We start from the raw sequence: 57,671 nt of genomic DNA on the forward strand, positions 1-57,671 counted from the left end.
GGCGGTTGGGCAGGCCCGTGAGGGCGTCGTAGAAGGCCAGGCGTTCGATTTCTTGCTCGGCACGTTTGCGATCGGTGATGTCGCGGCACACGCCCAGGATGCCCGTCACGCGGCCGTGCAAGTCACGGATGGGTGTCTTGATGGTCTCGAACTGGCCCTGGTAGCCGTCTTCCGCGAAGGTGAGCGTCTCCTCGTACACCAACGGTTGCCAGGCCTGCATGGCACGCTGGTCGTACTTGCGAAAGCGCTCGGCGTCGGCGGGCGCCACCAGGTCAAAGTCGCTGCAGCCCACGACCTGGCTCTCCGGCCGGCCCGCAAAACGCTCAAACACCGGGTTGACCGACAGGTACACCCCGTGGGTGTCCTTCATGAACACCATGTCCGGCATGGCGTTGACCACGCTGGCCAGGTGCGCCTTCTGCTGGGCCAGCTCCTGTTCGATACGCTTGAGCGCCGTCAAGTCGTAGGCAAACAGCACCACGGCGGCCACCCCTTGCGCCGTCACGCTCTCGGGGGCGATGGTGGTGTGGCGGAACTGGGTGCCGTCGGGGCCATCAATGCGGTTCTCAAACACCGCTGTCTCGCCCGCAAAGGCTTTTTCAAGGTGCGGGTGGATGCGTGCAAACACTTCGGGCGGAATCACATCCTGCAGCAGCTGGCCTTCCAGCTCCTGGGGCGTGGTGTAGAGCCAGCGGGCCTGCTGCTCATTGACGTACAGCACGCGCAAGTCCCGGTCGATCCGCGACACACCGCCCGGCACGTGGCGCAGCGTGTTGGCCATGAGCGCCTGCTGGGCGTGCGCGGCCTCTTCAGCCTGATGGTGGGCGGTGATGTCGGTCTGCACGCCATCCCACAGCACCCGGCCATCCTGCAGCCGGCGAGGCGACGAACTCAGGTGCATCCAGCGCACCTGGCCGTCGGTGCGGCGCACCCGAAACACCGCCTCCAGGCTGGTCATGGACAGGTAGGACTGGCGCTCGGCCTGGCGCAGGCGGTCGATGTCTTCAGGAAGGATCTGCCGGTACAGCACGCGCGGGTCCTGCAGCACGTCTTCGACCCGCACACCGTTCAGCCGCTCGATGGCGTCTCCCATGTGCACAAAATGCACCCGGCCATCCAGCTCGCGCACGATCTGGAACAACACGCTGTGCGGCAGGTTGCGCCCGAGCAGTGACAGACGCCCTTCGCTCTCGCGCAAAAGGCTTTCGGCCTCCTGGATGCGCGCAAACGGGCGACGAATACCTGCGTCAAACACCGCCTGGTACAGCAGCGCATACGCCACCACCCGAAAGCCATGGGACAAGACCCCACCCAACGTCGAATGCCCGCCCAGCGCGCCCACGGTGACCTCGCCGCACACGAAGGCACCGGCCGCCCAGGCAAACAGGCGCTCGCGCGGCGCCTCTTCGCTGTGGCTGCGGCGGTACAGCAACACCGCACTGGCGGCCAGTGCCAGGGCCAGCCCCACAGCCACCGCCTGACGCAAGGCCCCGTCTGCAGCATGGGCAAACCAGTGGGGCAGCGGTCCCAGCGCCGATCCCGCAAGCACCAGCGTGACGCCCCCCGCTGCGGCCAGCCACGCACGAGCCGGGCCGGGGGCCGACAGGCGCGTGGCGGTAAGCCCCAGGGTCAGCGCCTCGGCCACACGCGCCCAACTGCTCAGCCACAGCGACATGTCGGCGCTGCCCGGGGGCATGTGCACGGGGCCGGAATGCACCAGCACGCCGTGCAGAAAATTGCAGGCCGCCGCCACGCCAAAGCCCACTACCAGCACATTGGCGCGCGCCTGCTCCTGCGCCTCCAGGGCATGCAGCGATACGGACACCACCAGCAACCCCAGCAGCACCGCCACCAGCTCCAGCAGCGGCTCTAGCCCGTGCTGCGCGCCTGCCCCATCGCCCAGCATCTGCGCCAGTGGCACCACCACCAGCGCCAGCAATGCCACCACCAACACCACGGTGATGGCGGGCGCATCCGACCAGGGCATGCGCGCGGTCGGAGAGCTGTTGGGAGGGGGCATGGGCAAAGGGGTGAAAGGCAGTGCCGACGAAATGGCCGCACAACGTCACAAGTGTATCTACGCGTAAGGAAATAACCAGAGCGCTCGCCCCATGAAAAACGGGGCCGAAGCCCCGTTCCAGACAGCGCAGGAAAGCACCCCGTCCCGGCGTTGCGCGCACGCATCAGCACGGGGCGCGGTGGCCCCCTTTCACCCCTCCAGCAGCTGGCGCAGCACAAAGGGCAGGATGCCCCCGGCCTGGTAATAGTCCACCTCGATGGGAGTGTCGATGCGCAGGGTCACCGTCACCTCCTGCCGCGTGCCATCGGCCCGGTGGATGACCAGGCGCGCATCGCTTTGCGGCGTGAGTGCAGCGTCGGGCACCACGTCGATCACCTCGTTACCCGTCAGGCCCAGCGTTTCCCACGAATCGCCCGCCTTGAACTGCAGCGGCAGCACCCCCATGCCCACCAGGTTGGAGCGGTGAATGCGCTCGAAGCTGCGCGCCACCACGGCCTTGATGCCGAGCAGCTGGGTGCCCTTGGCGGCCCAGTCGCGGCTGGAGCCGGTGCCGTACTCTTCCCCCGCAAAAATCACGGTGGGCGTGCCCTGGGCCATGTACTGCATGGCAGCGTCGAAGATGAACATCTTCTCGCCCTGCAGCGCGCCCTCGTTCTGGAACACCGTGACGCCACCCTCCTCGCGCGAGCCATCAGCGGTGGGTGGGATCATCAGGTTCTTGATGCGCACGTTGGCGAAGGTGCCGCGCACCATCACATCATGGTTGCCGCGGCGGGCACCGTAGCTGTTGAAGTCTGCCTTTTGCACGCCGTGCTGCAGCAGCCATTGGCCGGCGGGCGAACTCTCCTTGATGGAACCAGCGGGCGAGATGTGGTCGGTGGTGATGGAGTCGCCAAACAGCGCCATGATGCGCGCTCCGTGCACCGCCGACGCGGCCGCCGCGCCCTGGTCGAGCGCAAACTGGGCAAAAAACGGCGGCTCGGCAATGTAGGTGCTGGCGGGCCAGGTGTAGGCCGTGCCGCTCACGCCCTTGATCTTCTCCCACAGCTTGCCGGGGTCGGAGGCCACCTTGGAATAGTTCTCGCGGAAGGCCTTGCCGTTCATGGCGTACTTGAGCAGGGCATGGACCTCGTCGCTGCTGGGCCAGATATCGCCCAGGTAGATGTCCTTGCCCCCTTTGCCTTTGCCCACCGGCTCGGTCATCAAGTCCTTGAGCACGGTCCCGGCAATGGCGTAGGCCACCACCAGCGGCGGGCTGGCCAGGAAGTTGGCCTTGAGGTTGGGGTGGATGCGCGCCTCGAAGTTGCGGTTGCCCGAAAGCACGGCTGCGCACACCAGGTCGTTGCTGGTGATGACCTCGTTCAGCTCGGGCGTGAGGTCGCCCGCGTTGCCGATGCAGGTGGTGCAGCCATAGCCCGCCAGCGCAAAGCCCAGCTTTTCCAGGTAGGGCAGCAAGCCGGTCTGCGTGAGGTATTCGGTGACGATGCGCGAGCCGGGGGCCAGCGAGGTCTTGATGTGCGGCTGCACCTTGAGCCCTGCCTCCACCGCCTTCTTGGCCAAGAGGCCTGCGGCCAGCAGCACGCTGGGGTTGCTGGTGTTGGTGCAGCTGGTGATAGCGGCAATCAGCACATCGCCGTTGCCCACCGTGGGGTCGGCCCCCTTGCTGGGCAGCGTGGTGGCCTGGGCGTGGTCGCGGGCCGTGGCCAGCGCGGGTTTGTTGGCCTCCATCTCCACCACCGAACGCGGCGCACCGGCGGGTGTGGGCTTGCCGTCGGGGGTCACATCAGTCACCACCTCTGCAGCGCGGTGGATGTGGAACCGCGTGTGCAACAGCTCCGCCGGGCGGTTGAAGCCGTTTTGCGCATTGGGCTTGCTGAACAGGTCGGCAAACTGGCTGCTGACCTTGCCCAGTTCGATGCGGTCCTGGGGACGCTTGGGGCCCGCCAAACTGGGCGTCACGCTGCCCAGGTCCAGCGTCACGACCTGCGAGTAGTCCACCTCGCCGGCCAGGGGCACGCCAAACAGGCCCTGGGCCTTGAAGTAGGCCTCGAAAGCCTCGATCTCGCCCTTGGTGCGGCCCGTGCCCTTGAAGTAGTCGATGGTCTTTTCATCGACCGGGAAGAAGCCCATGGTGGCGCCGTATTCGGGCGCCATGTTGCCGATGGTGGCGCGGTCGGGCAACGCCAGGGTGCGCGTGCCTTCACCGAAAAATTCGACGAACTTGCCCACCACCTTGTGCTGGCGCAGCAGCTCGGTCACCGTCAGCACCAAGTCGGTGGCGGTCACGCCCTCGCGCAGCTGGCCCGTCATCTCAAAGCCCACCACATCGGGGGTGAGGAAGTACACGGGCTGGCCCAGCATGGCGGCCTCGGCCTCGATACCGCCCACGCCCCAGCCCACCACGCCAATGCCGTTGATCATGGTGGTGTGGCTGTCGGTGCCCACCAGGGTGTCGGGGTAGTAAACATGGTCCTTGCGCTTGTGCACGCCACGCGCCAGGTATTCGAGGTTGACTTGGTGCACGATGCCAAAGCCTGGGGGCACCACGCCAAAGGTGTCAAAGGCCTGCATGCCCCATTTCATGAACTCGTAGCGCTCGCGGTTGCGCTGGAATTCGAGCTTCATGTTCAGGTCGAGCGAATTCTTCTTGCCGTAGTGGTCCACCATGATGGAGTGGTCCACCACCAGGTCCACGGGCACCAGGGGTTCGATCTTCTTGGGGTTCTTGCCCAGCTTGGCGGCCACGCTGCGCATGGCGGCCAGGTCGGCCAGCAGCGGCACGCCGGTAAAGTCCTGCAGGACTACGCGCGAGACGACGAAGGGGATCTCGTCCTTGCGCTCGGCATTGGGCGCCCAGCGGGCCAGTTGCTCCACATGCTCTGGCGTCACCTTGCGGCCATCGCAGCTGCGCAGCACCGATTCGAGCACGATGCGGATCGACACCGGCAAGCGCTGGATCTGCGGGAACTGCTTGGCCAGCGCGGGCAGGGAGTAGAACTTGCCCTCCTTGCCCGATGCGGTCTTGAAGCCCTTGAGCGTGTTGGCAAAGGCGTGGCGGGCGGGCGGGGACGATGGGGTGGCTGGCGGCTTGGGCGATGAGGCCATGGCGAACTCCTTGATGAAAAGACGACAGCGCCTATTCTGGCAGTCCCCCATGACGGTGCAATCGCTGGGGGTATGTGCCCCCGTGCCCAAAGGCCCATCGGAAGGGCTCAGGCGACGCGTTACCCACCTTTTCAAGGAAAAATTCGCCCAAGCGCTACTTGAACATACCCTGATAGCTACTAAATTTATAGCAATTGCCCACTAGGCTGCAGCCCATGCAGGCAGGCGGCGCACCCCCATCCACTGCAGCTCGGCAATGACTGCCACCGAAACCACATGCACCAACAGGTAGGCCTGGCCCAGGAACGTGGGAGCGACGGCATTGCCCAGCAGCAGCGCCAGGCTGGCCAGCGCCCACCCGAAATTGGCAACGATCAGCACCCACAGGCTGCCACGCGGCATGTTGTGCGCACGGGCAATGCGGGTGGCCAGCGCGGCGTATCCCAGCAGCAAGACGCCCGACAACACCAGCAGGCCGGACGGCAGCCCCAGCCATTCGGCCAATGACGCCGTCAGCAGCAGATGCAAAGCGCCGAGCAGCAGCCCGGTGGACGCATCGAACCAGACCAGGGCACGCAAGAAGGCGGGGGAAGACAGCAGGTTGAACATGACAAGCTCCTTGGAGGGTTGAAGAAGGCTGCATCGTTGCCGCCCAGGCGCATGGCGTCGATAACGTGCCAGGTAATGGCCGCTGCGCAGCTTGGGCCTAGGATGCTGGGCATGACGTCCACACCTTCCACGCCCTCCCGCCGCACCCCGCGCCATCCGCTGCCGCACCGCGCTGTAACACCTGGGCCCGCCAGTTTTGGGGACCACCTGCGCACCTGGCGCCAGCAGCGGCACCTGAGCCAGCTGGAGCTGGCCGACGAGGCGGACATCTCCACGCGGCACGTGAGCTTCATGGAGACCGGCCGCACCAACCCCAGTCGCGACATGGTGCTGCGCCTGTGCGAGCGCCTGGCCATCCCGCTGCGCGAGCGCAACACACTGCTGGTGGCGGCTGGCTACGCCCCCATGTACCGCGAGCGCGCGCTGGACGACCCGGCACTGGCCGCCGCGCGTCAGGCGGTGGAATTGGTCCTCAAGGGCCACGAACCCTGCCCCGCCATCGCACTGGACCGCTGCTGGAACGTGGTGGCCGCTAACCGCGCTGCACAAGCCCTGCTGGCTGCACATGTCAGCCCCGAACTGCTCGCGCCCCCAGTCAACGTATTTCGCCTGAGCCTGCACCCGGACGGACTGGCCTCACGCATCGCCAATCTGGCGCAATGGCGCCACCACCTCTTCGAGCGCCTGCGCCAGCAGATTCATGCCACGGCCGACCCCGCCTTGCTGGCCCTACAGGCAGAACTGCTCGAATATCCCGCACCCGAGGAATCGCCCCCGCTCGTCATGGCCGGAGAAATGTTGGGAGTCGTGATGCCGTTTTGTTTTGAAAGCGTGCATGGCATGTTGTCCCTCATCAGCACCACGACCATATTCGGCACCCCGGTGGATGTGACCTTGCAGGAACTGGCCGTGGAATCGTTTTTCCCGGCCGATGCATTTACCGCGCAGATACTGCGGGAGATGGCGCAGCAATATGCTGCGGATTGACCACCCAGGGCTCGAGTGCCGACAACAAGACGACACTTGTTTGGCACGATGGTCGGCTTGAGGCCTGCGCAGCCTGCATCGCGATAACCCCCCAATAGGAGCAGCATGCGGATTTTTAGCGGCTGTGGGATGTACCGATACTCCAGATGCCGGAAGGAAAGCGATAGCCGTGCCCCAAAACCTCCAACCATGCCACGCCAAAAAAAATAGCCCGCAGTAGCGGGCTATTTTTGGGCGCAAGGAACGCTGATTCTCAGATGGCGAACTTTTCGCGGTTTTCGTTCTGAATCCATTTGGGCGCCTTGCCACGGCCCGTCCATGTCTGGCCGGTGGCTGGGTCGCGGTACTTGGGAGCCACCTTGGTGCCCGCCGTGGAGCTGCGGCCTGTTTTGCCAGCGGCCTTGCCGGCTGGAAACACGTCCTGGGCAGTCAAACCATATTCGGCCACCAGAGAGCGAACTTGGGATACAGCATCCGCCAATTCCCGGCGACGGGCTTCGCTGATTTGCTGCTCAAGGGCTTCACGCTGCTTCAAAAGTTCTTTGTAGCTGGTCATGGTGTCTGAATAAGGAATTAGGGTTGGAGACTGGGCGATTATATGAATAACAGAAGGCATGCCACATGCCCTGGTAAAAATTTGCATTAAGAAACCACAGAAATGGGCCTGGCATATTCGTCCGCAGGCTATCTCCTGCAGCAAAGCCCCATAAAACTTTCAAAAATCGCTTCCGATGTGCAGCAATACAGCTCAATGCGTTGGCCTGCCCTCCCAGCGCTTGAAATATCCGGCCGATACACATCCTCTTTTCGTCTACGGCAGATAAATGCACAGCTTCTGCCATCAAAATGCGGCTGCGATGTAATGGCGTGCACTATCTACCTCGGGCAAGGGCCTGAATATGCTGGCACACCCTGGGCTAGCAGACACGCATGCGCCCATCCAGGCAACCCACGCTCCCCGACACCCACTGCGCAGTGAGGGGCAGTGCTCCACGTGAAAAGCCTCGCGCGAAGCCCATTGCGCCTCAGCAGAAAATCAAGGCTTCACTCCACACCCTTTACGACCCCAGACCATCATGGCTATTTACTGTATCGGCGACATCCAGGGCTGCGACGGCGCTCTGGGGCGCCTGCTGGACACCATCGGCTTTTCTGCCAGCCGGGACACGGTGTACCTGCTCGGGGACCTGGTCAACCGCGGCCCCGACTCCGCCGCCGTGTTGCGCCGCTGCATGCAGCAGGGGGATGCCATCCGCTGCCTGCTGGGCAACCACGACCTGCACTTGCTCGCTGCCGCACATAGCGCACGCAAGCCGTCGCGCCGCGATACATTGGCCTCGGTGCTCGACGCGCCGGACCGCAGCGCTTTGCTCGAATGGCTGCGTCATCAACCCTTGGCGCGGTCCCACGAGCATTCCGGCCAGAGCCTGCTGATGGTGCATGCAGGTGTGGTCCCTGCCTGGAGCACCGCAGACACGCTGGCACGCGCGCAGGAGGTGCAGGATGTGCTGCGCAGCCCGGATTTGCCCGCCTTTCTGCACGCCATGTACGGCAACACGCCCGATCACTGGGATGACGACCTCACGGGCACAGACCGGCTTCGTGTAATCGTCAACGCATTGACACGCATGCGCTTTTGCTCATCGGGCGGGGTAATGGATTTTGAAAGCACTGAGAGCGCCAGCGCGGCCCCGGAGGGCCTGATGCCCTGGTTTGACGTGCCGGGCCGGCGCACTGCTGGCACTTTGATGGCCTTTGGTCACTGGTCCACGCTGGGCTGGCTCAACCGCAACGACCTGCTGGGCCTGGACACCGGCTGTGTGTGGGGAGGCTGCCTGAGCGCCGTGCGTTTTGGCAAGACGCTGGCTGACCGCGAACTGCTGCAGGTGCACTGCGAGCAGGCACAGCAGCCGGGCTAGAGAGATGAGGCGCTAGGGAGATGAGAGGCCCGGGCAGACAACAAGCCCGGGACAGGCAAGACGGCAGTCAGCGCAAAGAGAGCGCTTGCGCTTATTGCGTGGAGGTTTCCGGCTGCACAGCCTTGAACAAGGCGGCCACTTTGCGCTTGGGTTTGATGTTGGCCGAAATGCTGCTGCGCGCGGGCGACTTGGCTGCGGCCTCCCAGGCGGGGGCGGCATCCGCATTGCTGGGTTCGTAAGGCTTTTCAAAGAAGGGGTCACGCGATGCCACCGCTGGGCGGAAGCCTCGGTGGTGTTCACGCGGCTCGCGGCGCTCGTTGCGTTCGCGCACGGCGGCGGGAATCACGTCGCGCGGGTCTCCGGCCTCGCCCGATTCGCGCCATGCGCGGCGGCCGTCATTGATGCGACCACGGGGGCGGTCTTCTTCGTACTCGATGGCTTCGAGATCGATCTTTTTCTTAATCAGCTTCTCGATGTCGGCCACCAGGCGGGCATCGCTGCCCGACACCAGCGTAACCGCCAAACCCGACGCGCCCGCACGGCCCGTGCGGCCGATGCGGTGCACATAGTCTTCGGCGTTGAACGGCACGTCGAAGTTGAACACCGCAGGCACGTCCTTGATGTCGAGGCCGCGCGCGGCCACATCGGTACAGACCAGCAGATCGACTTCGCCCTTCTTGAAGGCTTCCAGCGCCTTCAGGCGCTCGTCCTGGCTCTTGTCGCCATGCAGCGCGGCAGTCTTGAGGCCCTCGCGCTCCAGGCTACGCGCCAAACGGGCGCAGCCGAGCTTGCTGTTCACGAAGATGAAGGCCTGCTTGATGCCACGGGTCTTGAGCACCTGGTGGATGGCGCGGCGCTTGTCATCGTCGTTAGCGCTGTAGAAGCGCTGTTCCACGGTGGAGGCCGTTTCGTTCGGGCGAGCCACCTCGATGGTGATGGGGTTTTGCAGGTAGCTGCTGGCCAGGCGCTTGATCTCGGGCGAAAAAGTGGCACTGAACAGCAGCGTGGTGCGCTGCTTGGGCAGATAGCTCAGGATGCGCTGCAGATCGGGCAGGAAGCCGATGTCCAGCATGCGGTCGGCCTCGTCGAGCACCACGTACTCGACCTGGTTGAGCACCGCGTTCTTGGCCTCGATGTGGTCCAGCAGGCGGCCGGGGGTGGCCACCAGCACCTCGACGCCCTTTTTCAGTTCGATGGTCTGGGGCTTCATGTCCATGCCGCCAAACACCACGGTGCTGCGCAGCTTGGTGTGTTTGGCGTACAGGGCGATCTGCTGGGCCACCTGGTCCGCCAGCTCGCGGGTGGGCAGCAGCACCAGGGCGCGCACGGGGTGGCGCGCGGGCGATGTGGAGCTGTTCTCGTGCTTGAGCAGGCGCTGCAGCAGGGGCAGCGAGAAGGCAGCCGTTTTGCCGGTGCCGGTCTGAGCGGCGCCCATCACGTCCTGACCGGTGAGCACCACCGGGATGGCCTGCGCCTGGATGGGCGTCATGGACTCGTAGCCCATTTCGGCTACGGCGCGCGCCAGCGGCTCAGCCAGCGATAGATTGGAAAAGGAACTTGTCATTTAGCTCTCTATTGTCGCACCGGTGGCCCAAAAAGCGATTTTTCGGGCCCGGAGCGGCAAAAATGCGGTAGGCACAGTCAGCGCATCGGCATGCATTTGCTATATAATTAATAGCTAATAACGCATATTCAACCAGCACCATCGCCCGTTTTACACAAATATCACCCCTGCGGGGCAACGTGCTGCAACCCCTTGCTCCGCGTGCGGGCGTTGCGTGGTCGGCAGGGCATTGTCTGGACGGCGGGCCGGACAAACCCCCAAAGAACAGGTCTACCACCGAGGGCGGCAGAAGCCACCCAATGAGACCCGCCGCCTTTTCAGGTCCAGTGCACTGGACCTGTGTGCCAGCGCCTTATTCAGCGGCGCGCCTCAGCGTATCCACCACGGGGCGAAGCAGCACCTCACGCAGGCCCCACCAGCCCGCAGCCAGCGCCAGCACCGCCCCGGCCAGCGCCCCCGCCAGCGGCACCCAGGGAGCAGCCGTCCAGGTGAAGTCAAAAACGTAGCGTGCCAGTGCCCAGCCCACGCCCACGGCCACGGCACTGGCCAGAAAGCCCGCCAGAAGACCCACGCCCACCAGTTCGGCACGCTGCACCTGGCGCAGCAGGCTGGCCCGGGCACCCACTGCCCGCATGATGGCGTACTCCCGTGCGCGCTCTTCGCGGGTGGCGGTCACAGCGGCAAACAGCACCACCAGCCCGGCCGCGAGCGTGAAGGCAAACAGAAACTCCACCGCCCGGATCACCTGCTCCAGCACCCGCTGTACCTGGGCAATGGTGGCGCCCATGTCCACATTGGTGATGTTGGGAAACTGGCGTACCAGCGCATTGTCAAAACCGTGGGTTTCGGGGGCGCGGTAGGCGGCCAGGTAGGTGACCGGAACGTCCTTGACCTCTGCCACCGGGTACATCACAAAGAAGTTGGCGCGCATGGAGCCCCAGTCCACCTTGCGCAGGCTGGTGATGCGGGCCTCATCCTGCACACCACCCATGTCGAACTGCAAACGGTCGCCCAACTGCAGGCCCAAAGTTTGGGCAATACCTTCTTCCACGCTGATGGCGCCCTCCTCGCCCGGCGTCCAGCGACCGGCCACCACCTGATTGTGGGGTGGCGCCTCCACGGCGTTGGAGAGGTTGAATTCACGGTCCACCAGGCGTTTGGCGCGGTCGTCGGTGTAGTTGTCGGGGCCGACCGGCTTACCGTTCACGGCCACCAGGCGACCCCGGATCATGGGGTACCAGTCGTAGCGCGCCACGCCGCTATCCTTGAGCGTTTGCTGAAACGCCTCGGACTGGTCCGGCATCACGTTGATGACAAAGCGGTTGGGCGCGTCGGGCGGCGTCGCCTTGCGCCAGCTGCTGATGAGGTCAGTGCGCAGCAGCACCAGCAGCACCAGGGCCAGCAAGCCCACGGCGAGGCTGCTGACCTGCACCACGGCATAGGCTGGGCGTGCAGAGATCTGCCGCGTGGCCAGCACCAGCCAGCGCGGGGCCGTGGCCTCGTTCACACTCTTGCGCAACAGCTTGACCGCCACCCACGACAACCCCGCAAACAGCGCCACCGCGCCCGCAAAGCCACCCACGGCAATCAGCCCCAGCTTGATGTCGCTGCTGACTGCCAGCAACAGCGCGGCAAAGCCCGCAATGCCGACACCCAGCACGGCCAGCGAGGCCGGCTTGAGCCCGCCCACATCGCGCCGGATCACCCGCAGCGGCGGCACCTGCGCCAGTTGCAGCACCGGCGGCAGGCCAAACGCCAACAATAGCGTGAGCCCCATGCCCAGGCCAAACACCACCGGCCACAGGCTGGGCGGCGGCAGGGCCGACTCCACCAGGCCCGCCAGCAGCAGCACGAAGGCGTAGTGCACCACGTAGCCCAGCGCAACACCCAGCGAGCTGGCAAACAGGCCAATGAGCGCGAACTCGGTGGTGTAGGCCCCCGCAATGGTGCGCTGGCTCTGCCCCAGCACGCGCAACATGGCCGAGGCGTCGAGGTGCTCGGCCGCAAACCCGCGCGCGGCCAGCGCCACGGCCACGGCCGAGAGCAACGCAGCCAGCAGCGCCACCAGGCTCAGGAATTTCTGGGCACGGTCGAGGGTCTGGCGCATTTCGGGGCGGCCGCTTTCCAGCGACTCCACGCGCACGCCATGCACTTCGGGCTTTTTGGCCTCGGCCACCGCCCACTCGTTGAACGCCTGGATGGCGGGCGCCGGGCCGATGACGGCAAAGCGATACGTCAGGCGGCTGGCAGGCTGCACCAAGCCCGTGGCGGGCAGGTCACGTTCGTTGACCATCACCCGCGGCGCAAAGCTCATGAAGCCCGCACCCCGGTCCGGCTCGATGACGATGATGCGCGCAATGCGCAGCTGTGCATCGCCCAGCAACAACTTGTCGCCCATGGCAAGGTTGAGCGATTCGAGCAGCGGCGCATCCACCCACACCTCGCCGGGCGCCGGGATGTCGCGCGTAGGCTGCTCCAGCGCGCCAGGAGCATCTGCCACCGTGAGGCTGCCGCGCAGCGGGTAGCCCGGCTGCACACTTTTGAGTGCCACCAGCTTGCTGGCGCCACCCTGTGCATCGCTCGCGCGGCCCATGGTCGGAAAGCCCAGCGTGGTCACCGACTGGAGCCCGAGCGCTTTGGCGCGCTCCACAAAAGCGGCTGGCGTCGGGTTGTCGCTGGCCACCACCGCATCACCCCCCAGCAGTTGCAGGGCATCGCGCTGCAGGCCCCCTTGCAGACGATCCGCAAAAAACCCCACCGACGTGAGCGCGGCCACGGCCAGGGAGACGGCCACGATTAGCAGGCGCAACTCGCCCGCACGCAGGTCCCGGGCCAGGGTGCGCCAGCCAAGGCGCAAAAAAGACAGGTTCATGGGCGGACCTTAGCGCAAAGCCAACGGGCTGGCGGTCTGTGGGGTGTTAGTGCTGGATCAAGGCCAACCGTCAGGGCCGCGCGGTGGGGGTGGCAGCGGGCGGGGTCGCCGCAGCCGTCGCCAGCGCCGGTTCTGCCGTGTCCGCTGCCACGACGGGGATTTCGTTGGTGGCGTTGGTCGCCAGCGCCTGCAGCCGTTGCTCCAGGGCCTGTAACACCGGGGTGATCTGCGGGCCAACGCGAATCTGCGGGTTCGAGAAGCCATCGGCTTTTCCAGCCTCGACCTCGCGCTGCTGGATCAGCGGAACCGCTTTGGCAAATGCCTCGGTAAAAGAATGGGTCTGGCGCAGTTGTTCATGGAACACCGCGCGGCCAAAAAAAGTCAGCTCCGACAACCTGCCGCAGCCATACGAGGTGTGGGTGGCATCGGCCGCCGTCATGATCAGGGTGCTGTCCGTGGCCAGCGGTTCAATCCAGCCCCCGGAAAAGCATGCGGACACCGCGATCACACGGTTGCGGATACCCGCCTCATCGAGCGCTGTGCGCAGCATCTCGGGCGTCACCGGCGGCACCAGAAGCGGCCAATGCGACGCCGCCAGCTCATGGTTGCGCGCGCCGTGCGAGGTCATGTAGATCACCAGCACATCGCGCTCCCGGTCCATGCGTGCGGCCAGGGCAGCAATGGCGCGCTGCAGGTTCTCGGGCGTTGCCCACGGGTGGGTCTGCGCAGTGTCCGCATGGTTGAGGAGGTGCAGCACCCGCCCCTGGGCGTCAAACCGCTCCTGCAGCAGCGCGCTGACCATGCTGCTTTCGCGGCGGAACACGTTTTCATCCGCATAGGGGGCAAACACCAGCCCGTAGACATCTGTCACGCCAGGGCGCTCTGGCGCCAAGGCCTCCACCTGCTGTTGCCACAGCAGCTGCTGGTCTTCAAACAGGCCCTGTGACAGTGCCAGGTGTGCAGGTTCCGGAGGCGGTGCACCGTCGGCAGACTGCGCAGAGGCATCTGCCAGCGCCTGGGCGTCCTCCTCCCAGGGCTGGTCCTGAAACTGCCACATGCCCACGCCCACCACTGCGGCCATCGCCAGTCCAAACACCGCGGTTCGCACACGGGAGCGGATGAAGCGTGCACTCACAACCACTAGGGCGGCCAGCACCCACACAGTGAGCACGCCATAAGCAACCCAGAAAACGATGCTGGCCACCGCACCGCTCCACCAATCCGGCTGGTGAACTGCCATCCCCATCAACACGTACAGCACCAGCAAGGGCCCCAGAGGGGCCCACGCTGACAGCACATACCAGGCCGCCAATCCGCCGGAAGGGCTGGGCGCCCGAGGCTCGCCCGCCAGGGCCGGCGCTCGCTGTGCGGGCGCCATGGCCCACCATGCCAGCCACAGCAGCACCAGGCCGCTCCACATGGGTGCAAGCCAACCCCGCAGGCTGAACTGCGCAGGGCCCACCACCTGCCACCGTGCGGCCCCCACCAGCAGCGCCGCGCTGATCAGCGACAGCACCAGCAATTGCCAGGGCGTAGGCGCTGCGGCCCCCGTGCGCGGCGCAAGGAACAAGGCCGCGCGCAATCCCTCGCGCATCCAGCCCCACAGCGAAAGGCGTTCCGGCGCAAGAGCCGCCCTGCCTACCAGCGATGGCGGCGGGTCTTGCGGCGATCGGCCCAAAGGAACTTCAATCTCTGTGTGGGCCAACTCGGGGCCCCACTGGCTGGGTAACGTGTCGGCCCAGGTACTGCTGCTGGCGTTCAGGTCTTTCATGCGCGCATCATGCCATCGCAGGTTGACGTCTCGATGCGCATGATCGCAGCCGAAACACGGAGGCTGCGCGCCACTCCGCGAGCCCCTGAGCCGAGCAAGCAAGAGCCTGGTCTATGGCGCCATTGCCTCGGCGCTCGTACCGCTGGCAAGGGCCTTCCCAATGGCAAAATAAAACCAAAAATAATATTGATTTGATATTAAATAACTTATGGAGCATAATTCGACTCGTTGCAGTCACCGCTCACGACGCGAGCTGTCATCGCAACCCCTGCCTCCACGCGATTTCAACGCCCCAGGCAGGCCGCTTTCGGCGACGCTTGTCGCCCAGTGGGTCTGAAGAGCTGCAGCCCACCGAGTCCCTCGATGCTCACGCAAGCCTGTGCAGGTCTGCGTTCCCGAATGCACTAGATTTCAAATAACGCCATTTCCATGGGCCAGTACGTCGTTTCGCCCGCGACACACCCTACCGACTGCGGTGGCTTTCGCGCCTCCTTCTCGGTCCAGCGCGCCGCAGGCAACGGCAGCTACTGCCGCGTATTCCGTTTTGACAAAGCCTTTGCCTCGCGCGAGGCGGCGCGGCTCTTTGCAGTTACCCAGGGCTGGCTCCAGACCTGCATGGCGCACCCGCCTGTGTGCTGATGGATTGATCTGCCAACGCCAGATTGTTTTCACCAGTCACCCCCTTCCACCCCTTCAGTTGTCAGGCCAGCCGGCGCGCGCAGCTGTCTCCCCACGGTACGCTTTTCGTGCGCACCACATCTCAGAAAGGCTCTTCTATGAGCAGCAAAATCTACGTGGGCAACCTGCCCTACTCCGTGACCGACGCCACCCTCGAAAGCAACTTCGCCGAGTTCGGCGGCGTGTCTTCCGCCAAGGTCATGATGGACCGCGAAACCGGCCGCTCCAAAGGCTTTGGATTCGTGGAAATGGCCAATGCCGAAGTGGCCCAGGCGGCCATCAGCGCGCTGCACGGCATGTCTGTGGATGGACGCTCGATCGTGGTCAACCTCGCCCGTCTCCGTGAAACCACCGGCGGCGCCGGTGGCTACAGCGCCTCAGGTTACAACACCAACAAGCGCTCGGACGTTGGCTATGGCAACGGCGGCTTTGGCGGCGGTCGCTACTGAGCCCCGACTACCCACCACGAAAAGCCGGCGCTCAGACGCCGGCTTTTTTTCGTCCTGCCCCCATCCGGCGGTGCACGCCCAGCGCCTCTGGGCCTCAGCGTGGGCCAGCACTCTGCGCGGGTGGCACAACGGGTGCCTGCGCCAGCTCCGGCTGCAGAACCAGGCGGTGCGCACCGCTGTAGCAGACAAAGCGGCGATTGGTCGCGCGCCCGATGGCGCACAGGCCCAACTGCTGGGCCACGGCGTGGCCCATCTGGGTCATGCCGCTGCGGGACACCACGATGGGCACACCCATCTGCGCGGACTTGATGACCATCTCGCTGGTGAGGCGGCCCGTGGTGTAGAACACCTTGTCCGCCCCCGACATGGGAACAGACGCAGAGCCTTCAGCGGGGCTGCCTGACGCAGGCGTTTCAGGGTTCATCCACATCCAGCCGGCGATGGTGTCGATGGCATTGTGGCGCCCGACATCCTCCACGAAGGTGAGTAGCTCCTCCCCCTGGAACAACGCGCAGCCGTGGACCGAGCCGGACGACTTGTAGGTGGTCTCCTTGAGGCGAATCGCATTGACGATGCCGTAAAGCTGGCCCTGGGTCAGGCGGGCGTCGGGCAACTGGATGCGGTCCACTTCGTCCATGAGCCCGCCAAACACGCTGCCCTGCCCGCAGCCCGTGGTGACAACCTTGCTGGCCGTGCGCTCCTCAATGCGCGCGATGCCGTGGCGCGTGCGCACGGCAGCGGCATGCACCTCCCAATCGACCGTGATGGATTCGATGTCGTACACCGACTCGACGAGCCGCTGGTTGCGCAAGTAGCCCAGCACCAGCAACTCCGGTTGCGCACCCAATGTCATCAGCGTGACGAGCTCGCGCTTGTCCACATAAATCGTCAACGGACGCTCTGCCGGGATCTGCACCTGCTCGCGCTCGCCCAGCTCATTCACGATCTCCACCGCGTGGGTGAGCGGGGCATGGGCCCGCGTCAAGCGCGGCAGCGCGGGCATGGACGAGCCGGAAGGGGCAGATGAAGAACTCATGGGGCAAATATACGCAGTGCAAGACGCCAGCGGTGGGCGAAAGGGAATAGGTTGCGAAGTGGTTGCGCCACAGTGCCCCGGCATGTGGGCCCCGTCAGGCACCCTTCGCACCACCGCCCACAAAAAAGCCGCGCCCCACAAGGGAACGCGGCTCGTAGCCTGAAGCGACAGCGTGCGTCAGGACTTGGAGGCAGGCGCAGCCGCTGCTGCGGGCACCTGCGTGCTCGGAGGGCTGCTGGCCGTGCCTGGTGGCGAATGGGCGCCTGCAGCCTCGGCCGGTTTGGCGGCTGGCGGTGTGTAGGCGAAGGGGCCGGGATCGGCGCAAGCAGCTCCACCCGCAGCCGCGGGCTTAGCCGAGGGCGTGGTCTTGCGGTAGTGCGCGGCCACCTTGTCTTGCGACAGGCACAGCTTGTAGTTGTCCACCTTGCCGGCCCATGCGGCCTTGGCGGCGGCTTCGGTGGCCTTGGCTGCGGCCTCGGGGGACGGGACCGGTAGCTTGGCGGATGCCACCGTGCATACGGCTGCCGCGCACAGCGCCAGCAAAGAGGTGCGGATGCTTGATCTCGTCATGGAGTGGATCCTCATACCTGGGCGGGCTGCTGGCCCGCAGATGCTGTTACGTCGGTCGCTGACTGGCTGGCGCTGCGCTGACGCGGGATTTTGCCGGCCTGCACATCGTCGTACCACAGCTCATGGTGTTCCTTGGCCCAGCCCTCGCTCACATAGCCGGTGCGCATGGCCTTGTAGGCGCCCTTCATGCCCACCGTGCCCATGTAGATGTGGCCACAGATCAGCGCCATCATCCAGATGGCCAAAGTGGCGTGGATCATATGGGCGATCTGCATGTCGCCACGTACGTCGCCAAAGCCAGGGATGAGTTTGTCGAGTACCAGGCCCGTAGCCACCACAAAGATGCCGGGGATGGTGATGCCCCACCAGAACAGGCCCTTCTCGCCCGCATTGAAGCGGTGTGAGGGCACCTCGTGATTGCCCTTGCCCAGCATGCCGCCGCCCTTGGCCAGCCAGACAAAGTCGGCGCGGTTGGCGATGTTGTCCTTGATGAAGGTGAGAATAATCACCAGCAGCGACACGGCAAACAACGGGCCCACAAAGTTGTGCACGTTCTTGAGCGCATAGGTCAACCAGCCAAACAGCGTGGTCCCCAGGATGGGCAACAGGAAGAACTTGCCAAACGCCATCACGATGCCGGAGATGGCCAACGCGATGAATGCAAACGCATTGGCCCAGTGGGCCGCGCGCTCGAACGGGGTGAAACGCTCGATACGGCGGGGACCGGTGCCGTCGGGATGCTCATGCCCCAGCGGGCCTTTCACAAAGTAGAAGATGCCCAAAGCCAGCAACACAATGGCAAACAGCGCCGCACCGTAGGGGATGATCCAGTGGTTGCGCACTTGGCGCCACGCCTCGCCCGCATTGGTGTAGCGCGAGCCGGGGTACTGCACAAAGCGCTGGATCAGGTTGCCCGCCTCGGGCGCCTGGGTCACCGGCAGGCTGCTGTAGCCCGTCACGCCCTGCCCGACCTGGCGCCACATGGGCGCGTTGTTACCGGGCTGCACCTTCATGCGTTCGCCGTTGCTCTGTTCCGCGTATTTGGGATCAGCGCTGGCGTCGGGTTTGACCTGAAAGATGTTCTGGCTTTGCACGCCGCCCACGGCAGCGGGCGCGGTGGCGGCTGCGGGGGCCGAGGGGGCCGCTGCCGCTGCGTCTGGCGCAGCTGGCTGCGCCTGTGCGCCAGCCAGCCCACAGGCCAGACTGGCCGCCAGGGCCATGGACCACACGATGTATTTCATGGTGGACCTCACTTCGCCTGGGTGCGGGTGTATTCGTTCTGGCCGTACTGCTGGCGCGCTTTCAACTGCGCTTCCCAGCTGGATTTGTCACCGGCTTTCCAGCCAGGCTGCGTGAAGTTGCTGCCAGTGCCCGCGTAAGGCGGAGCATCGCTGCGGATGCCCATGCCGGTCTGCGGTTTCTCGCCGCAGGCTGTGAGTGCCAGGGCGGCCACCGCAGCGGCCAGGGTCAGGTGTACGGTGCGCTGCATCATGACTTGCCTCCTGCAGGCTGGCCTGCCTGTTGAGAGCCGTAGGCCGTGCCCCAGCCCCACACCTCGGCACCCTTGCCGCGCTGCACCACGCGGTTGCGGAAGATGTCCGCCACCACATCGCCATCACCGGCCAACAGGGCCTTGGTCGAGCACATTTCGGCGCAGGCGGGCAGTTTGCCCTCGGCCAGCCGGTTACGGCCGTATTTTTCAAACTCGGCCTGGCTGCCGTGGGTCTCAGGGCCACCGGCGCAGAAGGTGCATTTGTCCATCTTGCCGCGCACACCAAAAGTGCCGGATGCAGGGAACTGCGGTGCGCCAAAGGGGCAGGCATAGCTGCAGTAGCCGCAGCCGATGCACACATCCTTGTCGTGCAGCACCACACCCTCTTCGGTGCGGTAGAAGCAATTGACGGGGCAAACCGCCATGCAGGGTGCATCGCTGCAATGCATGCAGGCCACCGAGATGGACTTTTCGCCCGGCACACCGTCGTTCAGTGTGACCACGCGGCGGCGGTTCACGCCCCAGGGTACTTCATGTTCGTTCTTGCAGGCGGTCACGCAGCCGTTGCACTCGATGCAGCGCTCTGCGTCGCAGATGAATTTCATTCGTGCCATGTGTGTCTCCTTGCGTGGCGCGATCAGGCGCGTTCCACGTTGCAGATCGTGGTCTTGGTTTCTTGCATCATGGTCACACTGTCGTAGCCATAGGTGGTGGCCGTGTTCACGGCTTCACCGCGCACCACGGGTGCAGCGCCCTTGGGGTAATACGCCAGCATGTCCGCCCCCTGCCAGCGGCCCGAGAAGTGGAACGGCATCCACACCGTGTCGGGTGCCACACGCTCGGTGACCAGCGCCTGCACGTTGATGCGGGCGCCCGTGGGCGAACTGAGCCACACGCGCTCGCCGTTGCGGATACCGCGGTCCGCAGCGGTCTTGGGGTTGATCTCGACAAACGACTCCTGCTGCAACTCTGCCAGCCAGGGGTTGGAGCGGGTTTCCTCGCCGCCGCCTTCGTACTCGACCAGACGGCCCGAGCTCATGATGAGCGGGAACTTCTCGCTCACCTTGTCGGCAATGTTCTTTTCCTGCACGGTCTTGTAGAGCGTGGGCAGGCGCCAGAAGGCCTTCTTGTCGTCGTGGGTCGGGTACTTGGCCATGAGGTCCGGCCGCGTTCCATACAGGGGCTCGCGGTGCTGCGGAATGGCATCAGGGAAGTTCCACACCACGGCGCGCGCCTTGGCGTTGCCAAAAGGATGGCAACCATGCTTCAGGGCCACACGGATGATCGCGCCCGTGGGGTCGGTCTTCCAGTTCTTGCCTTCGGCCTTGGCCTTCTCGGCATCGCTCAGGTCGTCCCACCAGCCCAGCTTTTTCAGCAGCACGTGGTCGAACTCAGGGTAGCCCGTGGTGATCTCACAGCCCAGCGAGTGCGAGCCGTCTTCGGCCAGCAGGTTGACGCCGTCTTTTTCCACCCCGAAGTTCGCACGGAAGTTGCCGCCGCCATCCATCACATGCTTGGAGGTGTCGTACAGGTTGGGCGAGCCAGGGTGCTTGAGCTCGGGAGTGCCGTAGCAGGGCCATGGCAGGCCAAAGTAGTCACCGCCAAAGTCGTAGCCGGTTTCCTTGTCCTTGCCGCCCTTGGCTTTGAGGGTCTTCACATCGAACAAGTGCATGTTCTTCATGTGGGCCTTCAGGCGTTCAGGGCTCTGGCCGGTGTAGCCAATGGTCCAGACCGACTTGTTGATTTCGCGCAGGATGTCCTCGGGCACGGGCTCGTCCATGCCCTTGACCTTCTGCATCTTGTAGTTCTTGCACAGCTCATCGGCAAAGCCGAGCTTTTGCGCGAACTGGTACATGATCATGTGGTCGGAGCGGCTCTCCCACAGCGGTTCGATCACCTTCTCGCGCCACTGGATGGAACGGTTGGAGGCCGTACACGATCCGCTGGTCTCGAACTGCGTGGCCGCTGGCAGCAGGTACACCGCGCGGTTGGGGTTCAGGTCCTCGGCCTTGCCGGGCATGGCGGCCATGGCGGCGGTGGCCGATGGATAGGGGTCCACCACCACCAGCAGGTCCAGCTTGTCCATGGCGCGCTTCATTTCGAGGCCACGGGTTTGCGAGTTGGGCGCATGGCCCCAGAAGAACACGCCGCGCAGGTTGGAGTCCTGATCGATCAGCTCGTTGTTCTCCAGCACGCCATCGATCCAGCGCGACACGGTGATGCCGTTCTTGGTCATCATCGCGGGCGATGCGTACTGCTTCTTGATCCACTCGAAGTCCACACCCCACACGTTGGCGAAGTGCTTCCAAGAGCCCTCGGCCAGGCCGTAGTAGCCAGGTAGCGAGTCGGGGTTGGGACCGACGTCGGTCGCGCCCTGCACGTTGTCGTGGCCACGGAAGATGTTGGTGCCGCCGCCGCTCTTGCCGACGTTACCCAGGGCCAGTTGCAGGATGCACGACGCACGCACCATGGCGTTGCCGATGGTGTGCTGGGTCTGCCCCATGCACCAGACGATGGTGCCGGGGTTGTTGTCGTGCAGCATCTTGGCGACCTTGAACATCTGGTCTTCCTTGACGCCGCAGGCCTCTTCCACCTTGTCCGGGGTCCACTTAGCCAGCACTTCGTCGCGCACCTTGTCCATGCCATAGACACGGTCGTTGATGTACTTCTTGTCTTCCCAGCCGTTCTTGAAGATGTGGTACAGCAGACCGAACAGGAACGGAATATCGGTGCCCGAGCGGATGCGCACGTACTCGTCGGCCTTGGCCGCCGTGCGGGTGAAGCGCGGGTCCACCACGATCATCTTGCAGCCGGTTTCCTTGGCGTGCAGCATATGCAGCATGCTCACCGGGTGGGCCTCGGCCGCGTTGGAGCCGATGTACAGAGCGACCTTGCTGTTCTGCATGTCGTTGTACGAATTGGTCATGGCGCCATAGCCCCAGGTGTTCGCCACACCAGCCACCGTGGTCGAGTGGCAAATGCGCGCCTGGTGGTCGCAGTTGTTGGTGCCCCAGAAGCTCACGAACTTGCGCAGCAGGTAGGCCTGTTCGTTGTTGTGCTTGGACGAGCCCACGAAGTACACGCTGTCAGGGCCGCTGGCCTTGCGCAGCTCCTGCATCTTGGCGGTGATCTCGTTCAGTGCCGTGTCCCAGCTGATGCGCTCGTACTTGCCGTTGACGAGCTTCATGGGGTAGCGCAGGCGATATTCGCCATGGCCGTGCTCACGCAAGGCCGCACCCTTGGCGCAGTGGGCGCCCAGGTTGATGGGCGAGTCGAACACCGCCTCCTGGCGCACCCAGACACCGTTCTCCACCACCGCATCCACGGCGCAACCCACGGAACAGTGGGTGCACACAGTGCGACGTACTTCGATCTTGCTGTCGCCGATGCCAGCCTTGGCACCTTCGGCGGCGTTGGATTTCTTGACCAGCGTGAGCTGGGACGCGGCGATGCCCACGCCCACCCCCAGACCGGAGCGACGCAGGAACGAGCGGCGGTCCATGGTGGGCAGGGCCTGCGACAGGCCACGGCGCAGGCTGTGCACAAAAGGCGACGCAGAGCTGTTGCCCCGCACGGAATGGGAAGACTTCTTGGTTAGCAACATGGCGTGCCCCGATGTCAGAGTTGGGTGGTCTTGTAGTACTGCTTCACGCGGGCAGACAGGTGATAACCACCGCCCTTTTCGGGTGCGACGCGCGCGGGTTCGGACACCACGGCATCGGACGGAGCCACTTGGGGAAGGGCCACCACGGCTGCTGCGGCAGCGCCTACGGTGGCAGCACCGGAGAAGAAGCTCCGGCGGGAGGAATTTGGCTGGCTGTTCTGCATGCTTGTCTCCAGAAAGGCTGGCAGCTATGAAACGGAATTCATACAGTCTATGTCAGTGTGTAAAAACCCGCCATCGGGCTTTACAACTCCCAGTAACACACTCATCTTTTGTAGCGGTCGAACTAGGGTTTACGAGCACTCCCAGGGATCAATCCAACATGTCGAAGCCCTGGGTCTCCACCGAAACAAAAGCCCGCGTGAAGTGCGCCACAGCCGCATAAAACCGTGCTTGTGGCTGTGCAGCCAAGGCATCGCAGAGTTGCAAAACCCAGGGCTGCAGATGCGTTGAAAAAAATTCACGCTGGGATGTCAGGTTGCAGACAGCTACATCGTCTCCCGCGATCAAGTAGCGCATCACCTCCAGCAGGTAGGCCACATGGTCCTCAGTCTCGGGCATGGTCTCATCCCGCGCCAGGCCCAGTTGCTGCAGATCGGTACGCAGGCGCGCCAGCGGCTTTTCATTGAGAAACCCGCTGAGGTAGTGCGAGCCGTACAGAAACACTTCAGGCTTGCCCACGCCGCCAAACAGCCGATCAAACTCCTGCGCAATCGCAGCATCGCTGAGCGCACGCGACGCTGCGACCAGTTGCTGCCAGGGCTCCTGCAAAAAGCCCCCGTTGGCGGGCGCCTCGGTCACGGCCACGCGCAAGGCGGACAACAGCTCCGGGCTGGGCGCCGCGTAATACAGCTGCGATAACAAACCATACAGCTCGGCGCGGGCGGTTTCCTCATCGAGCGCAGAGCTGCCGCCCAAGGGGGTCAAGGTGGATGGGGCGCTCACAGGTCGGTCACTTTCGTCTCGTTTTGTGCGGAATACAGGTCGATCACACGGCAGTCGCTGCACATCTTCAGGCGCTCCAGCGCCTCGCCCTGGAACATGGGGTGGCCCGAGAGCTTGCCGAGCATGGCCTCGATGGCTTTCACCGTGCCAAAGGGTTTGCTGCAACGCACACAGGCCCAGGGCTTGGCTTCATTGAGCACCCGCAGTTGCGCGCGCTCGGGCGTGAGCAGCAGACGCGGTTGCAGGGTAATGGCGTCTTCCGGGCAGGTGGTGGCGCACAGGCCACACTGCACGCAGTTCTTTTCGATGAAGCGCAATTGCGGCAGCTGCGGGTTGTCCTGCAGCGCACTGGCCGGGCAGGCGCTCACGCAGCTCAGGCACAGGGTGCAGCGGTCCTTGTTGACCTCGATGGTGCCCAGAGGGGAGCCCACCGCGGGCAGCGCAATAGCCGCAGGCCGCTCGGCCACGGGCATGGGGGCTTGCTCCGTCAGGTGGTCGAGCGCCATCTCGAGCGTGCTGCGTTTCTCTTGCGCCACCGCAAAGCGGGCCGCCACGGCCGGGGTCTTCTGGCGCGTCTGGCCCAAAGCCTGCAGTGCCGCGTCCAGCGCGGTGGGGTGGTTGGCGCGCAGCAACTGCACATGGGTGCCGGTGTAGCCCAGGCCGCGCAGGATGGCCTGCGCCACATCCATTTGCGCCTGCAGACCATCGAGGTACTGCGGGGCTTCTTCGTCGGTGCTCAAAACCACCACTTGCGAGGCGCCGTAGGCGATGGCACTCAGCCACAGGTCCACGCCGGTGCTAGCCGTGTGCCACAGTGCCACCGGGATCACGTTGGCAGGCACTCCGTGCGCCAGCTTCAGCTGGGCGGCACGGCCGAGTTCTTCGACCAGCGACTGGCCGCGCTCCTGGCTGTGCAGCAGCACCACCGCATCCTTGCCACCGGCAGCCGCGTAGGTGGACAGCAGCGTCTTGAGCTTGGTGCCCTGATCCGTTGCGCTGGGGTAGGCATAGGTCAGCGCGCCCGTGGGGCACACGGTGGTGCAGGCACCGCAGCCCACACACAGGTTGGGGTTCACCTTGATTTGCTGACGGCTCTTGTCGCTGGCGATGGCCTCGGCCGAGCAGATGTCCACGCACGCATTGCAGCCCACGGTTTCGTTGCGGCTGTGGGCGCATAGCTTTTGTTTGTAGGCAAAAAACTTGGGCTTCTCGAACTCACCCACCAGCTCGCGCAGCTTGAGCAGCGTGCCCAGGTCCCGCCCGTCCCAGCGCAGGTAACCCTGCGGCAGCGCATGCTGCAAGAAGGTGGGCGTGGCGGTGGGCGCACGCAGGTCCAGCACCAGGTCAAAACGCTCGGTCTGCGCCGTGGCATCGCGAGTGAAGTCGATAGCCCCAGCGACCTGACACACCTTCACGCAGGCGCGGTGAGACTGGCAGGCGGCCATGTCGATCTGGTAGTCAAGACCGATGGCATTTTCAGGACAAGCCGCCACGCAGGCATTGCAGCGCGTGCACAGGTCCAGGTCGATGGGGTTGTCGGCAGACCACTGCAGCTCAAACGCACCCAGCCAGCCTGTGAGCCCTGTGATGCGCCCACCCAGCACCGGGTAGCGCCGCGCCTGCGCGCCACCGGCGTTGCCGGGGCCCTGGGTGAACAGCGTGACATCCAGCACATCCGACACCAGGGCAGCGGCCTGCTCGGCCTGGTCCAGCGGGCCGATGATGAGCAAGCGGCCCGTGCTCTTGTAGGTGACCGTAGGCACGGGTGGCGGGTCGGGCAAACGCGCTGCGGCCAGCAGGGCGGCGATCTTGGGGCTGGCCTTGGCGGCATCGCGGCTCCAGCCCCCGGTTTCGCGGATGTTCACAAACCGGATGGGCGACACCGCCCCTTCGGTCTGCTGGCCCAGGTCGCCAAACAGGCGCTGCTCCTGGGTGCAGGCCACCACCACGTCCTGCCCGGACTGGATGGCCTTTTGGAACGCCCCTGCGTCACGCCGGCACAGGGTGGAGTGAAGGGTCAGGTCTTCATGCAGTGCCTCGCCCAACGCCTTGGCGTTGAGGGGCATCGTCTGGTTGCAGTCGCAAATGAGCGTCGTGGTCATTGTGGGTATGGCTGGCTGGCGTGACCACCGCATCCTGGGCAGGGCGCGGGGCCACCTCAGGCTCGCTGGAAGGAACGCTAGGAACAGCGTTGCATACCCGGGACTGTGCCACGTCTGCGGGGCCTTGCGCCTCCGCATCATCCCGAGGCTGACTGGCCGGCGGGGATATTGGGGCCACAGCAGCCGCATCCGGCGCCTGTTCGCCCGGCAGACCGGGTGCAGTGGCCGATGCCTTTTTCTCGTGGTCAAAAAATCCCAGCGCATGTGCGCTGGCCATCTTGCGCAGCATGCCTGCGGGCAGCGGGTCGGGCTGGGTGTAGTCGCCGATGTAGATGTCCAGGCCGTCCATCAGATTGAAGTGCGGGTCGGCAAACAGCTTCTTCATGGCCAGGTTGCGTACCTCGGGCGACACCGCGCGGGACACGAAGGGCTTGAAGTCCGATGCGGGGGTGAGCGCCTCGGCATCCGCCAGCGTGGGCGGTGGTGGCGCATCGGGTGCCGGGGTGACGGGGGCAGCTGGTGCCGCCGCAGCAGTCACTGGCGTTGGGGACGGCGTTGGTGGCGCTATCTGCGGTGCAGGGGTGCGTGCAGGCGGCGGAGGGTCCTGAACAGGCTTGCCCGCCTGCACATCCTGCTTGCGGCGCGACCAGCGCCCAAGGAATCCATCAGCCATGGCCGCCCCCTCCGCCTCCACCACGGAGCTTCTCCGTGGACACCGAGGCCGGGTTGCCAAAGCGGTCCTGCAAGGTGCGGAAGCTGTCCGGACGCTTGCGGCGCTTGGGCTCGGGCTGGTAATGCTCGGCCACAAAGGCACGCAGCGCCTCCACCACCTCGTGGTCGGCAGGCACCTGCTCCACGGTTTCCTGCGCGTCCAGCCAGCGGCCAGCGTCGTGATAGCTCAGGCTCACCGCCACGGGGCGGGCCAGGGGGATAGCGCCGGTGCCCGTGTCTTCATCGCGCCGCCACATCACAAACCAGCAGGGGGCCGGGGAAGTGAGGTTGAGGTGGTAGCCCTCGGCATCGTCACGGAACAGCTCCACGCGAAAGCCGGGGAACAACCAGCGCTGCTCGCGCTCGTCCTGGATCAGCGGCCGGGGTTCGCTACCGAAGGTGGGTTCGTGGACCACCACCTCGGCCAGCGACCACCGCCAGGGCTGCCAGCGGTTATCGATATGCTCGCACCGCATGATCACGGCAACGTCGGTGTAGGGGCGCTCAGTCATGGGCGCTGACTGTACCCCCGGAGCCGCGCCATCGGCGGAAATGCCCGTAAAGCCCCCTCGCGCACCGTCAGCTTGCAGCGACTTCCAGCCGCTCCACGGCCACGGCGCAATATTTGAACTCAGGGATCTTGCCAAACGGGTCCAGCGCCGCATTGGTCAGCAGATTGGCCGCTGCCTCCACGTACGCAAACGGCATGAACACCGTGCCGCGAGGCGTGCCGTCGTCGCGGCGCACACGCACCTGCACCCTACCGCGCCGCGAGCGGATGCCCACCAGCGACCCGGGCGCCACCCCAAGCCGCGCCAGTTCGTCGCCATGCAGCGATGCCGTGGCCATGGGCTCGATGGCGTCCAGCACGGTACTGCGCCGCGTCATGCTGCCGGTGTGCCAATGCTCCAGTTGGCGGCCGGTGATGAGCACGAGCGGAAAGTCGGCGTCGGGCTTTTCGGCAGCCGGGATCACGCTGGCGGGCACCAGCTGCAGGCGACCTGTGGGCGTGGGGAATTTGTCGGTGAAGACAATGGGCTGGCCGGGGTCATCGGGCGTGAGGCAGGGGTAGGTCACGCTGGAGTCGCGCTCCAGCCGGTCCCAGGTGATGCCCTCGATGCTGGCGTGCATGGCCTGGCGCATTTCGTCGTACACGGCGGCCACGCCGGATTCTTCGCCCTCGTAGTTCCAGCCCAGTCCCATGCGCTGCGCGATCTGCTGAATGATCCACAGGTCCGGGCGCGCGTCACCCGGCGGGTTCAGCGCGCGGCGGCCCATCTGCACCATGCGGTCGGTGTTGCTGGCGGTGCCGGTCTTCTCAGGCCAGGCGCTGGCGGGTAGCACCACGTCGGCCAACCAGGCGGTTTCGGTCAAAAAGATGTCCTGCACCACCAGGTGTTGCAGGCTGGCCAGCGCATGGCGCGCGTGGTTCAGGTCGGGGTCGCTCATCGCGGGGTTCTCGCCCATGATGTACATGCCGCGCACCTTGTGCGGGTCGCTGTCGGGCGCCAGGGCCTTGTGCATGATTTCGACCACGGTGTAGCCTGGGGTCTCATCGAGTTGCGTGCCCCAGAAGTCTTCAAACCACGCATGCGCCCCGGCGTTGTCCACGCGCTGGTAGTTGGGGAACATCATGGGGATCAGCCCCGCGTCGCTCGCGCCCTGCACGTTGTTCTGGCCGCGCAGCGGGTGCAGACCCGAGCCGGGCTTGCCGATCTGGCCGGTGACGGCGCACAGCGCAATCAGGCAGCGGGCGTTGTCGGTGCCATGCACATGCTGGCTCACGCCCATGCCCCAGAGAATCATCGACGCCTTCGCCGTGGCAAACGCTCGCGCCACCTCGCGCAGCGTCTCGGCCGGGATGCCGCACACGGGCGCCATGGCCTCGGGGCTGCAGCCCAGCACGTTGGCCTTGAGGGCCTCGAAGTTGTTGGCGCGATCTTTGATGAAGGCTTCATCCACCAGGCCCTCATCGATCACCGTGTGGATCAATGCGTTGAGCATGGCCACGTCGGTGTCGGCCTTGAACTGCAGCGTGCGCCACGCGTGGCGGCCGATGTCCGTCACGCGCGGGTCGGCCAGCACGATTTTTGCCCCGCGCTTCGTCGCGTTCTTCATCCAGGTCGCCGCCACCGGGTGGTTGGCCGTGGGGTTGGAGCCAATCACAAAGATCAGCTCGGCATGTTCCACGTCGTTCACCGGGTTGCTCACCGCGCCCGAGCCCACGCCTTCGAGCAGCGCGGCCACGCTGGACGCATGGCACAGCCGCGTGCAGTGGTCCACGTTGTTGCTGCCGAAGCCGGTGCGCACCAGCTTCTGGAACAGGTAGGCCTCTTCGTTGCTGCCCTTGGCCGAGCCGAAGCCCGCCAGCGCTTTGCGGCCGTGCGTGTCGCGCAGGGTCTTGAGCAGGCCTGCGGCCAGGTCCAGCGCTTCGTCCCAGGTCGCTTCGCGGAAGGTATCGCGCCAGTCAGCGCCATAGGGCCGTACCTCCTTGGGCACACCGGGCTTGCGGATCAGTGGCACCGTCAGGCGGTCGGGGTGGTGGGCGTAATCGAAACCAAAGCGTCCCTTCACGCACAGGCGGCCGTGGTTCGCCGGGCCGTCGCGCCCGTCGACGCTGATGATCTTTTCATCGCGCACGTTGTAGGTGATGAGGCAGCCCACGCCGCAAAACGGGCAGACCGAATCGACTTGGCGGTCCACCTTTTGGGAGCCGATGTGCGTCTTGGGGCTGAGCGCGCCCGTGGGGCAGGCCTGCACGCATTCGCCACAGGCCACACAGGTGCTCTCGGCCATGGGGTCGTCGAGGTCAAAGACGATCTTGCTCTCCGCGCCGCGCAGCGCGTAGCCAATCACGTCGTTCACCTGCTCTTCGCGGCAGGCGCGCACGCAGCGGTTGCACTGGATGCAGGCGTCCAGGTTCACAGCCATGGCGGGGTGGCTCAGATCGGGCGCGGGTTGCTCGCGGCGCAGGGCCTGGAGCGCGGGGCGCACGGTCACGCCCAGGCGATCGGCCCAAGCACTCAATTCGCCATGCTGACCTACCGCCGGGGCAGTTTTTGAATCAAATTCGCCTGTAGCGCCAGATGCACAAGCGCCAACAGCTATCAATTCAGGAGTATCTGGTTCGTTATCGTTCCATTGATAGCCCACGTCCGGCATGTCAGACAGCAGCATCTCCACCACCATCTGCTGGCTTTTGCGGGCGCGGGGGCTGGCCGCCTGCACTTTCATGCCTTCGGTGGGCGCGCGGCAGCAGCTGGGCGCCAGCGTGCGTTCACCCGCGATCTCGACCACGCAGGCGCGGCAGTTGCCATCGGGGCGCAGGCCGTCGGTGTAGCACAGGTGCGGGATCTCCACGCCGTGGCGCTGCGCGGCTTTCAAAATGGTTTCGCCGGGGTGGGCGGTGACGGGCTGGCCGTCCAGCTCGAAGGCCACGCCTGGAGTGTGGGGCAGCGCGCTCATGGCTGGCCTCCTTGGGGCAGTTGCTCCGCCAGCGGGCTGTTGCGCGGCTTGGGCAGGTCGCCCGGCCAGGGGCCCTCGCCCACCTCGTGCGGAAAATACTTGTGAATGCAGCGAATGGGATTGGGCGCGGCTTGCCCCAGGCCGCAGATAGAGGCATCGGCCATCACCTGCGCCAGGTCGTCCAGCAGTTCTTCATCCCACTGCGGCGCCTCCATCAACGTGGCTGCCTTGGCCGTGCCCACGCGGCAGGGCGTGCACTGGCCGCAGCTTTCATGTTCAAAAAAGCGCATCACGTTCAGCGCCGCATCGCGCGCACGGTCGTGCTGGCTGAGCACGATGACGGCGGCCGAGCCGATGAAACAGCCGTAGGGCTGCAGGGTGTCGAAATCGAGTGGAATGTGACTCAGGCTGGCGGGCAGAATGCCGCCCGAGGCCCCGCCGGGCAGGTAGGCATACAGCTGGTTGCCGTCCAGCATGCCGCCGCAGTATTCGTCGATGAGTTCCTGCACCGTGATGCCCGCAGGCGCGAGCTTGACGCCCGGGTGCTTCACCCGCCCGCTCACGCTGAAACTGCGCAGCCCCTTGCGGCCATGGCGGCCAAAGCTGGCAAACCACTGCGGGCCACGCTCCACGATGTCACGCACCCAGTACAGGGTTTCGAAGTTGTGCTCCAGCGTGGGCCGGCCGAACAGCCCCACCTGCGCGATGTAGGGCGGGCGCATGCGGGGTTCGCCGCGTTTGCCCTCGATGCTCTCGATCATGGCCGACTCTTCGCCGCAGATGTAGGCACCCGCGCCGCGCCGCAGCTCGATGTGTGGCAGCGGGCATGGCGGCTCGGCCCGCAGGTCGTCCAGGGCCCTTTGCAGCAGCGCGCGGCAGCCGTGGTACTCGTCGCGCAGGTAGATATAGACGGCCTCGGTGCCCACCACCTGGGCGGCGATGAGCACGCCTTCCAGAAAACGGTGCGGGTCACGTTCGAGGTAAGTACGGTCCTTGAAGGTGCCGGGTTCGCCTTCATCAATATTGACGGCCATGAGACGTGGCGCGGGCTGTTCGCGCACGATGCGCCACTTGCGCCCGGCCGGGAAGCCTGCGCCGCCTAGGCCGCGCAGGCCGGAGTCTTCCATGGCCGCCAGCACGGCCTCGGCATCCATCTCGCCGTTGACCAAGGCGGCGGCCGTCTGGTAGCCGCCGTGGGCGCGGTAGGTAGCAAGGTCGGTGTGCGCGGGGCTGATGCCCTCGGGCTGCGCAGGCACGCTCGCCTCCACACACGCAGCAATATCAAAATTGATAGCAACCTGGGCAGGAGGATGTAGCGCTACCGCCCGATTGGGCTTCAGATTGACAGCTTCCAGCACTCCATCGACTGTGACGAGAGGCACCGGGCACTGGTGCACCACCACCACGGGCGCCTGCTCGCACCGGCCCACGCAGGGCACGGCCAACACTTGCACATCACTCTGCCCGGCCGCACGCAGGCGTTCGGGCAGCGCAGCCAGCAGCTCGCGCGCGCCCGCCATGCTGCAGGTCAGGCTGTCGCACACCCGCACCACAAGACGGGGCGCCTGGGCTTCCTCGCCGCGCACGATCTCGAAGTGGTGATAGAAGCTCGCCACCTCGTACACCTCGGCCATCGGCAGGTTCATCTGCTTGGCGAGCGCAACCAGGTGCCGGTCGTGCAGCACGCCAAAGTGGTCGTTCAGGCGGTGCAGGTATTCAATGAGCAGATCGCGCCGAAAGCCCGTGGCCGGGCGCGGGCCCAGCAGCTGCGCCACCTCGGCCATGGCTGCGTCTTCGGGCTGGCGGCCCTTGAGGCGGCTTTTGCGGCGGATGCGCTCGCGCATGTCGTTGACCGACACAGCGGCGACGGTGGGGGCTTCGGGGGCAAGATGCATGGACCGGGGGCGTGGGTGCATTGATCGGGTTGTATGCAGGCACCTGCATAGGGTGCCCGGGCCGCCGCAGTGTGGGCCAGGGGTGCTGGCGGCGTCAAATTGCCGATGCACATGGGGCGATCACAAAAACAAATGAAACAGCCGCGTTAACAACGGTCTGTGAATCAGCCACCGCGACCCGTGCGGTCATTGCTCAATCAGCGACCAGAAGCCCACTGTGCGCTGCAGCATGCTGCAGCCAGTCGGGGTCCTGCGCCAGTGCCAGCGCGGCATCGAGGGCGCGCGTAGGCTGCACCTGCCGGTGCGACATGAAGCCGATGGGCGTGGTGAGCACCGGAGCGGTAAGCGGCAGCGCCTCCAGCCCGTCATGGCCGCGCACGGCATCAACCAGCGCGCCGGGCAGCACGCTGCACACGTTGCCCGCCACCACGCTCAGCGCCAGGGTCAGCACCGAATCGGTTTCCATGGCAGGCATGACCGTGGCGCCGGCAGCGCCGAAGGCGCCATCGACCAGGCTGCGGTTGTGCATCTCGGGGGTGAGCAGGCACAGCGGCAAGGCCGCTGCATCGGCCCAGGCCATGGGCGGGCCGATCTGCAGGCCGCGCGCTGCGCCTTTGGGAGGGCGCGACGCGCGGCGCAGCAGAAAGTAATGCTCCACATACTGCGGCCAGGCCCGCAGCGGGCCGCCGCGTGCGGGCATGCGTTCGGTGTAGCCCAGCGCCAGGTCCAGCGAAATGTTTTCCAGCCCCGCCTCCAGCGCCTGCGAACTCATCGACAGCGCCACCGGCACGATGCCCGGGTGCCGCGCCTGCAGCTGCGCCGCAAACCGCGCGAGGATGGGCATGGCCGTGGGCACGGCGCCCAGGCGCAGCGTGCCGCGCGGGTGGGCGGCGTCGCTGCTCAGGTCCTGCTGCAGCACCTGGTGCTCGTGCAGCATGCGCTGGGCCGTGGCCAGCACGCGCTCGCCCTCGGGCGTAAAGCCTTCAAAGCTGCGGCCCCGGCGCACCACCACCACGCCAAACTCTTTTTCCAGCGCGCGCAGCGCGTTGGACAGGGCCGGCTGCGTGATATGACATGCCTGCGCCGCCCGGCCAAAGTGCCGGTGCTCGTGCAGCGCCACCAAGTAGCGCAGGGACGCGAGCAGGTTCATGGCGCGTAGGGGCGAATCAGGCGGCTCGGGAGGATCAGGTGTTCTTGCTGATCGAGATGGTGGGGAACTTGCTGGAGAAGTCCTTGGCCTGCTGTGCGATCTTCACCGCCACATCGCGCGCCACCTTCTTGTAGATGGCCGCGACTTCGCCGTCGGGGTCTGCCACCACGGTGGGCTTACCGCTGTCGGCTTGCAGGCGGATGCTCATGTTCAGCGGCAGCGCGCCCAGGTAGTCCATGCCGTAGTCGGCGGCCATCTTCTTGCCGCCATCGGCGCCAAAGATGTGCTCCACATGGCCACAGTTGCTGCACACGTGGGCGGCCATGTTCTCGACGATGCCCAGGATAGGCACGCCCACCTTTTCGAACATCTTGATGCCCTTCTTGGCGTCCAGCAGGGCGATGTCCTGCGGGGTCGTGACGATCACGGCGCCGGTCATGGGCACGCGCTGGCTCAGGGTGAGCTGGATGTCGCCGGTGCCGGGCGGCATGTCGATGATGAGGTAGTCCAGGTCTTTCCAGTTGGTCTGGCGCAGCAGCTGCTCCAGCGCCTGGGTGGCCATGGGGCCGCGCCAGATCATGGCTTCGTCCTGGTCCACCAGAAAGCCGATGGACATGACCTGCACGCCGTAGTTCTCCAGCGGTTCCATGGTCTTGCCGTCGTCGCTTTCGGGGCGGCGGTTGATACCCAGCATCATGGGCTGGCTGGGGCCGTAGATGTCGGCGTCCAGCACGCCCACACTGGCGCCCTCAGCGGCCAGGGCCAGGGCCAGGTTGGCAGCCGTGGTGCTCTTGCCCACGCCGCCCTTGCCCGAGGCCACGGCGATGATGTTCTTGACCTGGGGCAAGAGCTGCACGCCGCGCTGCACGGCGTGGGCGATGACCTTGGTGGTGATGTTGACCGACACGTTGTCCACCCCCGCCACGCCCTTGGCGGCGGCCACCAGCTGGCGGCGCAGCTCGGGCACCAGGCTCTTGGCGGGGTAGCCCAGTTCCACGTCAAACGCCACGTCGCCACCGGTGATCTGCAGGTTGCGCAGGGCGCGGGTGCTGACAAAATCCTTGCCTGTGTGGGGGTCCAGCACGCTGGAAAGTGCGGCCAAAAGGCCCTGTTCGGTGACTGACATTCAAATAACTCCTGTGGGGCCGGTAGTCTATTCCCAAGCTCCCGCCCCCTGCCGCTGAAGGACAATGCGCACCGCATTGCACCGTCGCACTCTCCCCAAAAAGGCCTCCCGTGAAATTCAAGATGTCCGAAAACTCCCTGTTTGCCGTCCTGCTGCGCTCGCCGTGGTGGATCAGCTTTGTGGTGGTGGGCCTCATCACGCTGGCGGCCGGGGCGTTGCTGCCCAAGGAATACTTTGTGGTGGGCGCGCTGGCGGGCTTCCCCATCTTTGTGGTGGGCTGCATGGCCGCCTGGCGGCAACTGCGCGCGCCCAACCCCGCCAAGGTCGTGGAAATGCTGGAGGCCGTGGGCAGCATGCCCTGGCGCAGCTTTGCCGACACCCTGGCCATCGCCTGGGAGCGCGCGGGCTACAGTGTGGAACGCCTGACTGGCAACAACGCCAACGGGGCCGATATGCGCCTGAGCCAGGGCGGCAAGACCACGCTGGTCAGCGCCAAACGCTGGAAGGCCGCTACCCATGGGGTGGAGCCGCTGCGGGAGCTGCACACGGCCATGACCGCAGCCGATGCTTCAGCGGGCGTGTATGTGGCCGCCCTGGGCCAGGTCAGCGAGAACGCCCAGGCATTTGCCCGCGAGCACGGCATTGTGGTGCTGCAGGGCGACGCGGTGGCGCAGCTGCTGCTCAAGCAGCGTTAAGAGCGGCTAACAAAACTCTTCTGGCGTCGTTGCTGTGTCTTGTCGTACTGCTCGTACTGCCTGCGACACAGCGCCTAGCCAGAACCGCTTCGCTGAGTTTTGTTAGCCGCTCTGAGCCACCCCCAACCCCCTGTGGGGTGGCCCGCACATGCGGGTTTTCCCACATGAGCCGCGCCCGGGCGCCCCTCCACACTGGGAGCCTTACACCGCCCCACCGTCCATGCCCCCCACAACCCCTACCGCAGCCCCTGGCAACGTAGCTGCCACACCCGCCACGGGCCTGCTGCTGACCGGCGGCGGTGCCCGCGCTGCCTACCAGGTGGGCGTGCTGGAAGCCATTGCCGACCTGCGCCAGGCCTGTGGCGAAGGCGGCGGCCCCAACCCCTTTCCCATCATCACCGGCACCTCGGCGGGGGCCATCAACGCAGCCGCCCTGGCCTGCGGAGCCGACCACTTTGACCGTGCGGTGCGCCGCATTGCACGCGTGTGGCGGCAGTTCCATGCCAGCCAGGTGTATGGCGCCGACTCGCTCAGCGTGATGCGCAGCGGCGCGCGCTGGCTCACGCTGGTGTCGCTGGGCTGGGCGCTGGCACGCTGGCGGCGCATGCGGCCGCGGTCGCTGCTGGACAACTCGCCACTGGAGAAGCTGCTGGTCAAGATGGTGCCCCTGGTGCGCCTGCCCCGGCTGATTCGCAAGGGGCATCTCACCGCGCTCGCCGTGACGGCGTCCAGCTACAGCTCGGGCGAGCACGTCACCTTTTTTGAAGCGGCCACGCCCGTCAAGCCCTGGGTGCGCTCCCAGCGCAAGGCGGCCAGCGACCGCATCACGCACGAGCATCTGCTCGCGTCCTCGGCCATTCCCTTCATCTTTCCGGCCAAGGGCATCGAGGTGGATGACCACATCGAATACTTCGGCGATGGCTCCATGCGCCAGTCGGCGCCTATTGCCCCGGCCATCCATCTGGGGGCCGAGCGCATCCTGGTGATCGGCGCGGGCCGCATGCACGAGCCCAAGGGCGATGCCGCCGCCAACCCCACGGCCACCTACCCCACGCTGGCGCAGATCGCGGGGCATGCGCTGTCCAACATCTTTCTGGATGCGCTGGCGGTGGACGTGGAACGCGTGCAGCGCATCAACCAGACCCTGTCGCTCATCCCCGAAGAAAAGCGCCTGCACAGCGCGCTGCGCCCCATCGAGCTGCTGGTGATCGCCCCCTCACAGCGCCTGGACGCCGTGGCCGCACGCCATGTGGGCGACTTGCCGGGGCCCGTGCGGACCATGCTGGGCGCCTTGGGCGTCACATCCAACATGGCCGATGTGCGCGGCGCGGCACTGGCCAGCTACCTGCTGTTCGAATCCGGCTACACGCAGGAGCTGATGGCCTTGGGCCGGGCCGACACCCTGACCATGCGGGCCGAGGTGTGCAGGTTCTTTGGCTGGACGGACACCGGCGCCGAAGTGAAGACAAGGCACCACGGGGAGCCGCCCGAGGCGCCCCGGGATTGAACCCTAAGGCTTGTTGGGCAACCAGCCCAGGCCATGCGCGTGCAGGCTCTGCACATACAGCCGGTCGGCCGTCTCGGTGATGGCCGTGGTCTCGGGGTAGGCGCCGCTTGGGTCCTGCAGGTCGGCCACCACCTTGCCGTCGTCAGTGAATGCGATCACATGGCCGTAGGGCTGGGGAATGGGCCACAGCGCACGCGGCAGGCGCAGGGTCAGGCTGCGCAGCCAGGGCTTGCCCGCCATGTTGTCGATGGCCGCCCCACGCGGCTTGGCAAAACCCAGCCACACCTTGCCGCCCTGCCCGCGCATGAGGTTGTCGGGGTAGCCGGGCAGGTTGTCCAGCAGCACGCGGGCCTGGGAGCCTGGCTGGCCGATGTCGAGGTCATTCGCGTCCACCGCAATCTTCCACACCCGGTATTTGCCAGTTTCGTTGACGAACAGGTGCTTTTCGTCCTGGCTCAGCGCCACGCCGTTGGCAAAGCTGATGCCCCGCGCCACCACGCGCGTAGCGCGGGTGGCAGGGTCGTATTCGATCACCCGGCCCGTGCTGGCCTGCTCCAGGATGTCGAGCACGCTCGCTTCAAACGTGCCGCCCCAGTCCTTGGGGGCAAAGCGGGTGGAGGCATCGCTCAGGTACATCTTTCCGTTCTGGGCCACCACCACCGCGTCGGCATAGCGGATGGGGTCGTTACCCACCTTGTCGGCCAGCACGGTGAGCTTGCCGTCCGGTGCGATGGACAGCAGGCCCTTGACCGCATCGGCCGCAATCAGATTGCCCACCGCATCAAAGTCAAAGCCCAGCACCCGCCCGCCGGTGTTGGCAAACACCTCCTGGCCCGAGCCATCGGGATTCATGCGCAGGATGTTGCCGCTGAGCACGGTGGTGTAGAGCTTGCCGTCCTTGCCCAAGGCGATATGCTCCGGGCCCACCTCGCCTTTGAGGTCGATGATGTTCAGCCGCGCCAGGCGCTGGTTGGGCGCATGCACGCCCTGGTAGCCGGGGGCCGCAGGCGCAGTCCATGCCACCGGCTGAATGGGCACGGGCCACGCCGCCAGGTATGCGGCCACCGCCACCACGGCGCCACCCACGCCCCATCCCACCCGTTTTGCCCATGTGCTCGCCATGTGTTGTCTCCTGTTGTTTGTTGGAATGCGGGGCATTGTGGCCCTGTCAGTGGGCTGAACGCACGCCCAGATTGGCACCTGCGCGACGCGGCCTTGTCGGATCAGAACCCGCAGCCGCCCAAAGTGCTGCCGACCGCCTAAAATCGCGAGTTCCGCCTGAGAAAGCCGCTTTTCATGACGTCATCCGCTCGCAAACTCTTCGTGACCACCGCCCTGCCGTACGCCAACGGCAACTTCCACATCGGCCACATCATGGAATACATCCAGGCCGACATCTGGGTGCGGTTCCAGCGCATGCAGGGCAATGCGGTCAACTTTGTGGGTGCCGACGACACCCACGGCGCGCCCATCATGATCGCCGCCGAAAAGGCAGGCAAGACACCCCAGCAGTTCGTGGCCGACATCGCGGCGGGGCGCAAGCAGTATCTGGACGGTTTTCACATCAGCTTTGACAACTGGCACAGCACCGACGCGCCCGAAAACCACGACCTGGCCCGCCAGATCTACCGCGACTTGCGCGACCGCGCCGACGGCAGCCTGATTGAGGTGCGCACCATCGAACAGTTCTTCGACCCCGAGAAGAACATGTTCCTGCCCGACCGCTACATCAAGGGCGAATGCCCCAAGTGCCACGCCAAGGACCAGTACGGCGACAACTGCGAGGTGTGCGGCACGGTGTACGCGCCCACCGACCTGATCAACCCCTTCTCGGCCCTGAGCGGCGCCAAGCCGGAGCTGAAGAATTCGGAGCATTTCTTCTTCAAGCTGTCGGACCCACGCTGCGTGGAGTTTCTGGAGAACTGGACGCAGGACGGCAAGCTGCAGCCCGAGGTGGCCAACAAGATCAAAGAATGGTTCACCGTCCGCACCAACCCCGATGGCACCACCAGCGAAGGCCTGGGCGACTGGGACATCAGCCGCGACGCGCCCTACTTCGGCATCGAGATCCCCGACGCACCCGGCAAATACTTCTATGTGTGGCTGGACGCGCCCGTGGGCTATCTGGCATCGCTGAAGAACCTGCTGGAAAAGCGCGGCGAGAGCTACGACGCCTACATGGCCGACCCGGCGATGGAGCAGTACCACTTCATCGGCAAGGACATCGTCACCTTCCACACCCTGTTCTGGCCCGCCATGCTGCACTTCAGCGGCCGCAAGACGCCCAACAACGTGTTCGTGCACGGCTTTTTGACGGTGAACAACGGCGAGAAGATGAGCAAGAGCCGGGGCACCGGCCTGGACCCGCTCAAGTACCTGAGCCTGGGCATGAACGCCGAGTGGCTGCGCTACTACCTGGCCGCCAAGCTGAGCGCGCGCAACGAAGACATCGACTTCAACGCCGAAGACTTCATGCTGCGGGTGAACAGCGACCTGATCGGCAAGTACGTGAACATCGCCAGCCGCGCAGCGGGCTTCCTGACCAAGCGCTTTGACGGCAAGCTCACCACCAACTTTGGCACTACAGGCGCCGCCCTGCTGGCCGAGGTGCGCGGAGCCAGCGACGCCATCGCGCAGATGTACGAAACGCGCGAGTACAGCAAGGCCACGCGCGAGATCATGCTGCTGGCCGACAAAGTCAACGCCTACGTGGACCAGAACAAGCCCTGGGACCTGGCCAAGGACGCCGCCAACAACGAGGCGCTGCACCAGGTGTGCTCGGTGCTGGTCAACGCCTTTGCCACCCTCACCCGCTACTTGGCCCCCGTGCTGCCGGGTCTGGCCCAGGCGGTGCAAGGCTTTGTGGGCGTGAACATGCAGCAGTGGAACGCAGCGGGCGACGTGCAGGCCATCCAGCCCTACCAGCACCTGATGCAGCGCGTCACGCCCGAGCAGCTTGAAGCATTGTTTGAGCCCCCAGCGCAAGCAGAGCAAGCACCAGCCGCTACGGAAACCGCAGCAGCAGGCTCCCATCCTGGTGGTGAAGAACTCGCCCCCACGATCACCATCGACGACTTCACCAAGATCGACCTGCGCATCGCGCTGATCGTGAACTGCGAGCCGGTAGAGGGCTCCACCAAGCTGCTGCGCCTGACGCTGGACGTGGGCGAGGGCCGCACGCGCAATGTCTTCTCAGGCATTGCCAGCGCCTACCAACCCGCCGACCTGATCGGCAAACACACCGTGATGGTGGCCAACCTGGCCCCACGCAAGATGAAGTTTGGTGTGAGCGAGGGCATGGTGCTGGCCGCCAGCCATGGCGACGAAAAAGCCAACCCCGGCATCTACGTGCTCAACCCCTGGCCGGGCGCCACGCCTGGCATGCGGGTGCGGTAAGGCACGCAGGGCAGGTATACACAGCGACAGTCAAGGGTACCGGGGGGCGCTGCGCCCCCCATGCGCCGAATGAGAACGGGGCAGCCCGGTGACGACTGCCCTTCAGCAAGCGCTCAGTACAGATACACCGCGCCCGCGTTGGTGCTGCTTTCGTCGGCCTGGTTGCCCCCAATACCAGTCGATCCACTGTCTTCGGTAGATGCCCCCACGGCCAGCGCAGTGCCGTCCCCCGATATCGCCACACGTCCGCCAAACCGGTCCCCAGCGCCGGCATTGGGTGCCTTCAGGTAGGCCTGTTGCGCCCAGGTGCCTGCGCTGCGGCGGAACACCAGCACAGCGCCAGCATCCGCAGCGGCGGTGTTGGCCTGGTCGCCATTGAATCCGCGCGCATTGCTGTCGTCCCGGTACGACGGCACCACCAGCGTGTTGCCGTCGCTCGACATCGCCAGGTTGTTGCCAAAACGGTGAGGCGTACGGGTGTTGGAGGCTTTCAAATACGCCTGTGACTGCCAGACGCCACCTGCGCGAATAAACACCAACACCGCGCCAGAGTTGAGTGCCAGGGTGTTGCTAGGCGGCGGCACGACAAAGGTGCCGGTGTAGTTGCTGCTGTCTCCATCCATGCCAACCGCCAGCGTGTTGCCGTCGCCCGACAAGATGACCGACACACCGAAGCGGTCCTGTGCATGGGGGCTGGGGGCCTTCAGATAGGCCTGCTGTGACCACGCCCCTGCATTGCGCTGGAACACGTAGGCCGCACCGGCGTTGGCCAGGGTGTCGTCCGCCGGATCACTCGCCAGGGCGCTGCGCTCGAAGAACGCACCCACCGCCAAGGTGTCTCCCGCGCCCGACAGGCTGAGGTAGATGCCGAAGAAATCTCCCGCACCCGCGTTGGACGCCTTGAGGTAGCTTTGCTGCGCCCAGTTGGTGCCGGTGCGGGTGAAGACGTAGGCCGCACCGGACGCTGCATAGGCGGCATTGCCGTGTGTTCCGGTCAGGTCGCCATCCTCGTTGTATGCCCCGACTGCCAGGGTGTTGCCGTCGTTCGAGAGGGCGACGAATGAACCGAAAAGATCGTCGGCATCCGCGTTGTTCGCCTTGATGAAGGCCTGCTGCGACCAGACCGCACCAGCGCGCGAATACACATAGACAGCGCCTGAGCTGCTGGCCAGGTTGTTGGTGGCGGGCATGGTCGCAAACGTGCCCTTCTGGTCGCAGCTCTCGCCATCCGCGCCAATGGCCAGCGTGTTGCCGTCGGCCGACAGCGCCACGGCATTGCCAAAATAGTCGTTGGCCTCGCCGTTGGGAGCCGCGATGCGTGCCTGCTGCGACCACGTGGCGCCGCTCTTCGTGAAGACGTACACCGCCCCGGTGTTGCCCCCTTCTCCATACGCCCCCACAGCCAGGGTGGTGCCGTTGCTGGACAAGGCCACACGGTTGCCAAACCGGCCTTCCACCGTGGTCGCCGATGCCTTGAAGTACCCCACGGCGCGCACCATGTCGGCCGCCACAGAAGCTGACGGGGCACTGCAGCCCCCCGCATTGCAGGCCTGCACGGTATAGGTGGCATTCAGCCGCAGATGCAGCAGCACGGGTACGGCATAGGTCAGCCCCGTGGAAGTGGTGGATCCGATCTGCACGGGTGTCAATGGACCTGCGCCATCCGGGTCCTCGTACACCGTGTAGCTGGTGGCACCCGGCGCCGAAGTCCACAAGAAAACCAGCGCCTTCGTTCCGTAGCCGATGCCCAGGCCACCCGGTGCAGGGGGGGCTGGCGGCGGTGGGGGCGGTGGCGGAGGCGGGGTATAGATCGTGCTGCAGAGCACCCTCACCTGGGTGACCAGCGCCACGGCGACTCCGGTGCCAGCTTCGACCGAGCAAGCCTGATCCCCAGGCTGCGCAACCACCGTGACCGCGTAGGCGCTACCGTGAGAGACCAGAGATTCAAACCGGAAAGCGCCGTTCTCTGTCAGCAGCAGATCAGCAGCGCCGTTCAGCCGCAGCCTCAATGCGCCCGCCAGGCCCGTGACGGTCCCACCCACGGCATAGGTGATGGTGGTGCAGGTCACCCGGATGTTGGAGACAGGGCCCGTCACCACGCCCGTGCCGTTTTCCACCACGCAGGTCTGGCCCACTGGCTGGGTGCGCACAACAATGTTGTAAGCCTGCCCCTGCGCAACGTTGGTGACGTAACTGCCGCTGGCCGTGATGCTCACTTCCGCACCCGTTCCGTTGGCGAGTACCAGCGTTCCCGTCAGCCCCGTCACCGTGCCCCCCACCGGATGCTGCACCACGGCGGGCGGTGGTGGGGGAGGCGGTGGCTCCGCAGAGTCCCCACCACCGCCGCCGCAAGCTGCCAGGGCGCCTGCCATGACCAGAGGCAACGCCCATGCCGCACCGGCAAGCCTCGCACGCAGGGCCTCGGCCATGGCAGAAAAATTTCGATACATCAAGGGTTCTCCGGGTCTGTGAACTGCATGGACACTTCAACCCCTAGGGAGGCACGAATAGGTCCGGCTCCCTCGTGCGCGTGCAGGCGGGGTGCCTGGAACTCTATGGCGGGAGAACGCGCAAGCGCACCCCCCTGAAGCAGGGTTGACGCAGAGAATGGAATGGCCCCATAGCGTTTGGCGGGACTCAGAACCCCGGGGTCGCGCTCAACCGACGAGACTGTCAGCCACCGCGCTGGCGGCTGTCTCGCTCAATGGCCCACGTAGCGCCCTGGCCGGTGGCTGATCCACAAGAACCCGCTCATCACCAGCACCGCCAGCACCGAATACGCCACCCGCTCCACCGGCACCACGAACAGCGCGAGCAGCACCACGGTGCCGTCAATCATCATCTGCACCTTGCCCGCACGCATGCCGTAGCGGCCTTGCAAGTACAGCGACACCACCGTGGCCCCGCCCAGGCTGGAGCGGTGGCGTGCCAGAAACAGGCAGCCCGTGCCCAGCAACAGCCCGCCCAGCAGCGATGCGAACAGCGGGTTGAGATAGTCCACATGCATCACGTGCGGGAACAGCTCGGTCAGCAGCGACAGCAGGCCCACGCAGACAAATGTCTTGATCGTGAACTCGCGCCCCATGCGCGTCCAGGCAAACCAATAGAACGGCAGGTTGACCACAAAGAACAGCTTGCCAAACGAAATGCTGGTGACGTAATGCAGCAAGAACGCCACGCCCGCCGTGCCGCCCACCAGCAACCCCGCCTGGTTGAACAGCATGAGCGCCATGGCCACAAACAAGGTGCCTGCGAACAGGGCCTGGGCATCTTCAAAGGCGCCATGGCGCAGGGCGGACAGCGGCGGGGCAGTGTCATTGGCGGTGGGCGGGGTATCGGACATGGGCGTTCAGCAATGGGGGGCTTGGCAAAGGCGCGGAGGCTTTCCGCCGGTGGAGTGCTGGGCACTTGGGGGCAGCCCGGCGCGTATCCAGCGGTCAGTCTGCAAGATGAGAAGCAAGCAACGCGCCAGTGCGAGCCAGAGCGGGCCAGTGCGCGAAGGTCCCGCTACTTCCCGCCCTTGAACTCCGGCGCCTCCGTGTCCGCGCCCGTCTGCGTGCGCAGCACAAACTGGTCGGGTCCATAGACCACCGTGAAGACCTTGGACTGGTTGGGTGCCTCCAGGTAGCGCCAGTCGGCCCAGGTCTCCTTCTTCAACTCGTAGGGCGTGACCTTGGCGGGCTTGCCCAGCAGGCGGCGCACCTCGTCCATACGCATGCCGGGCGACACGCGCGCAAAAGTCTCGGGCGTGAGCACCTGGCGCAGCGCGGTCATGCGGCCGTCGGGGCCAATGGTGATCATGTAGTTGACCTGGCCAGCAGGCTGGCGGTTGTATTCGAAGGTACGTGCACCACCGGGCTCGTCCCACACGTTCTCGGGGGCGCCGAAGCGGTCGCGCACGTCGGCTTCGGTCGAGACGCCCTCTTTGAGTTCGCTGATGCGTTGCGGGTCGCAGGCGGCAAGCACCAGCAGGGAAAAGGTGGCCGCAGCCATGGCGGCCGAGCGATATATCAAGCGCATAAATTCGTCCCGGTAAAATCTTGGACCTTCGGTGCATCACTGTGCCTGACGCGTTCCAAGAAAGAGTTCACAGTCCATGTCTATTTTCCGCCGCCCCGACTACCAATCCGACGCCACCCAGTTCATCAACCAGCTCAAGGCAAGCCGTCCCGAGCTGGACCAGCAGCAGCAAGCCGGCCGTGCCCTGCTGTGGGACAAGCAAGTGGACCGCAAGATCTGGGGCGAGTACCGCGACGCCCAAGTGCCCCAGAAGCCCTACGTATACCAGACCAACGCCGATTGAGCATGTTTTTAGCCGCAAGCGCAGGTATTTATTGCGCTGGCAGCTCCTGATTCAATAGCAGATCATGACCACCGCGAACGCAGCCGAAGCGGCAGACTCGCCCGGCGCGCCCTCGCTGGATGCGGCGGGCATGCCCGATGTGGTCGATCAGGTGGCCCTGGCGCGCCTGTATGGCGAGCCGCTGTTTGCGCTGCCGCAGGACCTGTACATCCCGCCCGACGCGCTCGAAGTCTTCCTCGAAGCCTTTGAAGGCCCGCTGGACTTGCTGCTGTACCTGATCCGCAAACAGAACTTCAACATTCTCGACATCCCCATGGTGGGGGTGACCAAGCAGTACCTGGCGTATGTGGACGAGATCCGCAGCCGCAACCTGGAGCTGGCGGCCGAGTATTTGCTGATGGCGGCCATGCTCATCGAGATCAAGTCGCGCATGCTGCTGCCGCCCAAGAAGCAGGAAGGCGGCGAGGAAACCGAAGACCCGCGTGCCGAGCTGGTGCGCCGCCTGCTTGAATACGAGCAGATGAAGATGGCCGCCATGCGCCTGGCCAACCTGCCGCAGTACGGCCGCGACTTTTTGAAAGCCCAGGTCTACATCGAACAAAGCCTGCAGCCGCGCTTTCCCGATGTTCACGTGGTGGAACTGCAAGAGGCCTGGCGCGACATTTTGAAGCGTGCCAAGCTCGTACAGCACCACAAGATCACGCGCGAAGAACTGAGCGTGCGCGAGTACATGAGCATGGTGCTCAAAACCCTGCAGGGCCGCCGCTTTGTGGAGTTTGAAGAACTATTCGAGCCCGAAAAAGGCAGCACCGTGCTGGTGGTGACCTTCATCGCCCTGCTGGAGCTGGCCAAAGAGACGCTGATCGAGATCACGCAGGCCGAGGCTTTTGCCCCCATCTACGTGCGCCTGGCGTACACGCCGGTCTAGGCTGGCTCCACTGTTCACCGCCCAGGCCGGTGGCCGTGGCGTCCCCCCCTTTCTTCACCCGCAAGCCATGGCATCCCACGACTTCGACGTTCTCATCGTAGGCAGCGGCCTCGCAGGCCTCTCGGCCGCCCTGCACCTAGCGCCCACGCACCGCGTGGCTGTCATCACCAAGCGCACGCTGCAAGATGGCTCCAGCGGCTGGGCCCAGGGCGGCATTGCTGCCGTGCTGGCCGATGACGACAGCTTTGCCGCGCACATTGAAGACACGCTGGTGGCAGGCGCAGGCCTGTGCGACCTGGCCACCACCCGCTTTGTAGTGGAGAACGCGCCCGAGTCCATCGCCTGGCTGCGCGGCCTGGGCGTGCCCTTCACACTCGAAGGCGACCAACTGCACCTGACCCGTGAAGGCGGCCACAGCGCCCGCCGCATTGCCCATGTGACCGACGCGACTGGCGCGGCGGTGCAGCGCACGCTGATCGACGTGGTGCGCAGCACACCGGGCATCACCCTGTTTGAGCAGCACACGCTGGTGGACCTGATCACCACCCGCAAGCTGGGTTTTCCGGGCAACCGTTGCTTGGGCCTGTATGCGCTGGACAGCGACACGGACGAGGTGGTGACCTTCCGCGCACCGCAAACAATCCTGGCCACGGGCGGCGCAGGCAAGGTGTACCTGTACACCACCAACCCCGACACCGCCACCGGCGACGGCATTGCCACCGCCTGGCGCGCAGGCTGCCGCGTGGCGAACATGGAGTTCATCCAGTTCCACCCCACAGGGCTGTACCACCCGCACGAAAAGTCCTTCCTCATCAGCGAGGCCGTGCGCGGCGAAGGCGGGCAACTCAAGCTGCCCCCCTCGGCGGGTGGCACCCGCTTCATGCTGGACCACGACCCGCGCGCCGAACTGGCCCCGCGCGATGTGGTAGCGCGCGCTATCGACTTCGAGATGAAGAAGCACGGTCTGGACTGTGTACACCTCGACATCTCGCACCAGAGCCCCGCGTTTTTGCAAGAGCACTTTCCGAACATCCTCGCGCACTGCGCATCGCTGGGCATCGACATCACCAAGGAACCCATCCCCGTGGTGCCCACCGCCCACTTCACCTGCGGCGGCGTGCTGACCGACCTGGCGGGCCGCACCGACCTGCCCGGCCTGTTTGCCGTGGGCGAGGTGGCCTGCACCGGCCTGCACGGCGCCAATCGGCTGGCCAGCAATTCGCTGCTGGAATGCATGGTGTTCGCCCGCGCCGCCGCGCAAGCCATTGCAGCCGCCCCGGCCACCGAACTGCCCACCGTGCCCGCCTGGGACGACAGCCGAGTGACCGATGCCGACGAGTCCGTCGTCATCTCGCACAACTGGGACGAGCTGCGCCGCTTCATGTGGGACTACGTGGGCATCGTGCGCACCAACAAGCGCCTGGAGCGCGCCGCACACCGCATTGCGATGCTGCAGGGCGAGATTCAGGAGTTCTACGCGCACTTCCACGTCACACGCGACCTGCTGGAGCTACGCAACCTGGTGCAGGTGGCCGACCTGATCGTGAAAAGCGCCCAGCTGCGCCGCGAAAGCCGGGGCCTGCATTTCAGCCGCGACTACCCCGAGGTGGCAGCGCCTGCCGCCCCCACCATCCTCGTCCCCCCGGTGCCCCGATGACCTACAGCGTCAAAGAAATTTTCTACACCCTGCAAGGCGAAGGCGGCCAGGCGGGCACCCCCGCCGTGTTCTGCCGCTTTGCGGGCTGCAACCTCTGGACGGGCCGCGAGCAAGACCGCACCCAGGCCATCTGCCAGTTCTGCGACACCGACTTTGTAGGCACCGATGGCACGCTGGGCGGCAAGTTCGAGACGGCCACCGCACTGGCCGAATTGATCGCCGCCCAATGGCCTGCGGGCGCGGGCCACCGCCTGGTGGTGCTGACGGGTGGCGAGCCCCTGCTGCAGGTGGATCGCGAACTCATCGACGCGCTGCACGCGCAGCAATTCCGCATCGCGGTCGAAAGCAACGGCACTGTCGCCGCACCCGAAGGCATCGACTGGCTGTGCATCAGCCCCAAGGCCGGCGCGCCGTGGGTGCAGCGCAGCGGGCAGGAGCTGAAACTCGTCTGGCCCCAGCCGGGCTTTGACCTACAGGCGCTGGAGCAGGACACGCAGTTCACCCACCGCTTTCTGCAGCCCATGGATGGACTGCTGCAGCGGCAGAACACCGCCGCTTGCATTGACGCCTGCCTGGCCCACCCTGCATGGCGGTTGAGCCTGCAAACCCACAAGCTCACCGGCATCAGGTGAGAGAGGCCAACAAAACTCCCCTGGCGTCGTTGTCCCGCCTTGTCGTACTACTCGTACTGCCTGCGGCGGAACGCCTAGCCAGGGCCGCTTCGCTGAGCTTTGTTAGCCGCTTCAAGTCCTTCTAAATCACCGTATGTTGTTCACCATCTCCCAGCGCTTCTTCTTCGACGCCGCCCACACCCTGCGCCGCGAGATAGAGGCCGAAGGCAGCCGCCGTGTGCACGGCCACACCTACCATGCCGAAGTGTTTCTGACCGGCCCGCGCGACCCCGCCACCGGCATGGTGCTGGACCTGGGCCTGCTCCGCCAGGGCCTGGCCGTGGTGCGCGAGCAGCTGGACCACCACATGCTGGACGAAGTGCCCGGCCTGGGCACGCCGACGCTGGAAAACCTCTGCCTGTTCATCGCCCAGGCACTGCCCGCCGACCTGCGCGCCAGCGTGAGCCGCGTGCGCGTGTGGCGCGAAGCACTGGGCGACAGCTGCGCGCTGGACTTCTCCCAGCCCTGACCGGCCACGGCCCTGCCACCGGCAGGCACTCCCCCATCCACAGACTTCATTCAAGGAAGCCGATGTTCCGCACCCTGCTCAAATCCAAGATCCACCGCGTGGCCGTGACCCAGTGCGAGCTGCACTACGAAGGCTCCTGCGCCATCGACGAAGACCTGCTGGACGCCGCCAACATCGCCGAGAACGAGCAGATCCACATCTGGAACATCAACAACGGCGAGCGCTTTGTCACCTACGCCATCAGGGGCCAGCGCGGCAGCGGCATGATCTCGGTCAACGGTTCGGCCGCACGCCGCGCGTCCACAGGCGATCTCATCATCATTGCGGCCTTTGCCCAGGTGCAAGAGGACCAGGTGGCCACACACCAGCCGCAACTGGTGTTTGTGGACGAGCACAACCGCCAGACCGCACTGCGCCACGCGGTGCCCACCCAGGCCGTCTAAGCATGCAGCCCACGCACGACGGGCTGGTGGCCCGCAGCCTGGCCAGCGTGTGGCATCCGTGCACGCAGATGAAGCGGCACGAGGCCCAGCCGCCCGTAGCCATTGCGCGCGCCCAGGGCCCGTGGCTCTATGGCGCCGATGGTCAGCGCTATCTGGACGGCATCAGCTCCTGGTGGGTCAACCTGTTTGGCCACAGCCACCCGCACATCCAGGCGGCGCTGGTGGACCAACTAGGCCGGCTCGACCATGTGATGCTCGCGGGCTTCACGCACGCACCGGTGGTGGAGCTGTCAGAACGTCTGGCCGCGCTCACCGACCTGGGCCACGCGTTCTACGGCAGCGACGGCGCGGCCGCCACCGAGATTGCGCTGAAGATGAGCGCGCACTACTGGCGCAACACTGGCCGCCCCGCCAAGAGCCGCTTTGTGGGCCTGGCTGGCGGCTACCACGGCGAAACCGTGGGCGCGCTGGCCGTGACCGACATCGCGATCTTCCGCGAGGCCTATGCACCCCTGGTGCGCCTGGCCGACACTGTGCCCAGCCCCGATGCACGCAGAGCAGCCCCGGGTGAGACGGCGCAGGACGTGGCCCGGCGCGCCGCTGCGGCGCTGGAAGCGTGGCTGCAGGAGCACCACACCACCACCGCCGCCTTCATCGTCGAGCCCCTGGTGCAGTGCGCAGCAGGCATGGCGATGCACGACCCCGAATACCTGCGCCTGGCGCGCGCGCTGTGCGACCGCTACGAGGTCCACTTGGTGGTCGATGAAATCGCCGTGGGCTTTGGCCGCACGGGCACGATGTTCGCGCACCAGCAGGCCGGCATCCGGCCGGATTTCATTTGCCTGTCCAAAGGCCTCACGGGCGGCACGCTGCCCCTGTCGGCCGTGCTGACGACGGACGCGGTGTACGCCGCGTTCTACGACGACGATGTGGCGCGCGGCTTTCTGCATTCGCACTCGTACACCGGCAACCCGCTGGCCTGCCGCGCCGCGCTGGCCACGCTGGAACTGTTTGAGCAGCTGGATGCGCTGAACGCCAACCAGGCGCTGGCGCAGCGCATCGACGCGGCTTGCGCACCGCTATCGCAGCACCCACGCGTGCGGCATGCACGCCGCATCGGAATGATCTGGGCCTGGGATATAGACACACCCCTGCCCGACTTTGCGCACCGCTACCACCAGCACGCCATGGTGCGCGGCCTGGTGCTGCGGCCCATCGGCAAGACGCTGTACGCCATGCCGCCCTATGCGCTCGACGACGAGGCGGTGCAATGCCTGGCCAATGGCGCACTGGATGCGCTGAACGCCACCCTGCAGGAGGAAAGTTGATGATGGGATGTTTTGTGACCGGCACCGACACCGGTGTCGGCAAGACGCTGGTGTCCGCCGGGCTGCTCCACGCGCTGGCGCGCCACCACCGCCGCGTGGTGGGCATGAAGCCCGTGGCGGCTGGCCTGGTGCCCTGGGGGGACGACTGGGCCAGTGAAGACGCGATTGCACTGCGCTCGGCCTCCACCCTGGCAGTGCCGCCAGCGCTGGACAACCCCGTGCTGCTGCCCGACCCACTCTCGCCCCACATCGCGGCGGCGCGGGCGGGTGTGCAGATCGACATCGCTGCCATCGTACGCAGCTACCAGGCGCTCGCCGCGCAGGCCGACGCCGTGGTGGTGGAGGGTGCAGGTGGCTTTCATGTGCCCCTCACCGACGCACTCACGGGCGCCGACCTCGCCCAGGCCCTGGCGCTGCCCGTGGTGCTGGTGGTGGGATTGCGCCTGGGCTGCCTGAACCACGCCCTGCTCACGGCCGAGGCGATCCGCGCGCGCGGCCTGACGCTGGCGGGCTGGGTGGCCAACCGCGTGGACCCCGACATGGAGGCGGTGGAAGACAACATCGCCTACCTGCGCGCGCGCCTGAATGCACCGCTGCTGGCCGATGTGCCGTATCAGGAACTGCCTGAACCCGGCAGCCTGGTGTTTGACCTGCCCAGGGACTGGCAATGACAAGCCCCACGGCGCCACAGTCGTCATGGCTCGACGAGATCCCTGCGCGGCTGGCCGACATCGAACGCGCCCACCTGCTGCGCCGCCGTCGTGTGGTGGAGCCCGCAGGCGGCGCCCGCCTGCAGGTGGACGGCCAGCCCATGCTGGCCTTTTGCAGCAACGACTACCTGGGCCTGGCCGGCCACCCTGCGCTGGCCGAAGCCGCGCGCGAGGCCACACACCACTATGGCGTGGGCTCGGGCGGCTCGCCGCTGGTCAGCGGCCACAGCGCTGCCAACGATGCGCTGGAGCACGATCTGGCGGCCTATGTACAACTGCCCCGGGCCCTGTACTTCTACGCGGGCTATGCCACCAACACCGGCATCATCCCCGCGCTGGTGGGTGACGGCGATGCGCTGTTCTCCGATGCACTCAACCACGCCTGCCTGATCGACGGTGCCCGCCTGTCGCGCGCCACCATCCACCGCTATCCCCACGCCGACCTGGCAGCGCTGGAAGCGCAGCTTGCCGCCAGCCGCGCTCGGCGCAAGCTGGTGATCAGCGACGCGGTGTTCAGCATGGACGGCGATCTCATCGACATCCCAGCCCTGCTCACGCTGTGTGAGCGCTACGACGCGCTGTTGTTGCTGGACGATGCCCACGGCTTTGGCGTGCTGGGCCCCCAGGGGCGCGGCAGCCTGGCAAAGGCGGGGCTAACGGGCCCCCACGCCTCGCGCCGCGTGCTGTACATGGCCACGCTGGGCAAGGCAGCGGGCGTGGCGGGCGCTTTTGTGGCCGGCGATGCAGCCCTCATCGAATGGCTGCTGCAAAAAACGCGCACCTACATCTTTGCCACCGCCGCGCCACCGCTGCTGGCGAGCGCACTGCGCCAAAGCCTGCAGCTCATGGAGGAAGCCGACGACCGGCGCGCGCACCTAGACGAACTCATCGCGCAACTGCGCCAAGGACTGTCCACGCTGCCTGCATCGCTGGGCTGGCACCTGCTGCCGTCGCACACCCCCGTGCAGGCCCTGATCATCGGCAGCAACGAAGCGGCGCTGGCGGTGATGGAAGGCCTGCGCACCCAAGGCCTGTGGGTGCCTGCCATACGCCCGCCCACCGTACCCGCAGACACGGCGCGGCTGCGCATTGCGCTGTCGGCCGCGCACACCACCGACGACGTGGCGCAGTTGATAGAGGCGCTGCATGCGCTGGCAACGCAGTCACTCAACCGTTGATGCGCCGCAGTACCATGCACGGCCCAGGCCACCTGGCCACGCAGGCCCCTCCTTATCCCTTCAGCGAGAAGATTCCATGCCCCACCTGACCATCGAATACTCGGCCAATCTGCCCCACTACCCCGAAGCCGAAACGCTGACCGCCCTCAACGCCGCCCTGTGCGCCCATCCCCAGGTGCAGGACGAGGCGGACCTGAAGACCCGCTTTATCGTCGCCGACAGCTTCGAGATCGGCATTGCGCCTGCCAACCGCGCGTTTGTGCATGCCCAGTTGCGCTTGCTCGCGGGTCGCACGCCCGAGGCCAAAAAAGAGTTGTCCGACCTCATTGCAACGGTGCTGCGCGAGCGCACCCCCAAGCCCCGGGGCGTGATGGTGCAATTGAGCGTGGAGATCGTCGATATGGACCGGGGCTCGTACGCCAAAGAGCGGCTCTGACGCTGCGCTCCTGCCCCCCGCCTCAGGCCCCGTCGCCTGCGTTGCCGGTGATCGGCTGCACGATGCCCGTGATGTAGCTGGAACAACACGGGGCCGCCAGGAACACGTCGGCGGGCGAGATCTCCTCGGGTTGCGCCGGGCGGTCCAGACACGTGGTGACGCCAACCTTTTCCACCTCTTTGGCCGGGCGCTCCGCCGGGATCCGCGGTGCCCACACTGGCCCCAGCGCCACCGCTTTCCCGCGGATTCCCCGGTTGACCAGTTGTGCGCCAGCACCTGGGTAAAGGCATGGATCGCACCCTTGGTGGCCGGGAGCGAAGGGGACGGATGCGGTCATGGCGGAATGTCTTTCTGCCGACAAGGGCTCCAGGTCAACCGGAGCCAAAAAAGGGGCGCCTGGGCTTCGAGGCCAGTGCGCCACGGTGGTACGGACGGCGAGTTCAACGACCGGGCCGGGGCAGTACACACTGCCCCGGCCCGGCCACTTCAGTCGCAGCAACGGTCAGCTGGCATCCTTGGACTTGCCGGTGTTGCCCTGGTTGCCGCCAGACGCAGTGCTGGATGCGCTCTGGGAGCCCGCGCCTTTCTGGTTCTGCTGGCCGGGCTGCTGCTGACCCGAACTGCCGCTGGTGCGGCTGGAGCGCCACTGGCTGAAGTCATCCGAGAACTTCTGGTAGCGCTCCTTGCGCCAGCTGTCGTAGTCGTCATCCAGCATGCGCAGTTGCTCGTCGCGCCACTGCTGGTAGTCGGGATCGCGATGGCCGCGGTTCTGCTGGGCAGGCGATGCATTGCGGGTAAAACCGTAGGCGTTGCCATAGCCACCCTGGCCGCGTTCATCATCGCGATAGGGCGAGGCAAAGCGCCCGTCGTCATCGCGATAGCCTTGGCTGTCATACGGGGCGCTCCAGGCCTGGTATTGACGGCCTTGGCCGTTGGAGTAGCCCGAACGGTCTTGAGACCCATACGAGCCAAAGCCTTCGCGCCCCGAGCGTGGGTAGCCCTGCGATTCGCCACGGCTGCGGTTCAGGCCGTATTGGCCATAACGTTCCTGGCCGTAGCGTTCTTGCTCATAGCGGTCGCTGCGGTCATTGCGGTTCTCGAACTCCTGGCGGTAACCGCCAGGGCTGCTGCCGCGATGGTCGTCGCTGCCGTAGCCCTGGTGGTCACCGCGCTCGTTAAAGCGCATGTCGTCGGCATCGCGGCCCATGCCATGGCGGGAAAAGTTGCTGTCGTCGCTGTCTCTGTAGCCCATGGTGTTCTCCTTGCGGTCAATGGGAATATCAAAAGTTGAAAGTGAATAGGAATGGAAGGGTGCGGCTGGCCACATGCTGTTGTGGCCCGCCCGGTCTCAGGGCTGGCTCTTGTGCGAATCGCGGCTGCCTTGCTGCTTCTGGTCGCGGCCCTGCGCGTGTGTGTCGGCGTCGTTGCGGGCGCCTTGCTGGCGGTGGGTGTTGCCGCCCGTGCTCTGCTCGGCCTGCTGCTGCCCGGCGGGCGACTGGCGCTGAGACGAAGGGGTGTTGGGCTGGTTCTGCGGGTTGTTTTGAGACATGGTGGCTCCTGTCGAAGTGGTTGAACAAAGGTGGCACACAAAGCCTGCAAAGGCGTCTTGTGTGGGTTCATGTTCGAGGGGCACCGCAGCGCTTTTTGTAGGCCGTGTCCTATAGGCCTGTGGGCCAGGTGCGATGCGGTGTAAGCAGGCGCACAGGAGGTTGCGGGATGCAAGGAGGTATTTGCCGGGCTGCAGTAACAGGCCTCGCGCGGTGGACGCTGTCAAGCTGAGCGGGCGCCATGGCAAGCGCCCACAGAACGGACAGCAGCGTCACATCCTGATGCACCGGATGCGCGTTGGAACGGCCAAGGCCACGGCGGCCAGGCGCCGTGGGCACCTGCTTGCCAACAGGGAGATAGAGGGAAAAGGGCTCGCTACGCGTCCAGCGTGGCGTCCAGCCAGCCGCGCAGGCTGTTGATGAACGCCCAGCCTTGCACGCGGGGAATGTCGGCCACGCGCAGCACGGCCTCCACCACGTGGCCGTCCTGCAGCGCCACGGCGCGGCCCACGCCGGGCAGCAGGCCGCAGGACAAGGGCGGCGTCACCCAGCGCCCATCGATGAGCGCGGCGATGTTGCCAAAGGTGCCTTCGGTGATCTCGCCCGCCTCGTTCCACAGCACGGTGTCGAACACGCCGGGTGTGGTGGGGGCAAACGCCGCGTAGTGCGCGCGGCGCGTGGTCTTGTAGCGCACAAACTCGCTGTGTGCGGCCGCAAAGGGGCGTGGCGCCAGTTGCAGGCGCACTGGCACTGCCGTGGTCTGCAGCGCAAAGGCCTCGGCGCGTGCGCTGCCGTCCGCCGCCAGCAGCAGGCGCACCCGCCAGTCGCCATCGCGGTGTTGCAGGGCGGCAATCTGCAGCTCCTGGCGCACCGCATGGGCGTTGAACACAAAGCCAAAATGCGCGGCCGCCTCGCCCATTCGGCGCACATGCTGGTCAGCGTGCACGAACTTGCCGTGGTGCAAGCCCAGGGTTTCGAGCACCTCGAACGGAGCGCTGGCCCGCTCGACAAAGGCGCGCTTGTGGTGCCACTCGGCCCATTCGGCGCCCGCCTCGGCACCGGAGGTGATGCCGCTGCCAATGCCGCAGGTGGCTTTGGCAACGCTGGGGGAGGCCTCCGCACCGGCACCCGTACCCACGCCACGCAGCACCACGGTGCGGATGGGCACGTTGAAGGTGGCCGCCACCGGGTGCAGGCCGTCCGGCCCCGCAGAGCCGCCCGGCCGCACCACGCCCACCGCGCCGCAATAGACGCCGCGTGGCGCGGGCTCCAGCGCGCGGATCATCTGCATGGCGCGCACCTTGGGCGCCCCCGTGACGGAGCCACAAGGGAACAGCGCCGCAAACACATCCGTCAGCGTGGTGCCGGGCCGCGTGCGCGCCGTCACGTCCGAAGTCATCTGCCACACCGTGGGCAAGGCCTGCGTGGCAAACAGCGCAGGCACCTGCACACTGTGCGGCAGCGCAATGCGCGACATGTCGTTGCGCAGCAGGTCCACGATCATCACGTTCTCGGCACGCTCCTTGGGTGCCGTGCGCAGGTGCTCGGCCTGCTGCGCGTCTTGCTTAGGGGTGGCGCCGCGCGGGGCCGTGCCCTTCATGGGGCGGGCCAGCAGGGTGCCGCCTTCCGGCGCGTCCTGCCAGTCAAAAAACAGCTCGGGCGACACCGACAGCACCTGCTCGTCACCCGCCTGCAGGTAAGCGGCGTAGCCCCCGGGCTGGGCGCGCAGCAACGCAGCAAACAGCGCCTGCGGCGAACCCTGCAGCGTGCCGCGAAAGGGCGCGGTGTAGTTGACCTGGTACAGCTCACCCGCTGCGATGGCCTGCTGGATTTGCGCCAGCGCGGCGTCAAACGCCTCGCGTTCGGGGCTGTCGCTCCACACCACCTGCGCAGGGGCGGCGGCCGCCGCATCGTCGGCCGCGTCGTCGGCCCCGGGCTGGGGCGCGTCGTACACCGCAAACCAGGCCAGCGGGCCATCGGCCGCATGGGTCTGCAATGCGGCATCAAAGGCCGACGCGGCCTCGTAACGCACATGGCCCACGCACCAACGACCCTGCTGGGCGGCGGCGAACACGGCGTCGAGCACACTGCGTACCTCGTGCAGTGCGTGGGCCACCAGCACCTCGCGCGGTGCCTCGAACCGGTGGCGCAGGCGCGTGGCGCCCGCAGTCAGCGGCTGGGTGAAGTCAATGTGGCAACTATGGGTCAAAGCAGGCGGAGGCGCTAGTGGATCATGCGCCTTTAGCTATCAAAAAATGAGCATACATCAACACGTCGTGCGCACTCAGACAGCCCCCAGGTGGGGCAACAGTGCGCCGGTGGGCTGACCGTTCTTGAGCGCTGCCGTGAAGGCCAGCATGCGGTCAATCGGCTGGCGCGCACGCGGGATCAGTGCAGGGTCCACGTGCACAGCGTTCGCACCGGTCTCCAGCACCCGGGCCACATCGGCCAGGCCGTTCATCGCCATCCAGGGGCAGTGCGCGCAGCTCTTGCAGGTGGCGCTGTTGCCCGCCGTGGGCGCTTCGTAGAAGGTCTTGCCGGGGTTGAGCGTGCGCAGCTTGTGCATCATGCCGTTGTCGGTGGCCACGATGAACTCGGTGGCGTCCATCTCGCGCGCGGCCTTGAGGATGGCACTGGTGGAGCCCACGGCGTCGGCCAGGGCCACCACGTCGGCGGGGCTCTCGGGGTGGACCAGCACCTTGGCATGCGGGTGCTGCTGCTTGAGCAGCTCCAGCTCCAGCGCCTTGAACTCGTCGTGCACGATGCAGGCACCGTTCCAGAACACCATGTCTGCACCCGTCTCACGCTGGATGTAGGCGCCCAGGTGGCGGTCGGGCGCCCACAGGATCTTCTGGCCTGCGGCCTTGAGGGCGCTCACGATGTCGAGCGCACAGCTCGATGTCACCAGCCAGTCAGCGCGCGCCTTCACGGCTGCGCTGGTATTGGCGTAGACGACCACGGTGCGGTCGGGGTGCTGGTCGCAAAACGCGCTGAATTCGTCGATGGGGCAGCCCAGGTCCAGCGAGCAGGTGGCGTCCAGGTCGGGCATGAGCACGGTCTTTTCCGGGCTCAGGATCTTGGCCGTTTCGCCCATGAAGCGCACGCCACTCACCACCAAGGTCCGCGCGGCATGGTCACGGCCAAAGCGGGCCATTTCCAGCGAATCGCTCACCAGGCCGCCAGTTTCCTCGGCCAGGTCCTGCAGGTCCGGGTGCACGTAGTAGTGCGACACCATCACCGCATTTTTTTCCTTGAGCAGACGGCGGATCTTGTCTTTGAGCGCGGCGCGTTCTGCCTGCGACGGCTCGGGCGGCACGCGCGCCCAGGCGTGTTTGGTGGAACAGACGGCGCCCGATGTCGCCTCGTCGGGCTGCTCGTATTCGACGTCGATGCGGTTCAGGGTTGCGGTGCTCATGCCAGCTCCTGCAGGCGCATCGAAAAGTCGGTGGCCTTCACGTCTTTGGTCAGCGTGCCGATGGAGATGCGGTCCACGCCGGTCTCGGCCAGTTCGCGCAGGCCTTCGAGCGTGACACCGCCCGAGATTTCCAGAATCGCGCGGCCCGCATTGATGCGCACCGCCTCGCGCAGCATGGGCAGCGGCATGTTGTCCAGCAACACCATCTTGGCACCCGCATTCAGCGCCTCGGTCAGCTGCTCCAGGGTTTCGACTTCGATCTCGATGAAGGTCGCCTGCGCGGCCACGGCCTGTGCGGCGCGCAGCACCGCCGTCACGCCACCGGCGGCTGCAATGTGGTTCTCTTTGATCAACACCGCATCGTGCAGGCCAATGCGGTGGTTGGTGCCGCCACCCACGCGCACGGCGTACTTTTGCGCTAGGCGCAGGCCGGGAAGGGTCTTGCGCGTGTCCACGATCTGCGCGCGCGTGCCCGCCACCACATCCACATAGGTGCGGGTTTTGGTGGCGACGGCCGAGAGCAGCTGCAGAAAGTTGAGTGCGGTGCGCTCGGCGCTCAGCAGTGCGCGGGCCTGGCCTTCCAGCTCCAGCACCACCTGGTCGGGGGCGCAGCGCTGGCCTTCGGCCACATGCCAGGTGATCTGCACCGTGGGGCCGAGGGCGCGCAGCGCGGCTTCGGCCCAAGGGGCGCCGCAGATCACGGCTTCTTCACGCGCCAGGATGCGCGCGCGAGCACGGCGGGCGGGGTCGATCAGGCCGGCGGTGAGGTCACCAGTGCCCACGTCTTCGGCCAGGGCGCGGGCCACATCGGCCTGGGCCAGGGCATTTACATCGTTGTCTCTCATAGTGCTTTTCGCG

48 protein-coding genes and 1 pseudogene are annotated in these 57,671 nt (G+C 65.8%); 17 read left to right on the forward strand and 32 right to left on the reverse strand.

The window, feature by feature from the left end; genetic code table 11:
* The 3 genes from ACODSM_RS09245 to ACODSM_RS09255 form a co-directional block, all read right to left on the reverse strand.
* Positions 1-2,020: PAS domain-containing protein (locus tag ACODSM_RS09245; protein WP_488805050.1), on the reverse strand; the 2,020-nt coding region annotated here is incomplete at its 3' end.
* Positions 2,021-2,209: 189 nt separating this feature from the next.
* Complete coding sequence (locus tag ACODSM_RS09250; protein ID WP_488805051.1) at positions 2,210-5,125, reverse strand: aconitate hydratase; 2,916 nt, start codon at positions 5,123-5,125, stop codon at positions 2,210-2,212.
* 201 nt (positions 5,126-5,326) lie between these two features.
* Entirely contained in the window at positions 5,327-5,734 is a 408-nt protein-coding gene (locus ACODSM_RS09255; protein WP_291447339.1) for a hypothetical protein, read from the reverse strand.
* A 111-nt stretch (positions 5,735-5,845) separates the two neighbouring features.
* Here ACODSM_RS09255 and ACODSM_RS09260 point away from each other — a divergent pair, with 111 nt between their 5' ends.
* Positions 5,846-6,721, forward strand: coding sequence for a helix-turn-helix domain-containing protein (locus ACODSM_RS09260; protein ID WP_488805052.1), 876 nt, complete (start codon positions 5,846-5,848; stop codon positions 6,719-6,721).
* Positions 6,722-6,974: 253 nt separating this feature from the next.
* Here the strand turns inward: ACODSM_RS09260 and ACODSM_RS09265 are convergent, their stop codons facing one another.
* Complete coding sequence (locus ACODSM_RS09265) at positions 6,975-7,277, reverse strand: H-NS histone family protein (protein ID WP_015015416.1); 303 nt, start codon at positions 7,275-7,277, stop codon at positions 6,975-6,977.
* Between the two features lie 520 nt (positions 7,278-7,797).
* Here ACODSM_RS09265 and ACODSM_RS09270 point away from each other — a divergent pair.
* Positions 7,798-8,640: a symmetrical bis(5'-nucleosyl)-tetraphosphatase gene (locus ACODSM_RS09270; RefSeq protein WP_488805053.1), complete on the forward strand. Its 843-nt coding sequence runs from the start codon at positions 7,798-7,800 to the stop codon at positions 8,638-8,640.
* 91 nt (positions 8,641-8,731) lie between these two features.
* Here the strand turns inward: ACODSM_RS09270 and ACODSM_RS09275 are convergent, their stop codons facing one another.
* The 3 genes from ACODSM_RS09275 to ACODSM_RS09285 form a co-directional block, all read right to left on the reverse strand.
* On the reverse strand, positions 8,732-10,204 hold the full coding sequence (locus ACODSM_RS09275) for a DEAD/DEAH box helicase (RefSeq protein WP_488805054.1): 1,473 nt from the start codon (positions 10,202-10,204) through the stop codon (positions 8,732-8,734).
* A gap of 352 nt (positions 10,205-10,556) precedes the next feature.
* The gene (locus tag ACODSM_RS09280) at positions 10,557-13,076 is read right to left on the reverse strand and encodes an ABC transporter permease (RefSeq protein ID WP_060986510.1); all 2,520 of its coding nucleotides are present in this window, start codon (positions 13,074-13,076) and stop codon (positions 10,557-10,559) included.
* A gap of 70 nt (positions 13,077-13,146) precedes the next feature.
* Positions 13,147-14,847 (reverse strand): C13 family peptidase, encoded by a 1,701-nt coding sequence (locus ACODSM_RS09285; RefSeq protein ID WP_488805055.1) that lies wholly within the window; start codon positions 14,845-14,847, stop codon positions 13,147-13,149.
* A gap of 429 nt (positions 14,848-15,276) precedes the next feature.
* On the opposite strand from ACODSM_RS09285, the gene ACODSM_RS09290 reads away from it, so the two are divergent.
* Both ACODSM_RS09290 and rbp read left to right on the forward strand, forming a co-directional pair.
* Positions 15,277-15,486, forward strand: coding sequence for a hypothetical protein (locus tag ACODSM_RS09290; RefSeq protein ID WP_043565635.1), 210 nt, complete (start codon positions 15,277-15,279; stop codon positions 15,484-15,486).
* Between the two features lie 137 nt (positions 15,487-15,623).
* Positions 15,624-15,974, forward strand: coding sequence for an RNA-binding regulator (rbp, locus tag ACODSM_RS09295; protein WP_488805056.1), 351 nt, complete (start codon positions 15,624-15,626; stop codon positions 15,972-15,974).
* A gap of 94 nt (positions 15,975-16,068) precedes the next feature.
* On the opposite strand, the gene ACODSM_RS09300 is transcribed toward rbp, so the two are convergent.
* The 15 genes from ACODSM_RS09300 to apbC form a co-directional block, all read right to left on the reverse strand.
* Positions 16,069-17,010: a formate dehydrogenase accessory sulfurtransferase FdhD gene (locus ACODSM_RS09300; protein WP_488805057.1), complete on the reverse strand. Its 942-nt coding sequence runs from the start codon at positions 17,008-17,010 to the stop codon at positions 16,069-16,071.
* A 177-nt stretch (positions 17,011-17,187) separates the two neighbouring features.
* Positions 17,188-17,580, reverse strand: a complete 393-nt coding sequence (locus ACODSM_RS09305) for a hypothetical protein (RefSeq protein WP_488805058.1) — start codon at positions 17,578-17,580, stop codon at positions 17,188-17,190.
* An 11-nt stretch (positions 17,581-17,591) separates the two neighbouring features.
* Complete coding sequence (locus tag ACODSM_RS09310) at positions 17,592-18,821, reverse strand: formate dehydrogenase subunit gamma (RefSeq protein ID WP_488805059.1); 1,230 nt, start codon at positions 18,819-18,821, stop codon at positions 17,592-17,594.
* A gap of 8 nt (positions 18,822-18,829) precedes the next feature.
* Positions 18,830-19,072, reverse strand: a complete 243-nt coding sequence (locus ACODSM_RS09315) for a hypothetical protein (RefSeq protein ID WP_015015426.1) — start codon at positions 19,070-19,072, stop codon at positions 18,830-18,832.
* Positions 19,069-19,686: a formate dehydrogenase FDH3 subunit beta gene (gene fdh3B, locus ACODSM_RS09320; protein ID WP_015015427.1), complete on the reverse strand. Its 618-nt coding sequence runs from the start codon at positions 19,684-19,686 to the stop codon at positions 19,069-19,071. Before fdh3B ends, ACODSM_RS09315 begins: the two co-directional genes overlap by 4 nt.
* Positions 19,687-19,709: 23 nt before the next feature.
* A complete protein-coding gene (locus ACODSM_RS09325) occupies positions 19,710-22,676 on the reverse strand; it encodes a formate dehydrogenase subunit alpha (protein ID WP_488805060.1) in 2,967 nt (988 codons plus the stop codon).
* 14 nt (positions 22,677-22,690) lie between these two features.
* On the reverse strand, positions 22,691-22,900 hold the full coding sequence (locus ACODSM_RS09330) for a hypothetical protein (RefSeq protein ID WP_015015429.1): 210 nt from the start codon (positions 22,898-22,900) through the stop codon (positions 22,691-22,693).
* 148 nt (positions 22,901-23,048) lie between these two features.
* Positions 23,049-23,681, reverse strand: a complete 633-nt coding sequence (locus tag ACODSM_RS09335) for a TorD/DmsD family molecular chaperone (RefSeq protein ID WP_488805061.1) — start codon at positions 23,679-23,681, stop codon at positions 23,049-23,051.
* A complete protein-coding gene (locus tag ACODSM_RS09340; protein WP_488805185.1) occupies positions 23,678-25,747 on the reverse strand; it encodes a 4Fe-4S binding protein in 2,070 nt (689 codons plus the stop codon). Before ACODSM_RS09340 ends, ACODSM_RS09335 begins: the two co-directional genes overlap by 4 nt.
* Complete coding sequence (locus ACODSM_RS09345; protein ID WP_488805062.1) at positions 25,707-26,456, reverse strand: DUF3306 domain-containing protein; 750 nt, start codon at positions 26,454-26,456, stop codon at positions 25,707-25,709. The genes ACODSM_RS09340 and ACODSM_RS09345 overlap by 41 nt, the downstream gene beginning before the upstream one ends.
* On the reverse strand, positions 26,449-27,006 hold the full coding sequence (locus ACODSM_RS09350; protein ID WP_110960082.1) for a DUF3305 domain-containing protein: 558 nt from the start codon (positions 27,004-27,006) through the stop codon (positions 26,449-26,451). Before ACODSM_RS09350 ends, ACODSM_RS09345 begins: the two co-directional genes overlap by 8 nt.
* Positions 27,007-27,073: 67 nt before the next feature.
* Positions 27,074-29,959, reverse strand: a complete 2,886-nt coding sequence (fdhF, locus tag ACODSM_RS09355; RefSeq protein ID WP_488805063.1) for a formate dehydrogenase subunit alpha — start codon at positions 29,957-29,959, stop codon at positions 27,074-27,076.
* Positions 29,956-31,854: an NADH-ubiquinone oxidoreductase-F iron-sulfur binding region domain-containing protein gene (locus tag ACODSM_RS09360; protein ID WP_488805064.1), complete on the reverse strand. Its 1,899-nt coding sequence runs from the start codon at positions 31,852-31,854 to the stop codon at positions 29,956-29,958. Before ACODSM_RS09360 ends, fdhF begins: the two co-directional genes overlap by 4 nt.
* Positions 31,855-32,047: 193 nt before the next feature.
* Positions 32,048-33,004 carry a LysR family transcriptional regulator gene (locus ACODSM_RS09365; RefSeq protein ID WP_488805065.1) on the reverse strand — a complete coding sequence of 319 codons (957 nt, stop codon included), beginning with the start codon at positions 33,002-33,004 and terminating at the stop codon, positions 32,048-32,050.
* Between the two features lie 34 nt (positions 33,005-33,038).
* A complete protein-coding gene (apbC, locus tag ACODSM_RS09370; RefSeq protein WP_015015437.1) occupies positions 33,039-34,130 on the reverse strand; it encodes an iron-sulfur cluster carrier protein ApbC in 1,092 nt (363 codons plus the stop codon).
* Positions 34,131-34,252: 122 nt separating this feature from the next.
* Between apbC and ACODSM_RS09375 the strand changes: the two genes are divergently transcribed.
* Positions 34,253-34,825, forward strand: a complete 573-nt coding sequence (locus ACODSM_RS09375; protein ID WP_488805066.1) for a restriction endonuclease — start codon at positions 34,253-34,255, stop codon at positions 34,823-34,825.
* Between the two features lie 220 nt (positions 34,826-35,045).
* A complete protein-coding gene (locus ACODSM_RS09380) occupies positions 35,046-36,332 on the forward strand; it encodes a patatin-like phospholipase family protein (protein ID WP_488805067.1) in 1,287 nt (428 codons plus the stop codon).
* Between the two features lie 3 nt (positions 36,333-36,335).
* Here the strand turns inward: ACODSM_RS09380 and ACODSM_RS09385 are convergent, their stop codons facing one another.
* Entirely contained in the window at positions 36,336-37,454 is a 1,119-nt protein-coding gene (locus ACODSM_RS09385; RefSeq protein WP_488805068.1) for an SMP-30/gluconolactonase/LRE family protein, read from the reverse strand.
* A 174-nt stretch (positions 37,455-37,628) separates the two neighbouring features.
* Between ACODSM_RS09385 and metG the strand changes: the two genes are divergently transcribed.
* A complete protein-coding gene (gene metG / locus ACODSM_RS09390; RefSeq protein WP_488805069.1) occupies positions 37,629-39,728 on the forward strand; it encodes a methionine--tRNA ligase in 2,100 nt (699 codons plus the stop codon).
* Between the two features lie 113 nt (positions 39,729-39,841).
* Here the strand turns inward: metG and ACODSM_RS09395 are convergent, their stop codons facing one another.
* The 3 genes from ACODSM_RS09395 to ACODSM_RS09405 all read right to left on the reverse strand — a co-directional run bounded on the left by ACODSM_RS09395 (position 39,842) and on the right by ACODSM_RS09405 (position 43,748).
* A complete protein-coding gene (locus tag ACODSM_RS09395; RefSeq protein WP_488805070.1) occupies positions 39,842-42,178 on the reverse strand; it encodes an FG-GAP repeat protein in 2,337 nt (778 codons plus the stop codon).
* 251 nt (positions 42,179-42,429) lie between these two features.
* Positions 42,430-43,071: a YitT family protein gene (locus tag ACODSM_RS09400; RefSeq protein WP_260668292.1), complete on the reverse strand. Its 642-nt coding sequence runs from the start codon at positions 43,069-43,071 to the stop codon at positions 42,430-42,432.
* Positions 43,072-43,235: 164 nt separating this feature from the next.
* Entirely contained in the window at positions 43,236-43,748 is a 513-nt protein-coding gene (locus tag ACODSM_RS09405; RefSeq protein WP_309822453.1) for an outer membrane protein assembly factor BamE, read from the reverse strand.
* 76 nt (positions 43,749-43,824) lie between these two features.
* Here ACODSM_RS09405 and ACODSM_RS09410 point away from each other — a divergent pair, with 76 nt between their 5' ends.
* The 10 genes from ACODSM_RS09410 (at position 43,825) to ACODSM_RS09455 (ending at position 51,851) form a co-directional block, all read left to right on the forward strand.
* Positions 43,825-44,031 (forward strand): DUF3460 family protein, encoded by a 207-nt coding sequence (locus ACODSM_RS09410; protein ID WP_015015445.1) that lies wholly within the window; start codon positions 43,825-43,827, stop codon positions 44,029-44,031.
* Positions 44,032-44,095: 64 nt separating this feature from the next.
* Positions 44,096-44,959 (forward strand): segregation and condensation protein A, encoded by an 864-nt coding sequence (locus ACODSM_RS09415; protein WP_488805071.1) that lies wholly within the window; start codon positions 44,096-44,098, stop codon positions 44,957-44,959.
* Between the two features lie 67 nt (positions 44,960-45,026).
* Positions 45,027-46,616 (forward strand): L-aspartate oxidase, encoded by a 1,590-nt coding sequence (gene nadB, locus ACODSM_RS09420; protein WP_488805072.1) that lies wholly within the window; start codon positions 45,027-45,029, stop codon positions 46,614-46,616.
* The gene (gene queE / locus ACODSM_RS09425; RefSeq protein ID WP_488805073.1) at positions 46,613-47,248 is read left to right on the forward strand and encodes a 7-carboxy-7-deazaguanine synthase; all 636 of its coding nucleotides are present in this window, start codon (positions 46,613-46,615) and stop codon (positions 47,246-47,248) included. The genes nadB and queE overlap by 4 nt, the downstream gene beginning before the upstream one ends.
* A 133-nt stretch (positions 47,249-47,381) precedes the next feature.
* A complete protein-coding gene (locus ACODSM_RS09430; protein ID WP_056636973.1) occupies positions 47,382-47,756 on the forward strand; it encodes a 6-pyruvoyl trahydropterin synthase family protein in 375 nt (124 codons plus the stop codon).
* Between the two features lie 62 nt (positions 47,757-47,818).
* Positions 47,819-48,199, forward strand: a complete 381-nt coding sequence (gene panD / locus ACODSM_RS09435) for an aspartate 1-decarboxylase (RefSeq protein ID WP_488805074.1) — start codon at positions 47,819-47,821, stop codon at positions 48,197-48,199.
* 2 nt (positions 48,200-48,201) lie between these two features.
* Entirely contained in the window at positions 48,202-49,527 is a 1,326-nt protein-coding gene (gene bioA, locus ACODSM_RS09440; protein WP_488805075.1) for an adenosylmethionine--8-amino-7-oxononanoate transaminase, read from the forward strand.
* A complete protein-coding gene (gene bioD, locus ACODSM_RS09445; protein ID WP_488805076.1) occupies positions 49,527-50,198 on the forward strand; it encodes a dethiobiotin synthase in 672 nt (223 codons plus the stop codon). The genes bioA and bioD overlap by 1 nt, the downstream gene beginning before the upstream one ends.
* Positions 50,195-51,415 (forward strand): 8-amino-7-oxononanoate synthase, encoded by a 1,221-nt coding sequence (gene bioF / locus ACODSM_RS09450; RefSeq protein WP_488805077.1) that lies wholly within the window; start codon positions 50,195-50,197, stop codon positions 51,413-51,415. Before bioD ends, bioF begins: the two co-directional genes overlap by 4 nt.
* Positions 51,416-51,491: 76 nt before the next feature.
* Positions 51,492-51,851 carry a 5-carboxymethyl-2-hydroxymuconate Delta-isomerase gene (locus ACODSM_RS09455; RefSeq protein ID WP_488805078.1) on the forward strand — a complete coding sequence of 120 codons (360 nt, stop codon included), beginning with the start codon at positions 51,492-51,494 and terminating at the stop codon, positions 51,849-51,851.
* Between the two features lie 22 nt (positions 51,852-51,873).
* On the opposite strand, the pseudogene ACODSM_RS09460 reads toward ACODSM_RS09455, so the two are convergent.
* From ACODSM_RS09460 to nadC, 6 genes and pseudogenes are all read right to left on the reverse strand, one after another.
* Positions 51,874-52,160: pseudogene (locus tag ACODSM_RS09460) on the reverse strand (SDR family oxidoreductase); the annotation flags it as partial.
* Between the two features lie 193 nt (positions 52,161-52,353).
* Positions 52,354-53,103 carry a hypothetical protein gene (locus ACODSM_RS09465; protein WP_488805079.1) on the reverse strand — a complete coding sequence of 250 codons (750 nt, stop codon included), beginning with the start codon at positions 53,101-53,103 and terminating at the stop codon, positions 52,354-52,356.
* Positions 53,104-53,199: 96 nt separating this feature from the next.
* Positions 53,200-53,400 carry a hypothetical protein gene (locus tag ACODSM_RS09470; protein ID WP_056058943.1) on the reverse strand — a complete coding sequence of 67 codons (201 nt, stop codon included), beginning with the start codon at positions 53,398-53,400 and terminating at the stop codon, positions 53,200-53,202.
* 374 nt (positions 53,401-53,774) lie between these two features.
* Positions 53,775-55,607, reverse strand: a complete 1,833-nt coding sequence (locus ACODSM_RS09475; protein ID WP_488805080.1) for a chorismate-binding protein — start codon at positions 55,605-55,607, stop codon at positions 53,775-53,777.
* A 75-nt stretch (positions 55,608-55,682) separates the two neighbouring features.
* Positions 55,683-56,813, reverse strand: a complete 1,131-nt coding sequence (gene nadA / locus ACODSM_RS09480; RefSeq protein ID WP_488805081.1) for a quinolinate synthase NadA — start codon at positions 56,811-56,813, stop codon at positions 55,683-55,685.
* Positions 56,810-57,658, reverse strand: a complete 849-nt coding sequence (nadC, locus tag ACODSM_RS09485; protein ID WP_488805082.1) for a carboxylating nicotinate-nucleotide diphosphorylase — start codon at positions 57,656-57,658, stop codon at positions 56,810-56,812. Before nadC ends, nadA begins: the two co-directional genes overlap by 4 nt.
* Positions 57,659-57,671 lie beyond the last annotated feature (13 nt).

The organism is Acidovorax sp. FG42 (assembly GCF_057809195.1).

Excerpts from the sequence above, each read along its gene's own strand:
- ACODSM_RS09315 (WP_015015426.1), bottom strand. The coding sequence starts at position 19,072 with ATGATGCAGCGCACCGTACACCTGACCCTGGCCGCTGCGGTGGCCGCC.
- bioD (WP_488805076.1), top strand. The coding sequence starts at position 49,527 with ATGATGGGATGTTTTGTGACCGGCACCGACACCGGTGTCGGCAAGACG.
- rbp (WP_488805056.1), top strand. The coding sequence starts at position 15,624 with ATGAGCAGCAAAATCTACGTGGGCAACCTGCCCTACTCCGTGACCGAC.
- ACODSM_RS09400 (WP_260668292.1), bottom strand. The coding sequence starts at position 43,071 with ATGTCCGATACCCCGCCCACCGCCAATGACACTGCCCCGCCGCTGTCC.
- bioF (WP_488805077.1), top strand. The coding sequence starts at position 50,195 with ATGACAAGCCCCACGGCGCCACAGTCGTCATGGCTCGACGAGATCCCT.
- ACODSM_RS09415 (WP_488805071.1), top strand. The coding sequence starts at position 44,096 with ATGACCACCGCGAACGCAGCCGAAGCGGCAGACTCGCCCGGCGCGCCC.
- ACODSM_RS09470 (WP_056058943.1), bottom strand. The coding sequence starts at position 53,400 with ATGTCTCAAAACAACCCGCAGAACCAGCCCAACACCCCTTCGTCTCAG.
- bioA (WP_488805075.1), top strand. The coding sequence starts at position 48,202 with ATGCAGCCCACGCACGACGGGCTGGTGGCCCGCAGCCTGGCCAGCGTG.
- ACODSM_RS09410 (WP_015015445.1), top strand. The coding sequence starts at position 43,825 with ATGTCTATTTTCCGCCGCCCCGACTACCAATCCGACGCCACCCAGTTC.
- ACODSM_RS09280 (WP_060986510.1), bottom strand. The coding sequence starts at position 13,076 with ATGAACCTGTCTTTTTTGCGCCTTGGCTGGCGCACCCTGGCCCGGGAC.
- metG (WP_488805069.1), top strand. The coding sequence starts at position 37,629 with ATGACGTCATCCGCTCGCAAACTCTTCGTGACCACCGCCCTGCCGTAC.
- ACODSM_RS09270 (WP_488805053.1), top strand. The coding sequence starts at position 7,798 with ATGGCTATTTACTGTATCGGCGACATCCAGGGCTGCGACGGCGCTCTG.
- apbC (WP_015015437.1), bottom strand. The coding sequence starts at position 34,130 with ATGTCAGTCACCGAACAGGGCCTTTTGGCCGCACTTTCCAGCGTGCTG.
- ACODSM_RS09305 (WP_488805058.1), bottom strand. The coding sequence starts at position 17,580 with ATGACGAGATCAAGCATCCGCACCTCTTTGCTGGCGCTGTGCGCGGCA.
- ACODSM_RS09250 (WP_488805051.1), bottom strand. The coding sequence starts at position 5,125 with ATGGCCTCATCGCCCAAGCCGCCAGCCACCCCATCGTCCCCGCCCGCC.
- ACODSM_RS09345 (WP_488805062.1), bottom strand. The coding sequence starts at position 26,456 with ATGGCTGATGGATTCCTTGGGCGCTGGTCGCGCCGCAAGCAGGATGTG.
- ACODSM_RS09275 (WP_488805054.1), bottom strand. The coding sequence starts at position 10,204 with ATGACAAGTTCCTTTTCCAATCTATCGCTGGCTGAGCCGCTGGCGCGC.
- ACODSM_RS09300 (WP_488805057.1), bottom strand. The coding sequence starts at position 17,010 with ATGAGTTCTTCATCTGCCCCTTCCGGCTCGTCCATGCCCGCGCTGCCG.
- ACODSM_RS09465 (WP_488805079.1), bottom strand. The coding sequence starts at position 53,103 with ATGGGCTACAGAGACAGCGACGACAGCAACTTTTCCCGCCATGGCATG.
- ACODSM_RS09260 (WP_488805052.1), top strand. The coding sequence starts at position 5,846 with ATGACGTCCACACCTTCCACGCCCTCCCGCCGCACCCCGCGCCATCCG.
- fdh3B (WP_015015427.1), bottom strand. The coding sequence starts at position 19,686 with ATGGCACGAATGAAATTCATCTGCGACGCAGAGCGCTGCATCGAGTGC.
- ACODSM_RS09395 (WP_488805070.1), bottom strand. The coding sequence starts at position 42,178 with ATGTATCGAAATTTTTCTGCCATGGCCGAGGCCCTGCGTGCGAGGCTT.
- nadA (WP_488805081.1), bottom strand. The coding sequence starts at position 56,813 with ATGAGCACCGCAACCCTGAACCGCATCGACGTCGAATACGAGCAGCCC.
- panD (WP_488805074.1), top strand. The coding sequence starts at position 47,819 with ATGTTCCGCACCCTGCTCAAATCCAAGATCCACCGCGTGGCCGTGACC.
- ACODSM_RS09350 (WP_110960082.1), bottom strand. The coding sequence starts at position 27,006 with ATGACTGAGCGCCCCTACACCGACGTTGCCGTGATCATGCGGTGCGAG.
- ACODSM_RS09285 (WP_488805055.1), bottom strand. The coding sequence starts at position 14,847 with ATGAAAGACCTGAACGCCAGCAGCAGTACCTGGGCCGACACGTTACCC.
- ACODSM_RS09430 (WP_056636973.1), top strand. The coding sequence starts at position 47,382 with ATGTTGTTCACCATCTCCCAGCGCTTCTTCTTCGACGCCGCCCACACC.
- fdhF (WP_488805063.1), bottom strand. The coding sequence starts at position 29,959 with ATGAGCGCGCTGCCCCACACTCCAGGCGTGGCCTTCGAGCTGGACGGC.
- nadB (WP_488805072.1), top strand. The coding sequence starts at position 45,027 with ATGGCATCCCACGACTTCGACGTTCTCATCGTAGGCAGCGGCCTCGCA.
- ACODSM_RS09405 (WP_309822453.1), bottom strand. The coding sequence starts at position 43,748 with ATGCGCTTGATATATCGCTCGGCCGCCATGGCTGCGGCCACCTTTTCC.
- queE (WP_488805073.1), top strand. The coding sequence starts at position 46,613 with ATGACCTACAGCGTCAAAGAAATTTTCTACACCCTGCAAGGCGAAGGC.
- nadC (WP_488805082.1), bottom strand. The coding sequence starts at position 57,658 with ATGAGAGACAACGATGTAAATGCCCTGGCCCAGGCCGATGTGGCCCGC.
- ACODSM_RS09265 (WP_015015416.1), bottom strand. The coding sequence starts at position 7,277 with ATGACCAGCTACAAAGAACTTTTGAAGCAGCGTGAAGCCCTTGAGCAG.
- ACODSM_RS09290 (WP_043565635.1), top strand. The coding sequence starts at position 15,277 with ATGGGCCAGTACGTCGTTTCGCCCGCGACACACCCTACCGACTGCGGT.
- ACODSM_RS09330 (WP_015015429.1), bottom strand. The coding sequence starts at position 22,900 with ATGCAGAACAGCCAGCCAAATTCCTCCCGCCGGAGCTTCTTCTCCGGT.
- ACODSM_RS09255 (WP_291447339.1), bottom strand. The coding sequence starts at position 5,734 with ATGTTCAACCTGCTGTCTTCCCCCGCCTTCTTGCGTGCCCTGGTCTGG.
- ACODSM_RS09365 (WP_488805065.1), bottom strand. The coding sequence starts at position 33,004 with ATGAACCTGCTCGCGTCCCTGCGCTACTTGGTGGCGCTGCACGAGCAC.
- ACODSM_RS09455 (WP_488805078.1), top strand. The coding sequence starts at position 51,492 with ATGCCCCACCTGACCATCGAATACTCGGCCAATCTGCCCCACTACCCC.
- ACODSM_RS09380 (WP_488805067.1), top strand. The coding sequence starts at position 35,046 with ATGCCCCCCACAACCCCTACCGCAGCCCCTGGCAACGTAGCTGCCACA.
- ACODSM_RS09310 (WP_488805059.1), bottom strand. The coding sequence starts at position 18,821 with ATGAAATACATCGTGTGGTCCATGGCCCTGGCGGCCAGTCTGGCCTGT.
- ACODSM_RS09340 (WP_488805185.1), bottom strand. The coding sequence starts at position 25,747 with ATGCCCCTCAACGCCAAGGCGTTGGGCGAGGCACTGCATGAAGACCTG.
- ACODSM_RS09325 (WP_488805060.1), bottom strand. The coding sequence starts at position 22,676 with ATGTTGCTAACCAAGAAGTCTTCCCATTCCGTGCGGGGCAACAGCTCT.
- ACODSM_RS09360 (WP_488805064.1), bottom strand. The coding sequence starts at position 31,854 with ATGCATCTTGCCCCCGAAGCCCCCACCGTCGCCGCTGTGTCGGTCAAC.
- ACODSM_RS09385 (WP_488805068.1), bottom strand. The coding sequence starts at position 37,454 with ATGGCGAGCACATGGGCAAAACGGGTGGGATGGGGCGTGGGTGGCGCC.
- ACODSM_RS09375 (WP_488805066.1), top strand. The coding sequence starts at position 34,253 with ATGTCCGAAAACTCCCTGTTTGCCGTCCTGCTGCGCTCGCCGTGGTGG.